At 30.5% G+C, this 57,671-nt stretch carries 54 protein-coding genes and 20 tRNA genes; 61 read left to right on the top strand and 13 right to left on the bottom strand.

All coding sequences use genetic code 11. The features are described from left to right. Positions 1 to 89 precede the first annotated feature (89 nt). The 4 genes from KPL38_RS00370 to KPL38_RS00355 are packed head-to-tail and all read right to left on the bottom strand — an operon-like array spanning position 90 to position 2,687. On the bottom strand, positions 90 to 593 hold the full coding sequence (locus tag KPL38_RS00370) for a hypothetical protein (protein WP_216285409.1): 504 nt from the start codon (positions 591 to 593) through the stop codon (positions 90 to 92). A 24-nt stretch (positions 594 to 617) separates the two neighbouring features. After that, complete coding sequence (locus tag KPL38_RS00365; protein ID WP_216285401.1) at positions 618 to 1,250, bottom strand: J domain-containing protein; 633 nt, start codon at positions 1,248 to 1,250, stop codon at positions 618 to 620. Then, entirely contained in the window at positions 1,234 to 2,139 is a 906-nt protein-coding gene (locus tag KPL38_RS00360; protein ID WP_216285399.1) for a DUF5685 family protein, read from the bottom strand. Before KPL38_RS00360 ends, KPL38_RS00365 begins: the two co-directional genes overlap by 17 nt. Further along, the gene (locus KPL38_RS00355) at positions 2,139 to 2,687 is read right to left on the bottom strand and encodes a class IV adenylate cyclase (protein ID WP_216285397.1); all 549 of its coding nucleotides are present in this window, start codon (positions 2,685 to 2,687) and stop codon (positions 2,139 to 2,141) included. The genes KPL38_RS00360 and KPL38_RS00355 overlap by 1 nt, the downstream gene beginning before the upstream one ends. Positions 2,688 to 3,073: 386 nt before the next feature. Here KPL38_RS00355 and KPL38_RS00350 point away from each other — a divergent pair, with 386 nt between their 5' ends. After that, the gene (locus KPL38_RS00350; protein WP_216285388.1) at positions 3,074 to 4,111 is read left to right on the top strand and encodes a nucleoid-associated protein; all 1,038 of its coding nucleotides are present in this window, start codon (positions 3,074 to 3,076) and stop codon (positions 4,109 to 4,111) included. A 290-nt stretch (positions 4,112 to 4,401) separates the two neighbouring features. Here the strand turns inward: KPL38_RS00350 and KPL38_RS00345 are convergent, their stop codons facing one another. The 3 genes from KPL38_RS00345 to KPL38_RS00335 all read right to left on the bottom strand — a co-directional run bounded on the left by KPL38_RS00345 (position 4,402) and on the right by KPL38_RS00335 (position 6,553). Next, complete coding sequence (locus KPL38_RS00345; RefSeq protein ID WP_216285670.1) at positions 4,402 to 5,349, bottom strand: ketose-bisphosphate aldolase; 948 nt, start codon at positions 5,347 to 5,349, stop codon at positions 4,402 to 4,404. 137 nt (positions 5,350 to 5,486) lie between these two features. Next, the gene (locus KPL38_RS00340; protein ID WP_216285386.1) at positions 5,487 to 5,867 is read right to left on the bottom strand and encodes a DUF4363 family protein; all 381 of its coding nucleotides are present in this window, start codon (positions 5,865 to 5,867) and stop codon (positions 5,487 to 5,489) included. Beyond that, the gene (locus KPL38_RS00335) at positions 5,864 to 6,553 is read right to left on the bottom strand and encodes a DUF421 domain-containing protein (protein WP_216285384.1); all 690 of its coding nucleotides are present in this window, start codon (positions 6,551 to 6,553) and stop codon (positions 5,864 to 5,866) included. Before KPL38_RS00335 ends, KPL38_RS00340 begins: the two co-directional genes overlap by 4 nt. 127 nt (positions 6,554 to 6,680) lie before the next feature. On the opposite strand from KPL38_RS00335, the gene KPL38_RS00330 reads away from it, so the two are divergent. The 4 genes from KPL38_RS00330 (at position 6,681) to KPL38_RS00315 (ending at position 10,429) form a co-directional block, all read left to right on the top strand. Further along, positions 6,681 to 8,339, top strand: coding sequence for a nucleoside kinase (locus KPL38_RS00330; protein ID WP_216285382.1), 1,659 nt, complete (start codon positions 6,681 to 6,683; stop codon positions 8,337 to 8,339). 48 nt (positions 8,340 to 8,387) lie between these two features. Continuing rightward, positions 8,388 to 9,065 carry an L-serine ammonia-lyase, iron-sulfur-dependent subunit beta gene (gene sdaAB / locus KPL38_RS00325; RefSeq protein ID WP_216285380.1) on the top strand — a complete coding sequence of 226 codons (678 nt, stop codon included), beginning with the start codon at positions 8,388 to 8,390 and terminating at the stop codon, positions 9,063 to 9,065. Between the two features lie 21 nt (positions 9,066 to 9,086). Next, entirely contained in the window at positions 9,087 to 9,977 is an 891-nt protein-coding gene (sdaAA, locus tag KPL38_RS00320) for an L-serine ammonia-lyase, iron-sulfur-dependent, subunit alpha (protein WP_216285378.1), read from the top strand. Positions 9,978 to 10,099: 122 nt separating this feature from the next. Next, a complete protein-coding gene (locus tag KPL38_RS00315; RefSeq protein WP_216285376.1) occupies positions 10,100 to 10,429 on the top strand; it encodes a hypothetical protein in 330 nt (109 codons plus the stop codon). A gap of 19 nt (positions 10,430 to 10,448) precedes the next feature. Here the strand turns inward: KPL38_RS00315 and pssA are convergent, their stop codons facing one another. Further along, positions 10,449 to 10,961, bottom strand: coding sequence for a CDP-diacylglycerol--serine O-phosphatidyltransferase (gene pssA, locus KPL38_RS00310; protein WP_216285374.1), 513 nt, complete (start codon positions 10,959 to 10,961; stop codon positions 10,449 to 10,451). A 246-nt stretch (positions 10,962 to 11,207) separates the two neighbouring features. Here pssA and KPL38_RS00305 point away from each other — a divergent pair, with 246 nt between their 5' ends. The 3 genes from KPL38_RS00305 (at position 11,208) to KPL38_RS00295 (ending at position 13,542) form a co-directional block, all read left to right on the top strand. Further along, positions 11,208 to 11,639: a CBS domain-containing protein gene (locus KPL38_RS00305; RefSeq protein ID WP_216285372.1), complete on the top strand. Its 432-nt coding sequence runs from the start codon at positions 11,208 to 11,210 to the stop codon at positions 11,637 to 11,639. Between the two features lie 302 nt (positions 11,640 to 11,941). Continuing rightward, positions 11,942 to 12,826 (top strand): YegS/Rv2252/BmrU family lipid kinase, encoded by an 885-nt coding sequence (locus KPL38_RS00300; protein WP_216285370.1) that lies wholly within the window; start codon positions 11,942 to 11,944, stop codon positions 12,824 to 12,826. A gap of 65 nt (positions 12,827 to 12,891) precedes the next feature. After that, the gene (locus KPL38_RS00295) at positions 12,892 to 13,542 is read left to right on the top strand and encodes a hypothetical protein (RefSeq protein WP_216285368.1); all 651 of its coding nucleotides are present in this window, start codon (positions 12,892 to 12,894) and stop codon (positions 13,540 to 13,542) included. A gap of 54 nt (positions 13,543 to 13,596) precedes the next feature. Here the strand turns inward: KPL38_RS00295 and KPL38_RS00290 are convergent, their stop codons facing one another. Continuing rightward, complete coding sequence (locus tag KPL38_RS00290; RefSeq protein ID WP_216285668.1) at positions 13,597 to 15,579, bottom strand: YgiQ family radical SAM protein; 1,983 nt, start codon at positions 15,577 to 15,579, stop codon at positions 13,597 to 13,599. 428 nt (positions 15,580 to 16,007) lie between these two features. Between KPL38_RS00290 and sleB the strand changes: the two genes are divergently transcribed. Further along, positions 16,008 to 16,679, top strand: coding sequence for a spore cortex-lytic enzyme (sleB, locus tag KPL38_RS00285; RefSeq protein WP_216285666.1), 672 nt, complete (start codon positions 16,008 to 16,010; stop codon positions 16,677 to 16,679). A gap of 124 nt (positions 16,680 to 16,803) precedes the next feature. Here sleB and KPL38_RS00280 read toward each other — a convergent pair whose 3' ends face one another. Beyond that, positions 16,804 to 17,844, bottom strand: coding sequence for a M42 family metallopeptidase (locus KPL38_RS00280; protein ID WP_216285366.1), 1,041 nt, complete (start codon positions 17,842 to 17,844; stop codon positions 16,804 to 16,806). 177 nt (positions 17,845 to 18,021) lie between these two features. Here KPL38_RS00280 and KPL38_RS00275 point away from each other — a divergent pair, with 177 nt between their 5' ends. The 17 genes from KPL38_RS00275 (at position 18,022) to ligA (ending at position 38,871) form a co-directional block, all read left to right on the top strand. Then, complete coding sequence (locus KPL38_RS00275) at positions 18,022 to 19,371, top strand: VanW family protein (RefSeq protein WP_216285364.1); 1,350 nt, start codon at positions 18,022 to 18,024, stop codon at positions 19,369 to 19,371. A 161-nt stretch (positions 19,372 to 19,532) separates the two neighbouring features. Next, positions 19,533 to 20,360 carry a Cof-type HAD-IIB family hydrolase gene (locus tag KPL38_RS00270; RefSeq protein ID WP_216285362.1) on the top strand — a complete coding sequence of 276 codons (828 nt, stop codon included), beginning with the start codon at positions 19,533 to 19,535 and terminating at the stop codon, positions 20,358 to 20,360. A gap of 90 nt (positions 20,361 to 20,450) precedes the next feature. Next, positions 20,451 to 22,007 carry a MutS-related protein gene (locus KPL38_RS00265; protein WP_216285358.1) on the top strand — a complete coding sequence of 519 codons (1,557 nt, stop codon included), beginning with the start codon at positions 20,451 to 20,453 and terminating at the stop codon, positions 22,005 to 22,007. Between the two features lie 12 nt (positions 22,008 to 22,019). Further along, positions 22,020 to 22,487 carry a tRNA (cytidine(34)-2'-O)-methyltransferase gene (locus tag KPL38_RS00260; RefSeq protein WP_216285356.1) on the top strand — a complete coding sequence of 156 codons (468 nt, stop codon included), beginning with the start codon at positions 22,020 to 22,022 and terminating at the stop codon, positions 22,485 to 22,487. A 103-nt stretch (positions 22,488 to 22,590) separates the two neighbouring features. Then, on the top strand, positions 22,591 to 23,517 hold the full coding sequence (gene trxB, locus KPL38_RS00255; protein WP_216285354.1) for a thioredoxin-disulfide reductase: 927 nt from the start codon (positions 22,591 to 22,593) through the stop codon (positions 23,515 to 23,517). Between the two features lie 119 nt (positions 23,518 to 23,636). Continuing rightward, positions 23,637 to 24,101, top strand: coding sequence for a glycine/sarcosine/betaine reductase complex selenoprotein A (gene grdA / locus KPL38_RS00250; RefSeq protein ID WP_216285352.1), 465 nt, complete (start codon positions 23,637 to 23,639; stop codon positions 24,099 to 24,101). Positions 24,102 to 24,221: 120 nt separating this feature from the next. Next, the gene (gene rpoN / locus KPL38_RS00245; RefSeq protein WP_216285664.1) at positions 24,222 to 25,592 is read left to right on the top strand and encodes an RNA polymerase factor sigma-54; all 1,371 of its coding nucleotides are present in this window, start codon (positions 24,222 to 24,224) and stop codon (positions 25,590 to 25,592) included. A gap of 147 nt (positions 25,593 to 25,739) precedes the next feature. Beyond that, positions 25,740 to 26,774: a sugar-binding transcriptional regulator gene (locus KPL38_RS00240; RefSeq protein ID WP_216285350.1), complete on the top strand. Its 1,035-nt coding sequence runs from the start codon at positions 25,740 to 25,742 to the stop codon at positions 26,772 to 26,774. A gap of 79 nt (positions 26,775 to 26,853) precedes the next feature. Continuing rightward, a complete protein-coding gene (gap, locus tag KPL38_RS00235; protein WP_216285343.1) occupies positions 26,854 to 27,861 on the top strand; it encodes a type I glyceraldehyde-3-phosphate dehydrogenase in 1,008 nt (335 codons plus the stop codon). A 237-nt stretch (positions 27,862 to 28,098) separates the two neighbouring features. Then, positions 28,099 to 29,295: a phosphoglycerate kinase gene (locus tag KPL38_RS00230; RefSeq protein WP_216285341.1), complete on the top strand. Its 1,197-nt coding sequence runs from the start codon at positions 28,099 to 28,101 to the stop codon at positions 29,293 to 29,295. A gap of 73 nt (positions 29,296 to 29,368) precedes the next feature. Beyond that, complete coding sequence (gene tpiA, locus KPL38_RS00225; protein WP_216285339.1) at positions 29,369 to 30,115, top strand: triose-phosphate isomerase; 747 nt, start codon at positions 29,369 to 29,371, stop codon at positions 30,113 to 30,115. Positions 30,116 to 30,275: 160 nt separating this feature from the next. After that, a complete protein-coding gene (gene gpmI, locus KPL38_RS00220) occupies positions 30,276 to 31,808 on the top strand; it encodes a 2,3-bisphosphoglycerate-independent phosphoglycerate mutase (protein ID WP_216285337.1) in 1,533 nt (510 codons plus the stop codon). 129 nt (positions 31,809 to 31,937) lie between these two features. Next, positions 31,938 to 33,233, top strand: coding sequence for a phosphopyruvate hydratase (eno, locus tag KPL38_RS00215; RefSeq protein ID WP_216285335.1), 1,296 nt, complete (start codon positions 31,938 to 31,940; stop codon positions 33,231 to 33,233). A 116-nt stretch (positions 33,234 to 33,349) separates the two neighbouring features. Next, positions 33,350 to 33,580 carry a preprotein translocase subunit SecG gene (secG, locus tag KPL38_RS00210; protein WP_216285333.1) on the top strand — a complete coding sequence of 77 codons (231 nt, stop codon included), beginning with the start codon at positions 33,350 to 33,352 and terminating at the stop codon, positions 33,578 to 33,580. Positions 33,581 to 33,725: 145 nt separating this feature from the next. Next, positions 33,726 to 34,028: a YerC/YecD family TrpR-related protein gene (locus KPL38_RS00205; RefSeq protein WP_216285331.1), complete on the top strand. Its 303-nt coding sequence runs from the start codon at positions 33,726 to 33,728 to the stop codon at positions 34,026 to 34,028. A gap of 250 nt (positions 34,029 to 34,278) precedes the next feature. Continuing rightward, entirely contained in the window at positions 34,279 to 36,540 is a 2,262-nt protein-coding gene (pcrA, locus tag KPL38_RS00200) for a DNA helicase PcrA (RefSeq protein ID WP_216285330.1), read from the top strand. A gap of 336 nt (positions 36,541 to 36,876) precedes the next feature. Further along, positions 36,877 to 38,871, top strand: a complete 1,995-nt coding sequence (gene ligA, locus KPL38_RS00195) for an NAD-dependent DNA ligase LigA (RefSeq protein ID WP_216285662.1) — start codon at positions 36,877 to 36,879, stop codon at positions 38,869 to 38,871. A gap of 84 nt (positions 38,872 to 38,955) precedes the next feature. Here the strand turns inward: ligA and KPL38_RS00190 are convergent, their stop codons facing one another. Next, positions 38,956 to 39,225, bottom strand: a complete 270-nt coding sequence (locus KPL38_RS00190) for a hypothetical protein (RefSeq protein ID WP_216285329.1) — start codon at positions 39,223 to 39,225, stop codon at positions 38,956 to 38,958. A gap of 232 nt (positions 39,226 to 39,457) precedes the next feature. Here KPL38_RS00190 and KPL38_RS00185 point away from each other — a divergent pair, with 232 nt between their 5' ends. Next, complete coding sequence (locus KPL38_RS00185; protein ID WP_216285328.1) at positions 39,458 to 41,056, top strand: peptide ABC transporter substrate-binding protein; 1,599 nt, start codon at positions 39,458 to 39,460, stop codon at positions 41,054 to 41,056. Positions 41,057 to 41,238: 182 nt separating this feature from the next. Here the strand turns inward: KPL38_RS00185 and KPL38_RS00180 are convergent, their stop codons facing one another. Further along, positions 41,239 to 42,624 carry a hypothetical protein gene (locus tag KPL38_RS00180; protein ID WP_246577739.1) on the bottom strand — a complete coding sequence of 462 codons (1,386 nt, stop codon included), beginning with the start codon at positions 42,622 to 42,624 and terminating at the stop codon, positions 41,239 to 41,241. Between the two features lie 203 nt (positions 42,625 to 42,827). Here KPL38_RS00180 and KPL38_RS00175 point away from each other — a divergent pair, with 203 nt between their 5' ends. The 31 genes from KPL38_RS00175 to pyrE all read left to right on the top strand — a co-directional run bounded on the left by KPL38_RS00175 (position 42,828) and on the right by pyrE (position 53,438). Further along, positions 42,828 to 43,088 (top strand): hypothetical protein, encoded by a 261-nt coding sequence (locus KPL38_RS00175; RefSeq protein ID WP_216285326.1) that lies wholly within the window; start codon positions 42,828 to 42,830, stop codon positions 43,086 to 43,088. 75 nt (positions 43,089 to 43,163) lie between these two features. After that, on the top strand, positions 43,164 to 43,760 hold the full coding sequence (locus KPL38_RS00170) for an XTP/dITP diphosphatase (RefSeq protein WP_216285325.1): 597 nt from the start codon (positions 43,164 to 43,166) through the stop codon (positions 43,758 to 43,760). Between the two features lie 66 nt (positions 43,761 to 43,826). Beyond that, positions 43,827 to 44,297: a metallophosphoesterase gene (locus tag KPL38_RS00165; RefSeq protein ID WP_216285323.1), complete on the top strand. Its 471-nt coding sequence runs from the start codon at positions 43,827 to 43,829 to the stop codon at positions 44,295 to 44,297. 146 nt (positions 44,298 to 44,443) lie between these two features. Then, a tRNA-Pro gene (locus tag KPL38_RS00160) sits at positions 44,444 to 44,519 on the top strand. Between the two features lie 13 nt (positions 44,520 to 44,532). Continuing rightward, positions 44,533 to 44,606: transfer RNA gene (locus KPL38_RS00155), tRNA-Gly, on the top strand. A gap of 35 nt (positions 44,607 to 44,641) precedes the next feature. Further along, positions 44,642 to 44,718 (top strand) — tRNA-Arg (locus KPL38_RS00150). 4 nt (positions 44,719 to 44,722) lie between these two features. Further along, a tRNA-His gene (locus KPL38_RS00145) sits at positions 44,723 to 44,798 on the top strand. 7 nt (positions 44,799 to 44,805) lie between these two features. After that, positions 44,806 to 44,880: transfer RNA gene (locus KPL38_RS00140), tRNA-Gln, on the top strand. Between the two features lie 4 nt (positions 44,881 to 44,884). Continuing rightward, positions 44,885 to 44,960, top strand: a tRNA-Lys gene (locus KPL38_RS00135). 15 nt (positions 44,961 to 44,975) lie between these two features. Continuing rightward, positions 44,976 to 45,060: transfer RNA gene (locus tag KPL38_RS00130), tRNA-Leu, on the top strand. 26 nt (positions 45,061 to 45,086) lie between these two features. Continuing rightward, positions 45,087 to 45,161 (top strand) — tRNA-Gly (locus tag KPL38_RS00125). Between the two features lie 7 nt (positions 45,162 to 45,168). Next, positions 45,169 to 45,245 (top strand) — tRNA-Arg (locus tag KPL38_RS00120). A gap of 5 nt (positions 45,246 to 45,250) precedes the next feature. Continuing rightward, a tRNA-Lys gene (locus KPL38_RS00115) sits at positions 45,251 to 45,326 on the top strand. Positions 45,327 to 45,339: 13 nt separating this feature from the next. Beyond that, positions 45,340 to 45,415, top strand: a tRNA-Pro gene (locus KPL38_RS00110). 13 nt (positions 45,416 to 45,428) lie between these two features. Then, positions 45,429 to 45,502: transfer RNA gene (locus KPL38_RS00105), tRNA-Gly, on the top strand. Positions 45,503 to 45,533: 31 nt separating this feature from the next. Further along, positions 45,534 to 45,610, top strand: a tRNA-Arg gene (locus KPL38_RS00100). Between the two features lie 4 nt (positions 45,611 to 45,614). Further along, positions 45,615 to 45,690 (top strand) — tRNA-His (locus tag KPL38_RS00095). 83 nt (positions 45,691 to 45,773) lie between these two features. Next, positions 45,774 to 45,849, top strand: a tRNA-His gene (locus KPL38_RS00090). An 85-nt stretch (positions 45,850 to 45,934) separates the two neighbouring features. Further along, a tRNA-Lys gene (locus KPL38_RS00085) sits at positions 45,935 to 46,010 on the top strand. Positions 46,011 to 46,025: 15 nt separating this feature from the next. Continuing rightward, positions 46,026 to 46,110: transfer RNA gene (locus KPL38_RS00080), tRNA-Leu, on the top strand. Between the two features lie 26 nt (positions 46,111 to 46,136). Further along, a tRNA-Gly gene (locus KPL38_RS00075) sits at positions 46,137 to 46,211 on the top strand. Positions 46,212 to 46,218: 7 nt separating this feature from the next. After that, positions 46,219 to 46,292, top strand: a tRNA-Gly gene (locus KPL38_RS00070). A 53-nt stretch (positions 46,293 to 46,345) separates the two neighbouring features. Beyond that, positions 46,346 to 46,422: transfer RNA gene (locus tag KPL38_RS00065), tRNA-Arg, on the top strand. Positions 46,423 to 46,701: 279 nt separating this feature from the next. Beyond that, complete coding sequence (locus KPL38_RS00060) at positions 46,702 to 47,181, top strand: hypothetical protein (RefSeq protein WP_216285322.1); 480 nt, start codon at positions 46,702 to 46,704, stop codon at positions 47,179 to 47,181. Positions 47,182 to 47,634: 453 nt separating this feature from the next. Then, a complete protein-coding gene (gene pyrB, locus KPL38_RS00055; protein ID WP_216285321.1) occupies positions 47,635 to 48,561 on the top strand; it encodes an aspartate carbamoyltransferase in 927 nt (308 codons plus the stop codon). Then, a complete protein-coding gene (locus KPL38_RS00050; RefSeq protein WP_216285320.1) occupies positions 48,561 to 48,995 on the top strand; it encodes an aspartate carbamoyltransferase regulatory subunit in 435 nt (144 codons plus the stop codon). Before pyrB ends, KPL38_RS00050 begins: the two co-directional genes overlap by 1 nt. A 61-nt stretch (positions 48,996 to 49,056) precedes the next feature. Further along, positions 49,057 to 50,274: a dihydroorotase gene (locus KPL38_RS00045; RefSeq protein ID WP_216285318.1), complete on the top strand. Its 1,218-nt coding sequence runs from the start codon at positions 49,057 to 49,059 to the stop codon at positions 50,272 to 50,274. 23 nt (positions 50,275 to 50,297) lie between these two features. Further along, positions 50,298 to 51,164 carry an orotidine-5'-phosphate decarboxylase gene (gene pyrF / locus KPL38_RS00040; RefSeq protein ID WP_216285310.1) on the top strand — a complete coding sequence of 289 codons (867 nt, stop codon included), beginning with the start codon at positions 50,298 to 50,300 and terminating at the stop codon, positions 51,162 to 51,164. Positions 51,165 to 51,209: 45 nt separating this feature from the next. After that, complete coding sequence (locus KPL38_RS00035; RefSeq protein ID WP_216285308.1) at positions 51,210 to 51,941, top strand: dihydroorotate dehydrogenase electron transfer subunit; 732 nt, start codon at positions 51,210 to 51,212, stop codon at positions 51,939 to 51,941. Next, positions 51,934 to 52,830, top strand: a complete 897-nt coding sequence (locus tag KPL38_RS00030; protein WP_216285306.1) for a dihydroorotate dehydrogenase — start codon at positions 51,934 to 51,936, stop codon at positions 52,828 to 52,830. Before KPL38_RS00035 ends, KPL38_RS00030 begins: the two co-directional genes overlap by 8 nt. 41 nt (positions 52,831 to 52,871) lie before the next feature. Further along, on the top strand, positions 52,872 to 53,438 hold the full coding sequence (gene pyrE / locus KPL38_RS00025; protein WP_216285304.1) for an orotate phosphoribosyltransferase: 567 nt from the start codon (positions 52,872 to 52,874) through the stop codon (positions 53,436 to 53,438). A gap of 298 nt (positions 53,439 to 53,736) precedes the next feature. Here pyrE and KPL38_RS00020 read toward each other — a convergent pair whose 3' ends face one another. Further along, positions 53,737 to 54,267 carry a CDP-alcohol phosphatidyltransferase family protein gene (locus KPL38_RS00020; RefSeq protein ID WP_216285302.1) on the bottom strand — a complete coding sequence of 177 codons (531 nt, stop codon included), beginning with the start codon at positions 54,265 to 54,267 and terminating at the stop codon, positions 53,737 to 53,739. Positions 54,268 to 54,661: 394 nt separating this feature from the next. Here KPL38_RS00020 and KPL38_RS00015 point away from each other — a divergent pair, with 394 nt between their 5' ends. From KPL38_RS00015 to KPL38_RS00005, 3 genes are read left to right on the top strand one after another with little or no spacing between them, the layout of a single operon-like run. Then, positions 54,662 to 55,753 (top strand): tyrosine-type recombinase/integrase, encoded by a 1,092-nt coding sequence (locus KPL38_RS00015; RefSeq protein WP_216285300.1) that lies wholly within the window; start codon positions 54,662 to 54,664, stop codon positions 55,751 to 55,753. After that, positions 55,743 to 57,179: a tyrosine-type recombinase/integrase gene (locus KPL38_RS00010; RefSeq protein ID WP_216285299.1), complete on the top strand. Its 1,437-nt coding sequence runs from the start codon at positions 55,743 to 55,745 to the stop codon at positions 57,177 to 57,179. The genes KPL38_RS00015 and KPL38_RS00010 overlap by 11 nt, the downstream gene beginning before the upstream one ends. A gap of 1 nt (position 57,180) precedes the next feature. After that, positions 57,181 to 57,555 (top strand): hypothetical protein, encoded by a 375-nt coding sequence (locus KPL38_RS00005; protein ID WP_216285298.1) that lies wholly within the window; start codon positions 57,181 to 57,183, stop codon positions 57,553 to 57,555. Positions 57,556 to 57,671: the final 116 nt, after the last annotated feature.

The raw sequence follows: 57,671 nt of genomic DNA, 5'->3' as shown, positions 1-57,671 counted from the left end.
ATTATAATTTAAATAAATTAATGTGTCAAGACTATGCACTTATCATATTAAATATTCAAAAACAAATATACAGTTTTATTTTTTTTATCTTATTTTAATTTTTTTAGAAGGCTTTTATTTGCATAGTTTATAAAGGATGTAAGTGCATAATCATATATTACAAATGCTATTTCTATAGCAAGTATTACCAAATATATGTTTACATTTATATTTGGAATTTTAAAAAACAATAATTTATATATTTCTAAAATTATTACTGATGTTATATTAAAATATAATAATTTTAATATTATTTCTAGTGGAACATTTCTTAATTTTTCTATAAAATATTTTACAAAACCATAAGAACCAAAAATCAATATATATAGAGCACTTATGATTTTTGAAGGTATAATAAAAAAGCTAAGTAAGGAAACAGCACTATATACTACAAGGGTATTCTTTATTCCAGTTATCATAATGGAAAGAGGAATAATGCAAGAAGCTATTCCTAATATAAATAATTTATTGGTTGGTAAAATGGAGGAAAGGTATAGCAATATTAAACTTAGTGCTGTGAATATACCACCCTTAGCAATACGGTTAGATCTCATCAAATCATCTCCTAATTAATGTTATTAGCAGCAAGAAATCATATCCCCACCAAAACATTCACAGATAGTATCTGCACACCACAAGTTGAGACACATATTACCCATATCGGAATTATTGCCACGCCTTCCATTATAATTATCTCTGTAATTTGAATTCCTATTATTTAGTTCATTAAAACTACGCCTATATTCCATATTACTTGGATCCTGAGTGCAGGCTGTGCTAATAAAATTATAAGCGCTATCATGCCAACCTTTTTTGAGATGGACCATACCCATTAAAAAATTCCACTCAGCAGTTTTTGTATTCATGGAGGTTAATTTTTGCTCAGCAGAGGGAACATTTCCACTATTTAAATCCATTCTTATAGATTGATATACATTGTTATTAGTATAGTCATTATTTGAAGATGAACCTGAATCACTTTGAGAATTATTATTGTATGATGAACCATTGTTATTAGATGAACCATGATTTTTCATAAGTGAATCATAAGCCTCATTTAGTTCTCGCATTTTAACTTCAGCTAAATCTTTTAATGGATTATCCTCAAATTGATCAGGGTGATATTTTTTTGCTAGCTCTCTATAGGCTTTTTTAATCTCATCTTTTGATGAATTTTCTTTTATACCAAGTACCTCATATGGGTTTGTCATCTTTATCTTCCACTCCTTTTAAATAATCGTTATTGTTGTTATTAAAAACTTTATCCATTTTTTCCATTAACCCGAGTTCTAGTATATTATATAATATATCTTTATTCTTGATTAAAGGTAAATTGTTTAAATATTTTAAACATAATGCAGCGCACGTAGTTAATAGATAATCAATTCTTGGTTTTATACATTTCGAAAAACTATTAAAATCCAAGTTATCTAGATTAAACAATGAATTTATAGCATTAAAAGAATTGCTTTTTATATCTTTTTCTAAATCATCATAAGCATCTATAATGTATATCCACTTACCTAAATTATATCCAAGCCAATATAAATTATCTTTAAAAGCAGCTTCTTTATAATAAAAGGATATTATATAACCAGTAAGGTCGGCAAAAACATCAGATAATTCATCTATACTCATAATATCGTTGCGTCCTTCTAGAGTATTTAGTAATAAAAGTTTTTCTTTTGTATAATCCATTATATCAGTATATGCATTTTTGGGATTTTTTAAATAGGTCTTCAAAAATATAGATAAAACTTTGCTCTTAATTGTTTTATTATCGTAAACATCATCCATTAATTTATAATAGGCTAAAGTAACATTACAAAAGGCTGCATAATCTATTGCATCATTATCATTAATTATAATCCTCTTTTTTGTTGGATGAATTAAACACCTGAATTTTCTAAAGCTATATTTATTTTCCGATAGTGAGTCTAGAAGTATTGCTAGAAAAGTCATATCATAATTTAATGTAAGTCTTGGAAAGTTACCATAATTCTTTTTAAGTGAGTTACATAGACCACAATAATAAGCTTTAAATATTTCATAGTCTTTTATTTTCATCTCCATTTTACATGGAGTTACATATCCAAACATTACAGCTCTTTCACTATTTTTTTTGAATTTAATATTTCATAAATAGTTTCAGATGTAGTATCCTCTAAGCTATATCCTAGCAAGGTCACCACTTCTATTATTTCAGCTTCATCGGCACTTTCAATTTCTATATAAGGGAATGGACAAAAATCTTTTTCATTTATATCTATTTCTATAAGAGTATTTTTATATCTATAACTCTCTCTATATTTTTTAATTGATTGAATTAGATTTAGTCCTAAGGATTCAAATATACCTTTAGCTGCGATTTCATCTTTAATTTCTGATTCATGTTCATCCATAATTTTATATTTATCTTGACTTATAAGTCTTTTGGTAGTGATATAATGTACTGTTGAATTTGTTAATTCGTCATGAATAGTACGTATTCTTGCATAACCTTTGTTGGTTAGTAGCCTTTTATCTGAGAAATCATAAATATTATTTATTTGGTTTTCCTGTTTTACTTTTTTTGCATTTATATTTGATAGTTTTCTGCGAATTTCTTTAACATCAATATCTATAATTCTAGTTTCTATTTCCTTCAAAATTAGCCTCCTTGTGATGCTATTAGGTAATTAATTGTAAGTTTCTATTTTATTCGTTAATTTTGATTATATCATAACTTAAAATAAAGTAACATTAATAATTGATTAAAATTATTAAATATACTATAGGTAAATAAGGAAAGCTTTTATTATTATATGAAATATTAAGAATAATAGCAGTATATAACTTTGTCATAATTATTAATACATAGTATAATAGTTAGGCACATTCAAATAAGTAGATTATGTATCTCGTCAGGCAATGACTACAATTCAACAGGGGTAATGCCCTGCAACTCTTTAGGAGATGATTGCAGGTATGCAGGAGATAAATCTATAGTAATATATTTTAATGTGCCTTAGATAATTATTAAGGTGGTGTTTTTTTGGAGTATATAAAAGAAGTTAATATAAATGAAGCAATTATTCATGTTCTAGATAATAATGCTGATGAGCCTATATTGAATGAATATGCATTAGAGTTAGATGAGGAAAAATATAATTTTTTACTTAAACATATACAGAAATGTTTAAAAGATGAGGAATTAAAATATGGCGTTTTTAATAAGGAAAGCAATGTAGTAAAAGATTTATCTCAAGAATACTTAAATGGCGAGAATAATTTACTAGTTGTATCTAAAGAGATAGCAAAACAGATGTTTTCATTAATGAGGTCTAAAGGAAGTATACCATCATGTGATTTGGTAATAGTATCTTTTACAACAGAGTTTGGACCAATACTTGGGATATTTAAAATGGATTATATTAAAAACTATGTTCATACTATTGAGTTTGTTGATAATAAATTAGGAATTGATATAATATCTCAGGTTACAGGGTTACCAGGTAGTTCACAAAGAATACAAAAGTGTGCTTTTATAAAACCAATTAGAGAAGAAAATAATTTTGATTTAATGGTTATAGATAAAAAGAGTAAGTCTAAAGATACTGAGGAAAATGCATCAGACTATTTTATTAATGACTTTTTAGGATGCAGTATTTTTGATAATGAAAGAGATGTTACTAAAAACTTTGTGAAGGCCGCTGAAAAATTTACACAAAAGGCATTTGCAGAAAATGCAGACAAAGCGGAAGTTGTTAGAAGTACTATAAAAAGAAAACTAAGAGAAGAAGACAATATTGATGTTAAAAAATTGTCTGAAGAGATTTTTCCAGAAAACAATGATAACAAGGAAAAATTTGTTGAGTTTATAGCAGAGCAAGGAATATCCGAAAATATTACTCTTGATAAAGAATGGATAGACAAAAAACTAAAAAGAGTAAGACTTAAAATTGATAAAGATATAGATTTATATGTTGACGAAGAAACTTATCATGATGATAGTCGTTTTGAAATACAAAGGAATGGTGACGGAACTATTAATATGGTAATTAAACATGTAAGTAATTATATAGAAAAGTAGATATTACGCGTATTGCAATACGACTAATGCATTCATTTCGCTAATAACTGCTAATTGTATTTTTAATTAATCTGCTAAAAAGCATAAACTCGCTACGCTCAAACATATGCTTTTCTTAACGCATCTTATTTAAAAATACAATAAGAAGTTCTAAAGCTCGCTTCAATGCATTATACGTAATATATACTTTTCTTGCGCATAAAATATTTCTTGGCTTCCTATATAATAAAACTAAAAGACCCACAGTATATTCTACTGTGGGTCTTTTAGTTTTAATTATTTTATCTAAATTATTTAGATGAGTTACTTGAACCTAAAACGTTAGTAATTTTACCTTCAACTAATTTAGTTATGTTGTTTCTTGCTTCTCCTAGATATTTTCTAGGATCTATTTCGCCAAGATTTTTTGTAAGTACTTTTCTTATTGAACCAGTCATTGCAAGTCTTAAATCAGTATCCATGTTTATTTTACAAACAGCCATAGAAGCAGCTTTTCTAAGCATTTCTAATGGAATTCCTTTTGCACCCTTCATTTCTCCACCAAATTCGTTAATCATAGTAACATATTCTTGATCTACAGCGGATGCTCCGTGAAGAACTATTGGAAAGTTATGAAATCCAGCAGCTTCTAATTTTTCTGTGATTAAAGCTAATCTTTCAAAATCAAGTTTAGGTTCACCTTTAAATTTGTATGCACCGTGACTTGTTCCAATAGCTACAGCTAATGAGTCAATACCAGTTCTTGTTACGTAATCTACTGCTTGATCTGGATTAGTATATGTTGCATCTTTTGCTGAAACATTAACAGCATCTTCAACACCAGCAAGTTTTCCAAGTTCAGCTTCAACAACGACACCTTTAGAATGAGCAAAATCAACTACATCTTTAGTTGTTCTTACATTTTCCTCATATTCAAAATGAGAACCATCATACATTACTGAAGTGAATCCAGCAGCTATTGCAACTTTAACTGTAGCCATATCAGGACCGTGATCTAAGTGAAGTGCAACTTCAAGACCTGTGTCTTCAACTGCTGCCTCTACCATTTTTCTTAGGTAAGTTGGTCTTGCATATTTCAAAGCTCCAGCTGATACTTGAAGTATAACGGCTGATTTATGAGTCGCACAAGCGTCAATAACTCCTTGAATTATCTCCATGTTATTGATGTTAAATGCACCAATTGCATATTTTCCTTCTATTGCATCTTTGAACATTTTAGTAGTAGTAACTAAAGCCATATTAATTCCACCTTTCAAATTTTTGTCGCAGGGACATATAAAGTCCCTGCGGGACATTTTGGATATACTATAATTATAAGCTATAAATAGACTATTTTCTACCCCTTTATCATAATTCATTCATATGATTGAAAAAATCAGAATATATTTCCTAGAGATACTCTTTCATGAGCCATTATATGACTTACTAGATGTTTTAAAACATGCACAGTTGCTAAACCTTCAGATCTATCTTTATTTTTTATATATTGAGTCAATTTTAAAATCTCTGTGTCTATATAATCTAAATCTTCATGATGAGTATATAAGGTTAAATATTTAGAAGTTTTGTTCCATTCGGATATGTAATTTAGTGATAAATTGTATGCAGATTGATAATTCCCTTTAATTATATAGTTTTCAAGAGTAGAATTCAAATTTTGCAAATGATTGCAACTGTGGGTTATATAATTTGAAGATAGAAATATCCCTATAATCATTACAATGAATAAGGAGAAGGCTATCATAACGTTTTTCATAGTGGTTTATCCTTCCCTTCCCTAAGTTGATAATAAAATTTTTTGTTAGAATCAAGCATTCCTATGAAAAGATCATTTGAATTGAAAATTTTATGCTGCTTTAAAACATTGTTTAGCCAAGTTTCATCTTTTTTTATAAGTTCCAAATTCTTATAATTTATGTTGCCATCCATAATTAAAGGTATTGGTAATGACTCTTGAGTTACATTTATATTTAAATCATCCTTAGTCGCTGCAGATATACCAGTTTTAGGCAATATTGATAGCTGACCACTTGTTTCTAAAATAGCATATTGAATATCCGATAAATTAAAGTACCCTTTTATTCTAAGCTCTTCCAATAAATCAGTTATGTTAAATCTTTGATACCTTAGTTCTTCAATATCAATTTTGCCATCTCTAATTAATATACTTGGATTTCCTGTTAATATTCTCCTAGCTTTTTCACTTTTAATTTCAATAAAGGATGTAGATACTTGGAGAAAGAGCAAGGTAATTATTGGTATAACCGCATGTATAATTGGTATTCTTATATCTTCCATAGGATAGGTTGCGAGATCAGAAATCATTAATGCAATTACAAGCTCGAAAGGTTCAAGCTGTCCTATTTGTTTTTTACCCATCATCCTCATAATAAATGTAACGGCAAAGTATAAGAAAAAAGTTCTGATTACTAAAATAAACATAATATCACCTCTTTACTATATAATGTATATGATTTGTTTAATTACAAAAATTATAAGGGGGACATGATACATTTTTTAAATCTTAACGTATAATAGTATTAATCACTAAAAATTAGGGGATGGTTTTATGAGTAGTTTCAACATAGTACTTAAGGATGGTAGAAAAATTTTAGTGGAAGAGGGAACTATGTTAAATGATATTACTAAAGAAAACAATTTATTAAATGATTTACCTGTAGTTTTAGGTAAACTAAATAATAAATTTTATGAACTAGGATCTACGATTACACAGAGTGGTGATTTTGAAACTATTGATATTACAACTAGAATAGGAATGATGACATATGTTAGAACTCTTCAATTTGTTTTAATAAAAGCAATCTCTGAATTGTTCCCTAAAGCTAAAATCTCTATTGAACATTCTTTAAGTAAAGGTCTGTTTGGAGAAATCCATAAAGCTGTTGCATTAGATATTGATGATATATATGATATAAAAAATAGAATGAGTGAAATAATAAAGGCTGATATTCCCATAAGAAGAATAGCATTTTCTAAAGCTAGGGCAGTAGAAATCTTTATGGGATATGATATGCAAGATAAGGTTAAACTATTAAAATATGTTAGTGCAAAGGAAATAAAACTTTATGAATTAGATGGTAGATATGACTATTTCTATGGTCCAATGGCTTATTCAACAGGAATATTAAAAACATTTGATTTAATATACTATGAGCCAGGATTTATATTAAGATATCCAACTAGTGACGCACCTGATAGACTCCCTAAATTTCATAAACAGGAGAAGTTAGCTAAAGTGTTTTATGAAGCTGCACAATGGGGTGAAATATTAGGGGTTGGAAGTGTTGGTGCATTAAATGATGAAGTAGCGAATGGCGATATTGTTGAATTAATTAGAGTTGCAGAGGCACTTCATGAAAAGAAAATTGCCTATATTGCGGATATGATTCATCAACATGAATATGTAAAATTAGTGCTTATTGCAGGGCCTTCTTCATCAGGAAAGACAACATTTTCAAGAAGACTTGGTATTCAATTAAGAGTAAATGGAATAATACCAATATATATTTCATTAGATGATTATTTCCTTAATAGGGAAATAACTCCAAGAGATGAACAGGGTGATTATGATTTTGAATCTATATATGCACTAGATTTAAAACTTTTTAACAAGGACTTAGAATTATTGCTTAAAGGTGAAGAGACTCAGATACCAAGTTTTAATTTTAAAACAGGAAAAAGGGAATGGCATGGGAATAAAATAAAAATTCCTGAAAATGGAGTCGTGATTGTAGAAGGAATACATGGATTAAATGAAACATTAACTTCTTCCATATCAAAGGAAAGTAAATTTAAAATATATATAAGTCCTTTAACGCAACTTAATTTAGATGATCATAACAGAATATCTACAACAGATGTAAGAATGACAAGAAGAATAGTTAGAGATTATCTTTCTAGAGGATATGATGTGGAGGATACATTGAAGATGTGGCCATCGATAAAACGTGGTGAGGAAAAAAACATTTTCGTATTTCAAGAGCAAGCGGATGTTATGTTTAATTCAAGTTCAGTTTATGAGCTTTGTGTACTTAAAAAGTTTGCATTAGTGGAGCTTAATAAAATTGGGGAAGAAAGTTCGGTTTATTTTCAAGCAAACAGATTAAGAAGTTTTCTCAACTTTTTTAAAGATGTAGATAAAGATTTAGTACCAGATAACTCAATAATAAGAGAATTTACTGGTGGAAGTTGTTTTTATAAATATTAATTAGTAAGTGAAAACAAGTAATTACAAGGAATAACAAAGGAGAAAATCATGAAAAACTATAGTGCGTTTGATATATTAGGCCCAATTATGATAGGACCATCGAGTTCTCATACGGCTGGTGCAGCAAGGCTTGGTAAAATTGCATCTATAATTGCAGGAAAAGGCATAACATCAGTAAAATTTATTTTGCATGGTTCTTTTGCTAAAACTTATAAAGGGCATGGAACTGATAGAGCATTGACCGCAGGAATATTAGGAATGGATCCTTGGGATGAGAGGCTTAAAGGTTCTATGACTATTGCCAAAGAGCAAGGACTCCATATAGAGTTTGCCTGCGACGATTTGGGTGATGTTCATCCTAATACAGTAAAGTTTATTATAACAAAGAAAAGTGGCAGGATAGTTGAAATTATTGGCTCATCTGTTGGAGGAGGCAATATTTTAATATTTGAAGTTGATGGACAGGCGGTTGAATTTACAGGTAAGTGTCCAACAATTATAATTAGTCATAAAGATATTCCAGGTATGATTTCAAAAGTAAGTACCATTTTATATAATGAAAATATTAACATAGCAGTAATGAAAGTATATAGGAATAGTAGAGGCCTTAAAGCTGCTATGCTGTTTGAAACTGATACCATAGTTCCAGGGGATGTTATTAGTAGAATTAAGTGTTTGGCAGATATATATAATATAAGAGAAATATCACCGATACCGCAGTCTTGATATAAATAGGAGGGAATAAAAGTGTTTGTAAACAAAGGAATAAACCTTATAAATATATGTAAGGTAAAAAACATGTCAATATGTGAATATACAATAATGTGTGAAGTAGAAGAAAGTGGTCTTTCACGATGTGAAATAGTTGAAAAGATGAGAAAAAATTTAAGTATAATGAAGGAATCTGCACAGTATGGACTAACACATGAAACAAAATCGATGAGCGGTTTAATTGGGGGGGATGCAATTAAACTAAGTAAATATGGGAAAACTGGAAATTCATTAACAGGTGAATTTATGATCAAGGCTATGGCAAGAGCTCTTTCTTGCTCAGAAGTAAATGCAACTATGGGTAAAATAGTTGCCGCGCCAACAGCTGGGTCTTGTGGAATAATTCCGGCAGTAATTATTACAGCTGGTGAAAAGTTAAATAAAACTGAAGATGAGCTAATAAACGCTTTGTTTACGGCTTCAGGTGTAGGAATTTTAATTGCTAAAAATGCTACTTTATCAGGAGCAGAAGGTGGATGCCAAGCTGAGTGTGGATCTGCCGCTGCAATGGGAGCTGCAGCTGTAGTTGAGATGATGGGTGGGACTCCTTCAATGGCACTAAATGCAGCGGCTATAGTTATAAAAAACATATTAGGATTAGTATGTGATCCAGTTGCGGGTTTAGTTGAGGTACCATGTGCTAAGCGTAATATTGCTGGAGCGGTAAGTGCTTTAACTACAGCAGATCTTACAATGAGTGGTGTTACAAGTAGAATTCCATTTGATGATACAGTGATTGCTATGTATAAGGTTGGAATGCAATTGCCTTGCGAATTACGAGAAACAGCTATGGGTGGACTTGCAACAACACCTACAGGTTTAAAAATGGCTGAAGACATTTTACTAAAACAAGGTATAAGTAAGTAAAGCACAGGAGTAATGAATTTATCTTTTACTAAGTATCAGTAATATTTTATTCTTTATTTATTTTATATGCCTTAGCATAATTTAATTTAGATAATAATATAATTAAACTAAAAGGTGATTATTTGGCACATAGAAGAGTAGTTGAGAACTATTATGATGATATAAATAATTTAGCAGATTTGTTAAACAAACTAGTTAGTTCTTATAGGCTATTAATAGGTGGGGCAAATGAATTAAATGGAATTGCACTATCTAAAAAAAGCGATGTTAAGGAAGCACTTAAAAGAGCTAATGGAGTTGGAGACATTATTGATCAAACAATAAAGGTGTTAGATGATGCTAGCTATGGGTATATGTCTTATTGCAAAATGAAAACTGAAATTATGAAAAGTAAGCTTCAAATAGAGTATATAGAATCAGAGATTGATGAAGAGTTAAGGTTAAAAGACTAAAAAGGTGTAAGGATGTTTCCTACACCTTTTTAATTTTTAATTTACTTATCATAAGGTAAGAAAGTATAAACATTATAGTAATAGTAAGAGGAAAATTATGATTCGAATTTAAAGTTACTAATGCGTATAATGCTAAGAGTATACCAGCTAAAGTAATAGGAAGGCCAGTATAGATATTATCAAATTTAGAATTATTGTACCTAGCTAATCTATAAGCTCCAGCTACAGGGAAAATTAAAAAACAAACATAACCTAAGTAGTTTAAAGATATGAAGTTATATAAATTAAATATAAGAAGAGATGGCGCAACACCAAAAGATACTAGATCTGCTAAGGAATCCAATTCTTTTCCTAAAGCGCTAGATACTTTTAGAAGACGTGCTACTTGACCATCATACCTATCCATGAGACCAGCTAATAATATAAAAATTGCGGATAACTTATAATCTGATTGAAATGTCATTAATAAGGATAATAAGCCAAAAATTAAATTTCCAAATGTAATAATATTTGGTACTGAAGATTTCTTCATTAAACATCACTCCTAAAATTGTAAAATTTCATATAAACACAAACATCATGATAACATATATTTATAAAAATTATCTTAATTATACATCATTTGGTAGCAATATTTAAGTACAAAACCATAAAACTTATTTTTGAAAAAAATGGGAAAAATAAATATAAAAAATATTAATATTAACCTTTATTTATGGATAAAATAATCATAAATAAAAATTTTATTTATTTATTTAACTATAAAGGAGGTTTTAAGATGAAAGTTAGCGAAATAATGACTAAAGATGTTATAAGTTTGTCAGTTGATGATAGTATCAAACATGCTGCAGAGCTTATGAAAGAGTACAACATAGGTTCAATTCCAGTAAATGCTGATGATAGAGGAATAGTTGGTATAATAACTGATAGAGATATAATACTAAGATGCGTTGCAGAAGATAAAGATATAAAGATTCAAAACGTAAGGAGCATTATGACAACTAACCCGGTAGTAGGGGATGAAAATATAAATGTTTGTGATGCAGCGAGGATTATGAGTGAGAGGCAAATAAGGAGATTACCAATAACCTCAAATAATCAGTTAGTAGGAATAGTCACACTTGGGGATTTAGCATTAGAACCAAACCTTCAGGATGAAGCTGAAAAAGCATTGAGTGAAATTTCAGAAACTTGCGCTCACAGTATTTAGAAGGTAGATTTAGTTAGTTTAACAACATTTTGGAAGCTTTAAGTCTGCCATCTTCTATAAGTGGTAGTTGTCTAGCCTAGGAAAATTACTTTGGTGGCAGCCTAAATTTGCTTCCAAAGTTGTTAATATTGCAGCTCCACAGGAGATGATTTAATAGAAAGTTAATGTTATAAAAGTTATTACTTGTTTTTGTTAACTTAAGTAGAAATCCACAAGAAAATACAATCTTGTGGATTTATTTTTAAAGATGTATACTATATAAATAAATCATCAAATTTAAGGGATAAATAGGAGAGAATGTAATGAAAAAGGTAAAATTTATATACAATCCATATTCTGGAGAAAGTACTATAGCATTAGATTTAGATAAAATTATAATGGTTCATCAAAAGTATGAGCATATAATAGTGCCATATAGAATATGCAATGAATATCCTATGTCAAATGCCTTCGCAGATATCAATGAAGGTTATACATATGTATTGATAGCAGGTGGAGACGGAACAATAGATAGTGTGGTAAATGAGATGAAAAAAAGAAATATTAATTTACCTATAGCAATTCTCCCAGCAGGTACTGCAAATGATTTTGCAAATTATATAGGCATGCCTCATGATGTATGCGATGCATGTAATCAAATACTTGAAAGTAATGTAAAAAAGATAGATATAGGAAAGATAAATGACAAGTATTTTATGAATGTAGCTAGTACAGGTTTATTTACAGATATATCGCAAAATATGGATATCAATTTAAAAAACACCATAGGAAAATTGGCATATTATGTTAAGGGAATTGAACAATTACCTAATTTTAGAAAATTAAAAATAAAAGTCACTTCAGAAGAAGTTTGTTTTGATGGAGATATGTATCTAATGTTAGTGTTTAATGGGCAAACCGCAGGAAGTTTAAAATTTGCATACAATGCTAAGGTAGACGATGGACTTTTAGATGTAATTATAATAAAGGCTGGTATTATGAAAAACATTTTAAATATTTTTATTAAAATGCTTAGAAATGAGCATTTAGAAAATGTTGAAGGAATTATTTATTTTAAGACTAAAAGATTAGAAGTGGAATGTTTTGAAGATATAGTTACAGACATAGATGGTGAAAGAGGACCAGATTTTCCATTAATTATAGAGTGTGAAAAAAATGGAATATCTATTTTAGGAACTAAAATATAGATAATTAGGCATATTTTCATATATAGATTAATAAATATTAACAGTAGTAATTTTAGGGAGAGTTTATGAATATATATTTTTTACTATTGTCAATAATGATTTTCCTATTGTATGAAGGTATAATTTCTAGTTTGATTTATGCACCTAAAAAAATAAAAATAATAATTACTATAGCTTTAATTTTAATGACGTTTAGATACATAGCTTTAATAATTCTTTTGATTGTAGTGAATCAAAATTATTTATATTTATTAAAACCTGCGGTGTATACAAATTTTTTATGTATACCTATATGTGGAATTCTTTCAGTTTTTATATTTGCAAGAAATGATAAAGTTAAGTTTAGAAAAATTGCAATTATGTGTTTTATGTTATGTATAGTTTACTTTATTGTAATATATAGGTCATTTGTAGATATTAGTATATCAAATATTTGTGGATATACTTTAATACTAAACTTAAAAGACTATTTTAATGTTATACTACTTGTGATTAATTCTATTTTTATAGTGAAAGGTATAGAATTGTCGAGTAAAACTTATTCTAATAAATTGGGAGCTATTTTAATAACAATATCTGCGAGTATTACATTAATATCAGTCCTTTTAACATTAATAAGCATAAATTCCGAATGGTTATTGCTTGGAGATATATCTTGGATAATAACTATAGATTATGGCTTATTAAAATTTAAAAGACTAAGTCATAAAAATTGAAAGTATTAAAAAAAGGTATGTAAAGCTATTTATAGCTTTACATACCTTTTAATTTTATACTTGTCGTTTATTAGGATTAAATTTATGCGAAGGTTTTGTTGTATTCTTATGTGATGGTTTTGTATCAGTTTTTAAAGCTGATTTCGTAGTTGTGCTTAAAGTACTTTTTGTATCAGTTATTGGGGCACTTTTCTTAGAATGTTTTCTTCTAGAAAATTTAGCATTAGTATGTGCCTTTGTAGGTCTTTGTGGTATTAATGAATCCTTATCAGAGCCAATTAAATCTTCCCTATGAGCTTCAATAAGAGCTTCTTTTACTAGTTTATAATTATCAGGATTTTTAAATTGAAGCAGAGCTCGTTGCATATTTTTTTCCTTTTGAGTATTTGGAACATAAACCTTTTTCTTAGTGTAAGGGTTAATTCCTGTATAATATATTGTTGTTGACAGACTACCAGGTGTTGGATAAAAGTCTTGAACTTGCTCTGGGGTATATCCCATTTTATTTATATATTCTGATAATTTAATAGATTCTATTAAGTCACTACCTGGGTGGCTGGACATAAAGTATGGAACCAAAAATTGTTTTTTATCTATTTTTTTATTGAATGCTACATATTTTTTTACAAAAGAATCGTAAACTTCTCTTTTTGGTTTACCCATTTGGTCTAGCACTTTGTCACTAATGTGTTCAGGTGCTACTTTTAATTGTCCACTAATATGATGTTCACACAATTCTTCAAAAAATGTAGTATCTTTGTCGTAGATTAAATAATCATATCTTATTCCAGAACGAATAAACACTTTTTTAATATTTGGAAGGGATCTAACCTTTCTTAATAGATCTAGATATTCACTGTGATCAATAATAAGATTTTTGCAAGGCAATGGAAACATGCATTGTTTGTCTTTACATACACCTACTTTTTCTTGGATTTTACAAGAGCGATGTCTAAAATTTGCAGTAGGGCCACCAATATCATGAATATATCCTTTGAAATTTTTTAAGGTAGTTAAAAGTTTTGCCTCATCTATGATAGATTTTTGGCTTCTATTTTGTATAACTCTACCTTGATGAAAGGTTAAAGCACAAAAAGAACAACTACCGAAACAACCTCTATGACTTGTTATAGAAAATTCAACTTCTTTTATTGCAGGAATACCACCTTTTGCTTCATACATAGGATGATAAGTTCTAGTGTATGGTAGATCGTAAGTTATATCCATCTCAGCTTGCGTTAAAGAAAATTGAGGAGAGTTTTGGATTACATACCTATCGTTATGTTTTTGTACTACTATTTTGCCTCGTATATCATCTTGTTCTTGAGCTTGTAATTTATAGCTTTCTGCATAAGCATTTTTATCTGTAGAAACAGCTTCAAAGGAAGGTACCTCTATGAAATCTTTAAGATCATCAATTTCTTTTGCAGCATATACAGTTCCTCTAATAGAAGTCATTTTGTCTACGGTCATACCGTATTTAAAAAGATTAGCAATTTCAACTATAGTTTTTTCGCCCATGCCATACATCAGCAGGTCGGCTTTAGCATCTATTAGTAGGCTTCTCCTTACTTTATTATCCCAATAATCATAATGTGCAAATCTGCGTAGACTTGCTTCTATACCACCAATTAAAATTGGAACGTTTTTAAAAGCTTGTCTTGCACGACTACAGTATACAATTACTGCTCTATCTGGTCTATGACCTGATTCTCCACCTGGCGAATAAAGATCAGTGTGTCTTCTTTTTTTTGCGGCAGTATAGTGATTTACCATAGAATCTATATTGCCGGAGTTTATTATAAATGCAAATTTAGGTTTTCCAAGTTTTCTAAAATCATCTACGTTTTCCCAATCAGGCTGTGCTATAATTCCTACGTTAAAGCCTTCTCGTTCTAAGGTTCGTCCTATTATAGCTGTACCAAAGGATGGATGATCTATATATGCATCCCCTGTAATTATTATAAAATCTAATTGAGATATGTTTCTTTCTTTTAAATCATTCATGCTAACAGGTAAAAATTGTTTGTTTACTATCATATAATCCTCCTAAGAGATTAGTCGAACTTTGGTCTATGAATCTGGGTTTATGAACTTTGATTCATAGACTATAGTTTGTTTGCGTGTATTAATTCTATTTAATAATATTAACATATCTATTGAATAATATGAACTACAAAAGTGTGATAATAAAATTTAAATTAAAGATAAGATAAATATATTTTATTAATAATGAAAAATAAACTGATATAAATATTTATACTTAATTATATTGCCTTTTAGTTAGAAAAGTAAAATCATATAAAAATACACGATGATACTAACTTAGATTATAGTAGCAAAGTGTATTTTTTTTGGAATTTAACACAAACTAATATTATTATAAAAAAAGGCATTCTTTTATTTAAGGAGGGATAAGTTTGAAACAAAAAAAACATTTACTCAAAAGATGCGGCGCTGTAGTTATGATAATTTTGATTGCGTATTTTACAAGTGAAGTTTATTTTAATATTTCTAATAAACAAGCTTTAGCACAGGTTTATAAATATGGATCACGTGGTGAACAGGTTAGACAAATTCAAAGTAAATTAAAAAGATGGGGATACTATAAGAATAATGTTGATGGAATATATGGATATAATACTTATCTTTCTGTTAAGTCTTTTCAAAGGAAAAATGGAATAAAAGTCGATGGACTGTCCGGGAATAACACACTTGTGGCACTTGGAATTATGACTAGTAAATCAACTCCTACTGCAGCACCGTCCAGCAAAAACGTAACTAATAGTAATGATGTTGCTTTAGTCGCTAGATTAATAAATGGAGAGGCTAGAGGTGAACCTTATGAAGGTCAAGTTGCTGTTGGAGCAACGATTTTAAATAGAACAAGAGATGCAAGATTTCCCTCTACTATAGCGGGAGTGATTTATCAACCAGGCGCATTTACAGCAATTGTAGATGGACAAATAAATGCAAAAATTGAAGCAAATTCTACGAGGGCTGCAAGAGATGCATTAAATGGATGGGATCCATCTGGAGGGGCTGTATTCTATTTTAATCCGGCTACTAGTACTAATAAGTGGATATGGTCACGGATATTAATAAAAGTAATTGGTAAACATAGATTTTGTAGGTAATTAAACACATCTTTATTCAAGGTTAATGTAAAAGGCTAATTGGCGTTTTCTATTAGAAATAGAAAATTAAAATTAGCCTTTTTTTAGAAAATTATAGGATCATTACTAATGATTTATATAAACATTATTCGCTTATACAGTATTTAATTGTTAAATCAAGAGTACATAATATAGAATCCATATGAGTCCTTTCATATCCATGTGAAGCAAATATTCCTGCACCAATTAAAGCTGTTTTTATGTCCCAACCAGCTTTTAAAGCAGCGGATGCATCAGATCCATAATGTGGGTATACGTCTATTTTATAATCTATTTTTTCTTCTTTACATATTTGTGTTAGTTTTTTTCTTAGGTCTAAATCATAAGGGCCTGATGAGTCTTTAGCGCAGATACAAACACTATATTCAGATGAATTCTGATCAAGGCCTGGGCAACCCATATCTACAGATATAAATTCTTTAGTTTTTTCAGGTATTGACGCGCAGGCTCCATGTCCAACTTCTTCATAATTGCTAATAAATATGTTTATCGTATAAGGCAACTCAATTTTGTTATCTACTATGTATTTAATAGCATAAAGTAAAATTGCAACTGATGCCTTATCATCTAGATGTCTTGACTTTACAAAGCCTTTTTCAGTAAATATTGTTCTCGCACAAAAGCAAATAAAATCGCCAACACTTATTCCTAATTCTTCTACTTCTTTTTTTGAAGAGATTTTTTCGTCGATGATTACTTCCATATTTTCTGAGGTTCTTTTAAGTTCTCGTGCATCATTACCACTAATATGTACTGAAGGTTTTGTTGTTTGCACAGTTCCTGTGAAGGTTTTACCATCAATAGTTTCTATAGTTACATTTTCACCTTCTATTGAATTCATCATAAAGCCACCTATTGGATCTATTGATAAAGAACCACTAGAATTAATTTTTTTTACCATTGCCCCGAGGGTATCGACATGAGCTGAAAGTGTTCTCTGGTAATTATTATTTTTGCCTTTTAGGGTAGCTATAACGGCACCTTTATTAGTAACGAGATGTGGCACACCTAGAATATTAAGTTCATCTTTTATGTAATCCATGATTTTTTTGGTATAACCAGAGGGACTTGATATTGAAAGAATGTTCATTAAGTAGTATTTAAGTTTATCATCATTATAATTCATAATATCGCTCCTTTAGAAATATATTAATACAAGTATAATTTTACCATAAAAGAGGCTGAATTAAAACCGCAAGGTTTATTATAAAAATCTAATAATAAGTGAGACTTAGGGAGCGTGAAGGGTATAGGGTTATTGGTTTAGGTAGAATAATACTCATGAGTAAAAAGGAGTTTGTATATGAGAAATAAAGCAACCATAATATTAGGAGCTTTAGTTTTGCTGAGTATAATTATATTTAGCAGCTACTCTTATATTAAAGTAAAACAATGGGATTCTTTGATTTTACCTTCTGTAAAAATAGAAAATGAAGATTTAACAGGTAAAACTAAAGAAGAGGCCAAGATAATAATGAATAAGAAATATTCGAGTGAAATAATCAAGAAAAAAATGACCATAGTAACTGATGATAAAAAATATACTTTAGATTACGCAAATTTAGATGCAAAATACAATATAAATGAAGCCATAGATCAGGCAATTAACTATGGACAAAATATGAATATATTTCAAAAATATATAGCTATCATAAATCCTGATAACAAACAAATAAAGTTAACATTTAAATATAATGGTAAAATAGTTGATGAAACATTAGCACGTATAACTAAAGATACAAATAAAGAGCCTGTTAATGCGGCAATAACAATGCGAGGAAGTGGTAATTTCACTGTGTCTAGTGAAATTTCTGGAAAGCAATTAGAAATAGTTAAAATTAAAAAAGAAATTAAGAGTAAAATGAATGGTATTCTCCTAGCAGCTAATATAAATATCAATGCTCCGGTAAAGGAACTAAAACCTAAAATTACAGCAATTGTCTTAAAAACAATAAACACAAAAATATCAAGTTATAATACAAGCTTTGAAAGTTCAAAAGAAGGCAGAGCAACAAATATAAATTTGTCTACTAAAAGTATAAATGGCACACTAATTATGCCAGGAGATATTTTTAGTTTTAACGGTGTTGTAGGGCAAAGGACGGCAGCAAGGGGATATCAAACTGCAGGAATAATTGTAGGAGAAAAATTTGAACAAGGATTAGGTGGGGGAATATGTCAGGTATCGTCTACTTTGTATAATGCGATGCTTTCAACTTCAATTATATCTTTAGAAAGAATTCATCATACTATATCTTCGGGTTATATCCCGAAAGGACAAGATGCAACTGTTGATTATGGAAATCTTGACTATAAATTCAAAAACACCTTTAAATATCCAATATATATCGAAGGGACCATATTAAATAAAAATATATATTTTAATATATATTCTAATGCTACATTAACTAAAAGAACTTATGAAATTGTGAATGAAATATTGGAAGTCACAGAGCCAAAAACGGAAATAGTACAAGACCCTGCTAAATATGAAGGTGAAACAGAAATTACAAAAACCGGTCATGCAGGATTTAAGGTTAGAGTATCTAGAAAAACTTATGAAAATGGTAAACTTGTTAATACTGAAATTATAAATAAGGACACATTCCGTGTTATTAATGGTATTATAAAGGTCGGTATTAAGAAAACATAACGTTTTTATTAACGGTATGTTTTCTTTTATGAAGAGATAATATATTATATCAAAATGAATTTACAGTTAATGGGCATATAAAGAAAATTATTATGCTATAAAAATACTATAATGCTATAGTATTAATGTTTTAACGATTAGGAACTAATGAGGAGGAAAAAATGGATTATAAATTAATGTGTATAGATATGGATGGTACATTGTTAAATGATAAAAAAACTATCAGTGAGAGTAATCTTAGAGCTATAAAATCAGCTAATGAAAAGGGTGTGAAAATTGCAATATGTACATCTAAAATTTTTACATTCGCGGAGTATTTGTCAGAATTGTTGGGGGTTAAGTCACCGGTTATTGCGTCTAATGGAGCTTACATTATGGAGAAGGATAGAAATGAAGTGGTGTATAATGCAACTATAGGTGTGGAAAAATGCAAAAAACTCTTAGCTGTGTTTAGGCAGTATGATATATGTCCACATTTTTATACCAAGGATATAGTTTTTACTGAGGATATAATACTTTCTACGCGTTTTTTTAAGGAAGCTAATGAAAAGTTATCAGATGACAAACAGGTTAAGGTAAAATTTGTGAAAGACTGGGATACGGTATTTAGAAAATATGAAAGTAAAATTTTTAAAGCAATAGCAGTAGATAAGGATATTGAAAAAATAAAAAAAGCAAAAATAGCATTAAAAGAAACAAATGAATTTGAAGTTGTAAGTTCTAAAATTGATAATTTTGAAGTAACAAATAAGGGAGTATCAAAAGGGAATGCAGTTAAAATTTTAGGAGATTATTATGGGATAGAAAGTGAGCAGGTTATTTGTATAGGCGATAGTGAAAATGATTTATCTATGATTGAATTCGCAGGACTCGGTATTGCTATGGGAAATGCTTACGAGTCAGTGAAAGAAATTGCACAGTATGTAACTGATACAAATAACTGTGATGGGGTAGCTAAGGCTATTGAAAAATTTGTGCTAGAAGTGTAAAATGTTTTTAATTTATGTATATTAAAATGAGATCTATATCAACCTAATTAAAGAGAAAAATGTTTAAATAAACTAAAGGAGTATTTTACTATGAGCAATAGATTTTTATATTCTATAAGAAGTGATTATAATAAAGATGTTGATAAAAAGAGAGATTTTAAGAAAATTAGAAAGTTTTTCGAAATACATAAGAAGGATGAATACACCTTAGATAATCAAACATGGGATGATTTAAATATGAATGAGGTATACGAGAAATTGGATAGAACTTATAGTAGCCCTGGAGAGTCAGCCTTATACACAATGCTTAGAAATCCTTTAATGGAAGAAGATAAGTTAAAAGTAAGAGGAAAATTAATTCAGACATTCAAAGATGATAATAAATTAAGAGAGAGTCTTCAATGCATTTTTTTTGAATTAAATAGCGATTTAAAAAATAGTTTTTTAGATATGATTGAAAATAATCTTGTTATAAACAGAGCTAAATATTATATTTATACTTTGCTAGGAAAGGTTTTTCCATTAATAGCAATTTTGCTTGCAATCTTTGTGAATATAAAATTTATGTTATTAATGTTTGCTTTTAGCTCTATAAATATGCTTATAAATTCTACTGAAGTAAAGGCAATTAAGTCAAATGGAATATTTTATTTACAAAAGAATATAAAGGCAGCCAAAAAAATTGTAAACATAAATAGCAAAGAGATAATTTATTATAGAGACAAGATAAACACAATACTTAAATCTGTAAAGGACATAGATAGAAGCACAAGGCAAATAGGATTTATAAATATGTGGGGCGGAGTATTTGAATTTGTTTCCGTAATTTTTCTTCTTGAAGAAAGTGCTTATTATTCCATATCTAATAGAATAAAAGAAGAAAAAGACATTTTAATGGATCTTTACCGTACTGTTGGAGAAATAGAGGCATTAATTTCTATTGCAGGTTATAAGCATAATTTAGCTGATAAGTATGTAACACCTAGGTTTATAAAAAACGTTAGATTAAATATTAAGGAAGGAATACATCCTCTTATAGAAAATGCTGTTTCCAATTCAATTGACATAGGTAATGGAGGTATTGTGCTTACTGGTACGAATATGGCGGGTAAGTCAACTTTTTTAAGAATGCTAGGGGTAAATATTATTCTGGCTCAATGTTTTAATTTTGTTTTGGCTAAAAGTTATGAGGCTCCTTTTTTTAACATAGTTACATCAATTAGTCCTAATGATGATTTGACAAAGGGAAAAAGTTTCTATATGGCAGAGGCAGAATCAATTCTTCGAATAATTAAGGCTCTAGAAAAGGAGGCACCTGTATTTTGTCCGATAGACGAAATATTTAGAGGTACAAATCCAATAGAAAGAGTTGCAATGTCTGCAGAAATATTAACGTATATAAACAATGGAAAATCTATTTCAATTGTAGCGACGCATGATAGAGAATTGGTAAAAATTTTAAAAGTAAATTATGAATTCTACTATTTTAGTGAAAAAGTTGATACTAAAAAAGGTTTGAGTTTTGATTATAAGATAAAAAAAGGAGTTTCTCAAACAAGAAATGCCATAAAACTTTTAGAGTACATGGGTTATCCAAAGAAAATAGTAAACAAAGCGTTCATTAGAGCTGAGAACCTAGATAAATAAGGAGGAATAATAATGCATTTAAATATAGTTTTATTTGAACCAGAGATACCACAAAATACTGGTAATATAGGAAGAACGTGTGTGCTTACTGATTGCAAGCTTCATCTTATAAAACCTTTAGGATTTAGTTTAGAAGAGAAGCAACTAAAAAGGGCGGGTCTAGATTATTGGCCTTATCTTGATTTAGAGGTTCACGAATCATATGAGGCATTTAGAGAAAAATATGAAGGTTCAACTTTCTATTTTTCTACAACAAAGGGGTCGAAATTTTATACGAAAGCTAAGTTTAAAGAAGGAGATTTTATAATATTTGGACGAGAGTCATGTGGACTTCCTGATAGCGTTCGAGAAAGTGATCCTGATAGATGCATAAGAGTACCAATGATAAGTAGTACAACTAGGTCGCTAAATCTATCTAATACTGTGGCAATTGTGGCGTATGAGGCTCTTAGGCAAATAGGATTTACTGATATGAAATAAATAGTTAAAGCCAAAAAATATTAAGTCCCTTTATATGTTTATAATGTATATTATATAAAACAAATTAATATATACTAAAATGAAAGGTGAGGAGGCCCAAGTTATGGAGCATATTTACGATACTATAATTATCGGTGGAGGTCCTGCAGGATTATCTGCGGGTTTATATGCATCAAGATCAAGATTGGATACTTTAATTATTGAAAGAGCAGCATACGGTGGACAGGTTGAGACAACTGATGAATTAGATAATTATCCAGGTTCAATTGAAAATTCTACAGGAACATCATTAAGCAAAAGAATGAAGGATCAAGCGGAAGAATTTGGAACAAAATTTGTTAGTGAAGAAGTTTCGACTGTTGAACTTGATGGCGATATCAAATCAATTAAATGCATGAAAAAAAATTATAAAGCAAAAACAATTATAATAGCCACGGGAGCATATCCAAGACTTGGTGGTTTTAAAAATGAAACAGAGTTAAGAGGTAAGGGAGTTTCTTATTGCGCAACTTGTGATGCTGACTTTTTTGCTGATCTTGATATTGTTGTGCTTGGAGGTGGAGATTCAGCTATATCAGAAGCTATTTATTTAACTAAGTTTGGAAAGAGTGTTACTGTAATACACAGAAGAGATGAGCTTCGTGCTGCTAAATCACTTCAAGAAAAAGCTTTTAGTAATCCAAAGATTAAGTTTATTTGGGATACGGTAGTTGAGGAAGCTAAAGGCATAGAAATATTAGAAAGCTTAGTGATTAAGAATATTAAGACTGGAATAGTCAGTGAGCTAAAAGCAGATGGATGTTTTGTATTTGTAGGATATCTTCCTATATCTGAATTATTTAAAGGAAAGATTACTATGGATGAGCGAGGAGATATTATTACTGATGAAGAAATGAGAACTAATATACCCGGAGTATATGCAGCAGGAGATATAAGAGTAAAATTATTAAGACAAGTTATTACAGCAGCTGCGGATGGAGCAATTGCGGCAACTCATGCTGAACATTATATTGAAAGTAAATTGAGATAGGCTAACATCGAAAGTAAGGAACATCTTAAATTGATGTTCCTTAGCTAATATACAAAAGATAAAATGGAGGTTACACGTGATACTAGAGTTAAATAAAGACAACTTTGACGAAGATGTAAATGCTTAAGGGGAAAAAAGTTATTGTTATAGGTGACAAAGATGGTATACCAGGTGCATCAATTGAGGCTTGTGTAAAATCTGCCAAGGCAGAAGTAGTTTTTTCAATAACAAAATGTTTTGCTTGTAGTGTTGTAGGGGCAATGGATATAGAACTTCAACAAAAGGTAAAAGATATTGCACTAGAGTATGGTGCACAAAATTTAGTAGTTGTTATTGGAGGATCTGAAGCCGAAACATCAGGACTTTGCGCAGAAACAATGGCTAATGGAGACCCAACATTTGTTGGACCATTGTCTGGAATTGCGTTAGGTCTGACCGTATACCATGTAGTTGAACCTGAGATTAAAGATGAATGTAGTGAAACAGTTTATGAGAAGCAATGCGCAGTTATGGAAATGGTTTTAGAAATAGATGAAATAATTCTTGAGGTAAAATCAGTTAGAGATAAATATTCTATATATTAAACTAAAAAAAAATCTTGGCATCTGCTGAGATTTTTTTTAGTTTAAGCTTAATGCATAATCTATCTGTGCTATGTTATAATATTATTATATGATTTATATGAGGTGATGGATAAAATGAACATTAATTTTGGGCTAAACTTGGTTCAAGAACAAAAATTAATAATGACACAAGAAATGCAAATGTCTGTTAAACTTCTTCAAATGTCAGCATACGAGTTAGGTCAGTTTGTGAATAAAGAGATGCAAGAAAATCCAGTGCTTGAGGAAAAAGATATACAAAATAACAAGAGCAATACTAACGATACTAATGACTATAAAGAATTTATTAAATACCTTGATAAAGATGATTATAAAGTAAAGAATTATGGTGCAAAAAATGATAATGAAGAAGTTTCACCATTTTATTATATTGCAGAGGAGAAATCGCTTAAAGATTATCTTAAGGAGCAAATAGGTGAACTTACAGAGTCAAGTGAAATTATAAATATATGTAGGTATATGGCAGAAAATTTAGATGCTAAAGGTTATTTATCTGCGGATTTATCTGATATATGTAAGGAACTTAAAATATCAAGTGAAAAAGCTGAAACTGCACTTGAGATTTTTCAATCTTTGGATCCAGAAGGTATAGGGGCTAGAAATTTAAGAGAATGTCTTAAGATTCAACTATACAATCAAGGTATAGATGATGATAATATTTATAAAATAATTGATGAATATTTAGAGCAACTTGCAGAAAATAAATATAATGATATAGCGAAAGAACTAAAAATTAAAGTTTCTGATGCCCAACAATATGGAGATATTATAAAAAAATTAGAGCCTAAACCATCAAGAGGATTTTATACTGGTGAGACAGTTAAGTATATTGTGCCTGATGCATATATTAATAGAATTAACGGGGAATATTTTATTTCTATGAATGAAGACGTACTTCCAAAATTAAATATAAATAGTTTGTATAAAGATATTATTAAAAATGAAAAAGATGAAGAAGCTGTGGAATATGTAAAAGATAAGCTCAACAGTGCAATGTTTCTAATTAAAAGTATTGAACAAAGAAAGAATACTGTTTATAGAGTACTAGAAGATATATTGTTGGTTCAAAAGGAGTATTTTGACATTGGAGAAGAACATTTAAAACCAATGACACTAAAAAAAATTGCTAATGATTTAGAAATGCATGAATCTACAATAAGCCGTGCAATTAGAGAAAAATATGTTAGTATAAATAATGGAAAAGTAATTAAAATAAAAAATTTTTTCACCAACGGAATAACGTCAGTAGCGGGTGGAGAGGATATATCTACTACTAATATTAAAAAGATGATAAGGGAAATGATTGATAAAGAAGATCAAAAAAAACCTCTGTCCGATCAAATAATTTGTAACCGATTAAATGTTGAAGGAATGAATATTTCAAGAAGAACTGTGGCAAAATACAGAGAAGAACTTGAAATTAAAAGTTCTAGTAAACGTAAAAGATTTTAAATGATTTTAGGTGCTTATTTATTGTGTTTACAAATTGTTAACAAATATTTTGCAAATACTAATTTAAAAAAGTTAGTATTTCATCTATAATGTATGTGGGAACAAAAAATATATGCCGGGACTTAAGTAGTCCAGAAAGGTGTTTAAGTGGAGAAAATATTAAAATTAGAACAGAAAATAGTACCTGAACTTATAGACCTTCTTGGAAAACGGTATGATATATTAACGACAATATGTTATAATCAACCTATAGGACGAAGAATTTTAGCAAATCACATGTGTATAAGCGAAAGAATAGTGAGAAATGAAATAAACTTTTTAAAATCTCAAAATTTGATCGAAGTTAATGCCTTGGGTATGTTTATAACAAGTGATGGTGAAATAATTATAAACCAGCTAAAAGGATTCATTCATGAAATAAAGGGGCTTTCGAAATTAGAAAAATACATTGAAAAACATTTAAAGCTTCAACAAGTTATAGTTGTTCCCGGAGATGTAGAAATTGACAAAAGTGTCCTTAAAGAACTTGGGAAGGCAGCTTCCAATTATGCAATACATATAATTAAAGAAGATACTACAATTGCTTTAACAGGTGGATCGACAGTTAAAAATGTTGTAGACAGTTTCCCTAGAATTAAGAAGTTTAACAATATTTCAATTTTACCAGCAAGAGGTGGCTTGGCAAGAAATGTAGAAATACAAGCCAATACATTGGTTGCAAGACTTGCAGATAAAATTGGCGGTAATTATGAATTACTACATGTACCTGATAATTTGAGCAATGAAGCACTCACAACTATTTTGAATGAAAAAAATATAAAATGTATAATTGATAAAATTCAAAATGCAGAAATCCTTATTTATGGAATTGGTATAGCGGGTGATATGGCTATGAAAAGAGGATTACCTAAAGAAGAAATAAAAGAACTTGAAGAGTTAGGTGCAGTAGGAGAAGCTTTTGGTCAATATTATAATGAGGTTGGGGAAATAATTCATTATACGCCTACTATTGTGGTAAATGATGAAGATGTTAAAAAAAATACAATACTTATTGCAGTAGCGGCTGGAAAAAATAAAGCTAGAGCTATTATAGCCACTGAAATCAATCGTTCAAGTACTGTACTCGTAATTGATCAAGCGGCTGCAACAGAAATTATTGATATTTTAAAGAAAAGAGAGTAAACTATATAATGATTTTATTAAGAGAAAATTATATATTTACATATAATTATTTTAGAAAAATCTAGGAGGTTTTATCAATATGGTAAAAGTAGGTATTAATGGATTCGGACGAATAGGAAGAAACGTATTTAAGGCACTAGTTGCAAATTATTCTACAGAATTAGAAGTAGTAGGAATCAATGATTTAACAGATGCTGCTACATTAGGACATCTTTTAAAATATGATTCACTTTATGGTAAATTTAACGGTACTGTAGAAGTTAAAGAAAATGCTATAGTAGTAAACGGAAAAGAAATTAAAATATTTGCTGAAAGAGAACCAAAAAACATCGATTGGAGTTCACTTGGAGTAGAAATCGTACTTGAATCAACTGGATTCTTTACAGATGCTACTAAAGCTAACGCTCATTTAGGAGTTAGTGTTAAAAAAGTTCTTATATCTGCACCAGCAAAAAATGAAGATATAACAATAGTTATGGGAGTTAACGAAGAAAAATATGATTCTTCAAAACATAACATAATATCAAATGCATCATGTACAACTAATTGTTTAGCACCATTTGCTAAAGTATTAGACAAAGAATTTACAATAGTCAAAGGTTTAATGACTACAGTTCATTCATATACTGGAGATCAAAGATTATTAGATGCTCCTCATAAAGATATGAGACGTGCAAGAGCTGCTACACTTTCAATGATTCCAACTACAACAGGAGCTGCTAAAGCAGTTGCATTAGTTTTACCACAATTAAAAGGTAAATTAAACGGATTCTCATTAAGAGTTCCAACTCCAACAGTTTCATGCGTAGATTTAGTATGTGAACTTGGAAGAGATGTTACTGCAGAAGAAGTAAATGCATCATTTAAGAAAGCTTCTGAAAATGAAATGAAGGGTATTCTTGGATACAGCGAAGAACCATTAGTTTCTATAGATTACAGAGGAGACGAAAGATCTTCTATCATTGATGCAATGTCAACAATGACTATTGAAGGAAACATGGTTAAAGTAGTTTCATGGTACGATAATGAAGTAGGTTATTCAAACAGATTAGCTGATTTAACTAAATTTGTTGCAGATAAACTATAAAATTTAAGTCTACTATAAAACTGTAGAAAATAGTAAACATGCAGTGAATATATTATAGGCTTACTGAAACAATATAAAAAGGTCTGGTTTTATAGTGAGTCTATGGAACTAGACCTTTTTATATGTTATTTTAAAAGCATGGTGAATAAATGCAAGTTTTACGTTAAAAATATATTATTTTAATTATTATAGGATATAATAATTTTAGGTTATAAAAGTTATGAGAGGAGATTGAGTATGGAATTTAATAAAAAAACAGTAGAAGATATCGAGGTTAAAGGTAAAAAGGTTTTAGTAAGATGTGATTTTAATGTACCATTAAAAGATGGAGTAATTACAGATGTAAATAGATTAGTAGGTGCAATGCCAACTATAAATTATTTAGTAAAAAATGGCGCAAAAGTTATATTATGTTCTCATCTTGGAAAACCAAAAGGTGAGGCAATACCTGAGCTTTCTTTAGCACCAGTTGCTAAAAAATTAAGTGAAATGCTAAATAAAAAGGTAACTTTTGCAGCAGATCCAAATGTAGTTAGTGATAGTGTAAAATCAGTCGTTTCAAAAATGAAAGACGGAGATGTTATACTACTTGAAAATACAAGATATAGAAAAGAAGAAACTAAAAATGAAGAAAACTTTTCTAAAGAATTAGCATCTCTTGCAGATATATTTGTAAATGATGCCTTTGGAACAGCTCATAGAGCTCATTGTTCTACTGTTGGTGTAACTAAGTTTGTTAAAACATCAGTATGTGGTTATTTAATACAAAAAGAAATAAAATTTTTAGGCAATGCAGTTGAAAATCCTGTTAGACCATTTGTAGCAATTTTAGGTGGAGCTAAGGTATCTGACAAAATAGCTGTTATTAATAATTTACTTGAAAAAGTTGATACATTAATAATTGGTGGTGGAATGGCTTATACATTCTTAAAAGCTGGCGGTTATTCTGTAGGAAGTTCTTTAGTTGAAGAAGATAAGGTAACATATGCTAAAGATATGATGCAAAAAGCTGAGGCTAAAGGAATCAAATTTTTACTTCCACTAGACCACGTAATTGCAGACAAATTTTCAGCAGATGCAGAGCCAGTAGTTACAAAAGATCAAAATATTAAAGATGGCTACATGGGACTTGATATTGGACCTAAGACTTGTGAAATTTATAAAGGTGCTATAAGCATGGCAAAGACTATTGTTTGGAATGGTCCAATGGGCGTATTCGAATTTAAAAACTTTGCAAATGGTACAATAGCTGTAGCTGAAGCTATGTCAAAAGTTGACGGAACTACTATAATAGGTGGCGGAGATAGTGCAGCAGCTGTTAACCAATTAGGATTTGGAGATAAAATGACTCACATATCTACAGGTGGTGGAGCATCTCTTGAATTTTTAGAGGGCAAGTTGTTACCAGGAATTGAAGCACTTACAGATAAATAGTTAAGAAATTTTGATACTTCGAATTATAAAATATATTATTATTTACAATAAAAAATAGTAGGGGGTTTTTAGAATGAGAAAAGGTATTATTGCTGGAAATTGGAAGATGAATAAAACTGTAGCTGAAGCTACAACTTTAATAGAGGGAATTAAACCACTAGTTAAAGATGCAAAATGTGATGTCGTAGTTTGTCCAACATTTTTATGCTTAGATGCAGTTATAAAAGCAGTTAAGGGAACAAACATAAAAGTAGGAGCTCAAAACATGCATTATGAAGAAAGTGGTGCTTTTACAGGTGAGGTTTCACCAGGAATGTTAAAGGAAATTGGTGTTGACTATGTAATAATTGGTCATAGCGAAAGAAGACAATATTTCAATGAGACTGATGAAACTGTAAACAAAAAACTTAAAGCTGCTTATAGCCATAGCATTAGTCCTATACTTTGTGTAGGAGAAACTTTAAGCGATCGTGAAGGCAATGTTACAGAAAAAGTGTTAGCTAATCAAATTAAATTAGATTTAGCAGGACTTATAAAACAACAAGTAGAAACATTAGTTATAGCTTATGAACCAATATGGGCTATAGGTACTGGTAAAACTGCAACTGCTGATCAAGCTAATGAAACAATTGGATTTATAAGATCAACTGTTGGAGCTATGTTTGGTAAAGACGTAGCAGACAAAGTTAGAATTCAATATGGTGGTTCTGTTAAACCAGCAACTATAAAAGAACAAATGGGTAAATCAGATATTGATGGTGGATTAATTGGTGGAGCTAGTCTTAAGGCAGAAGATTTCGCAGGAATAGTAAACTATTAAGAAACTTAAGTAGATAAAGATACTTAAGTATACATTAGTACACTTAAGTAAATGCAACTATTAGTGGAAGAATCCACATTGGTTGGATAATATAACTATAAATAAGCAATACATATTATATGTATTGCTTATTATAAATTATTAGTAGGGGGAACAAAAAATGTCAAAAAAACCAGTAATGTTAATGATTTTAGATGGATTTGGATTATCCAGTAACGTCGAAGGAAATGCAGTAGCTGCTGCAAATAAGCCAAACTACGAAAGACTTAAAAGCGAATATCCGCATACAAAACTAATTGCAAGTGGTCTTGAGGTAGGATTACCAAAAGGACAAATGGGAAACTCAGAAGTTGGCCATTTAAACATAGGTGCTGGTAGAATTATATATCAAGCACTTACAAAAATAACAAAGGAAATTAAAGAAGGAAGCTTTTTTAAAAATCCTGCGTTTAATAAAGCTATAGATGAAGCTATTAAGGCAAATTCATCTATACATCTTTTAGGATTATTGTCTGATGGAGGAGTTCACGCTCATATTGATCATCTAAAAGCTCTTTTAAAACTTGCTAAAGATAAAGGTGCCAAAAAAGTTTATGTTCATGCTTTTTTAGATGGTAGAGATGTACAACCCGGCTCAGCACTAAAATACATAGCAGAAATTGAAGAATACATGAAAGAAATAGGACTTGGAAAAATTGCTACAGTAAGTGGTAGATATTATGCTATGGATAGAGATAAGAGATGGGAAAGGGTTCAACTTGCATATAATGCTATGGTTTTATCTAAGGGTGAGGAAAGTACTTCAGCTATAGATGCAGTTAAAAAAGCTATGAATGACAATAAAACAGATGAATTTGTTCTTCCAACTGCTATAATGGAGAATAACAAACCTGTTGCATCTATAAATAACAACGATAGTGTAATATGTTTTAACTTTAGACCTGACAGAGCTCGAGAAATTACTAGAGCAATAAATGATAAAAAATTTGATGGATTTGATCGTGAATCTTTAAATTTAAATTATGTATGTACTACGCAATATGATTCATCTATGGAAAATGTAGATGTAGCATATGCACCAGAAAGTTATGCAAATACACTTGGAGAATATGTTAGTAAGATGGGTAAGAATCAGCTCCGAATAGCTGAAACTGAAAAATATGCTCATATTACATTTTTCTTTAACGGTGGAGTGGAAGCTCCAAATCCAAATGAAGATAGGGCATTAATTCCATCACCCAAAGTTGCAACATATGATATGCAACCAGAGATGAGTGCACCTGAGGTTACAAAAGAGTTACTTAAGAGACTTGCAACTGATAAATACGATATGATTATACTCAATTATGCTAACCCAGATATGGTAGGTCATACAGGCGTTTTTGAAGCTGCTAAAAAAGCTATAGAAACAGTTGATGAATGTCTAGGGAAAGTTGTTAAATGCGTTTTGGAGAAAGATGGAACTGTATTTATTACTGCAGATCATGGAAACTCTGAACAAATGATTGATTTTTCATCTGGAAAGCCAATGACTGCACATACTACAAACTTAGTGCCATTCACATATGTATCTAATCATAGTAAAGAACTACGCGATGGCGGAATACTTGCAGACATAGCACCAACAATGCTTCAAGTTATGGGCCTCGATGTGCCAAGTGAAATGACAGGAAAGTCTTTAATAAAACTTTAATTTAGTATAAATTTAAAGTAAATTATTAAATTATCTAAAATTAATTTTATTTTTTTTGATTTATAGGGTTATCTTAATTTAATTTAGGAAATGATAATAATTAGAGAAAAATTTTGGAGGTAAGATAATATGAAAAACTTTATTGAAATAATTGATGTTTATGCAAGACAAATTTTGGATTCAAGAGCATTTCCAACTGTTGAGGTAGAAGTAACACTCGAAGATGGAACAATAGCAAGAGCATCAGTACCATCAGGCGCATCTACAGGCATATTTGAAGCTGTAGAACTAAGAGATGGAGATAAAGATGTATATAATGGTAAGGGAGTTTTAAAGGCTGTTGATAATGTAAATAATTTAATAGCAGAAGAGATTGTTGGAATGAATGTCTATGATCAAGTAGCAATTGATAAAGCCATGATAACTCTTGATGGAACACCTAATAAAGCAAAACTTGGAGCTAATGCAATCCTTGGAGTATCACTTGCATGTGCAAGAGCTGCTGCTGAGTCATTAGGACTTGGATTATATCAATATATTGGTGGAGTGAATGCTAAAGTGTTACCAGTTCCAATGATGAACATTTTAAATGGTGGAAGCCACGCTGATAATAATGTAGATTTGCAAGAATTTATGGTTATGCCAGTTGGAGCTACTTCATTTAAAGAGGCTTTAAGAATGAGTGCAGAAGTTTATCATGCATTAAAAACATTGTTAAAAAATAAGGGATTATCTACTGGTGTTGGCGATGAAGGTGGATTTGCTCCAGACTTATCATCAAATGAAGAAGCTATAAAAATAATAGTAGAAGCTATAGAAAATGCTGGATATGTTCCAGGAAAAGATATCTATATAGCTCTTGATCCAGCAGCTTCTGAATTCTTTGAAGATGGTAAATATAATTTAGCATCTGAGGGAAGAATACTAACTCCAGAGCAAATGGCTGACTATTATGTAGAATTAGTTAACAAATATCCAATTATATCTATTGAAGATGGAATGGCTGAAGAAGATTGGGATGGCTGGAAATACTTAACTGATAAAATTGGAGATAGAATTCAATTAGTTGGTGACGATTTATTTGTAACTAATACAGATAGACTTAAAACTGGTATAGAGAAGAAAGTTGCAAACTCAATTCTCATAAAATTGAATCAAATAGGAACATTAACTGAAACATTAAATGCTATCGAAATGGCAGAGAGAGCAGGATATACTGCTGTAGTTTCTCATAGATCAGGAGAAACTGAAGATACAACAATTGCAGATCTTGTTGTAGCTGTGAATGCAGGACAAATTAAAACTGGTGCTCCAGCTAGAAGTGAAAGAGTTTCTAAATATAATCAGCTTCTAAGAATAGAAGAAGAATTAGAAGATGTGGCTGAATATAGAGGCTTAAAAGCATTTTATAACATAAAAAGGTAATTAGCTTTATATGTGAGCATAGTCTATATAGGCTATGCTCTTATTTTTGTATTCTATTGTAAATTGTCATGGAGTATGATACGATAACCATGTATTTGATGAACGGGGGTGTACACATGCATAGTTTTTTGGTGGTTTTACAGGTTATAACTTCAATTATTATACTTGTCTCAGTTATGATGCAACCTAGTAAGACGGACGGATTGAGTGGTCTTATAGGAGGAACTTCTGAAACTTTTTTTGCTAAAAATAAAACAAAAACTGCAGAAGCAATGTTGGCACGAGTTACAGCGATTTCAGCAATTTGTTTTGCAATAATAACGCTACTGTTAAACACAGTTAAATAATATATTTAGCCATGTTATAATATTAAGAGCATTCAAATAAATATTTTAAGTTTCACAGCAGTTTATTTAGTACAAATTGATAAACTGCATTTTTCTATATATTTTTTAATTTTAAATAGTATATGATTATTAGAGGTGAAAAGGAATGAGCGAGTACAGTTCTAAATTAAAAAGCAAGGATATGGATTTTCTATTCGAGGGTGTTTTAAGTTTAAAAACAAAGGAAGAGTGTTATAGATTTTTTGAGGACATATCTACTATAAATGAAATTAAGGCATTTGAGCAAAGACTTCAAGTAGCAAAAATGTTATCAGATAAAAGAACATATTTGGATATATCAGGCACAACAGGGGCAAGTACCGCGACTATAAGTAGAATAAACAGAGCATTAAATTATGGTAGTGATGGATATAAACTTATATTAGATCGTTTGAAATTAAAGAAATAAGTCTGCATGCTTGATGTGTGTTATAGATGTACATATAGAGGACGGTTAATTTATATTTACTCAATTAAACTAATGATAAAAGAGTGAATATATATTAACCGTCTATATTTTTAAAATCAATTAAGTTTTTGTGTTGTGTGATATAATTAAAGGTATGCTTATGCCTTAAAGATAAATAGTAATAATGATATATGCATCTAACGTAATACTAGAGAATTTAGTATTAATATAATATATAAGGAGTGGTTTCATGGATTTAGAAAATTTGCTAAACAAAGAGCAGTGCGAGGCTGCGATAACAGTTGATGGGCCTTTATTAATACTCGCTGGCGCAGGTTCTGGAAAGACTAGGGTATTAACTTATAGAATTGCACATATGATAGAAGATTTATCTATATATCCATCTCAAATTTTAGCTATAACTTTTACTAATAAAGCAGCTGGCGAAATGAAGGACAGAGTGCGTGCGCTTGTAGGAAAAGTAGCTGATAATATGTGGATTTCTACCTTTCATTCAAGTTGTGTTAGAATCTTAAGAAGGGAGATAGACAAGCTAGGATATAATAAAAATTTTACTATATATGATAGCTATGATCAAAAAAGTTTGATTAAGCAATGCATGAAACAACTTGATATAAATGATAAAGATTTGACGGATTCAGAAATCTTAAATAAAATATCTAATGCTAAAAATGAACTTATTTCTCCTGATAAATACAAGAAAGAGAATGAAAGCGATTATAGAATGAATAAAATTGCTGATGTATATCTTCTTTATCAAAAAAAACTTAAGGGGAATAATGCATTAGATTTTGATGATCTGATTTTTAAAGCTGTTGATTTGCTTAAAAATAATAAAGATATTTTGGAATTTTATCATTCAAAATTCAAATATATTATGGTAGATGAGTATCAAGATACAAATAAAGCACAGTATGAGCTCATAAAGCTTTTGGTAGACGAGAGGAAAAATATATGTGTAGTTGGGGACGATGACCAATGTATTTATGCTTGGAGAGGTGCAGATGTTACAAATATTTTAGATTTTGAAAAAGACTATCCAAAAGCAAAGGTTGTAAAACTTGAGCAAAACTATAGGTCTAAAGGAAATATACTTATGGCAGCAAATGAAGTCATAAAAAATAATTCCCAAAGAAAAGATAAACATCTAAGGACTGAAAAAGATTTTGGAGAAAAAATAGACTTGTATAGAGCATTTACAGATAGAGATGAGGCAAATTTTGTATCAAACCAAATTAAAACATTAATGGCGGCTGATAAAGGCTACAAATATAAAGACTTTGCAATTTTATATAGGATGAATTCTCAATCACGTATTTTTGAGGAAAGTTTTAGAAAACATTTAATCCCATATAGGATAGTTGGAGGATTAAAATTTTATGATAGAAAAGAAATAAAGGATATAATGGCTTACTTAAAGCTTATTAATAATCCACTTGATGATATAGCTTTAAAAAGAATTATAAATGTACCTAAAAGAAATATAGGCGATGCTACTATTCAAAAAATTCAAGAATTTGCGAATGGAATAGACCAATGTTTATATAGTGCCACTTTGGATGTGGAATTTATACCTACATTGACTACTAGAAATAAGTCATCTATAAGCAAGTTTGTAAGTCTTATGAATAATTTTATGGCTAAAAATGAAGAGGTTTCTGTGTCCGCTTTAATTAAGACTATAATAGAGGATACAGGATATTTAAAACAATTAGAAAATTCTAAGGAACCAGAGGATGAGAGCAGGGTTGAAAACATAAAAGAATTAGTATCAGATGCTGTAGAATTCGAAAGAACTTCTGAAGATAAATCACTTTTAACATTTTTAGAAGGAGTAAGTTTAGGATCGAGTACAGATAATCCTGATGAGGATGTAGATACTGTAGGCATGATGACGGTACATAGTGCGAAAGGGTTAGAATTCCCAGTAGTATTTATGGTTGGAATGGAGAATGGTATATTCCCAGGTATGTCATCATTAAACAATCCTACTGAAATGGAAGAATCAAGGAGACTATGTTATGTTGCTATAACTAGAGCGGAAGAAAAACTTTATATAACATCTGCAGAAAGCAGAATGGTGTTTGGAAGAAATGTTGGATACCAACCATCTGATTTTATCAGCGAAATTTCTCCGGATTTAAAAGAAATTATTGGAGGCGGTAAAAATAGGACTGTTCAGGTATTAAAGAGAAAAAATGGTAAGCGACCACCAAAATATAATTCTCATGGTCTTCTAAGTAAAACTGCACCACAAGATTATGTATCAGCTACTTCACAAGGAAGTAATTCACCTGGTCAGAATGCAAATATTGATGTTGCTATGCATAAACAAGCTACAGTAGGTAGAAAAGTTAGGCACAGCAAATTTGGGGTAGGTACCATAGTATCAACTTCAGATTCTGGCGGTGACACTATGGTTTCGATAGCATTCGATAACATGGGAATAAAAAAACTGATATTAGATAAAGCACCACTAGAAATATTATAAATTATATTAAAATATGACTAGTCATGATTACTTGTTATTTATATGTATGACAATTGTGACTTGTGCTTAGTGAAAGCTACTTGAGCATACTGAATGCTGCTTAGCATCATGAATGTTATTAAGGCATATTGGATAAAATAATTAGTGAAAGTGCTAGTCGTTTTATTTAAAATGCCTTAAGTTGCGTATTGACTTAATGGAAAAGTATGTAGGAATTAGTAAAGCTTCTTTAATATGTATGCGATTGGGTATCATGTGTTAGATAGTCCAGTAGTATCTGATAAGGGGTGTTTTTAAGTAAAGAAACATCTTAAGGGATAGGAGAATAAGGATATGATGAATGTAGAAGATAGAATTAATAGATGCAGAGATCTAATTAAGTATCATAGTGATAGATATTACAATCAAGATGATCCAGAAATATCTGATTATGAATATGACCAATTAATGCTTACTCTTAAAAAAATGGAAAAAGAACATCCAGAACTTGTTACTTTAGATTCACCAACTATAGTAGTAGGTGGAAGTGCTAAAAGAAAAGCAGGGGTATTGGTAAAACATAATGTGCCAATGCTCAGTTTGCAAGATGTATTTACAAAAGAAGACATCTATTCTTATGTAAATAGAATGATTGAAGAACTAGATGATCCAACATTTGTAGTTGAACATAAAATTGATGGCTTGTCAATGGGACTGCGTTATGTAGATGGCAAATTAACTGTAGCTGTAACTAGAGGTGACGGTATTATTCAAGGGGAGGATGTTACTGAAAATGCTAAAGTAATTAAGGATGTTATAAAGCAACTAAAAGATCCAATCCCTTATATTGAAATCCGTGGTGAAGTATACATGGCAACTGCTGCGTTTGACAAGGTTAATCAGCAACAAGAGATATTAGAGAAAAAGATATTTGCCAATCCTAGAAACTGTGCTGCAGGAACACTCAGACAATTAGATAGTAAAATAACAAAGGAAAGAGAATTATCTCTATTTATTTTTAATGTTCAAGATACCAAAGGAATTGAATTTAAAACACATACACAAAGTTATGAATGGTTAAAAAAACAAGGTGTAAAAGTTATTGAGAATTATGTAAAATGCAAAACGGCTGATGAAGTGTGGAATACTATCATAGCTATCGGGGAGCAAAGAGGAAACTTAGCATACGATATTGATGGAGTTGTTATTAAAATTGATAATTTGGAAGATAGAAAAAAGCTTGGAAATACTTCAAAAGTTCCCAAATGGGCGATAGCTTATAAATTTCCTCCAGAAGAAAAAGAAACAAAATTAATCGATATTGAAGTATCAGTGGGAAGAACAGGACGAATTACTCCTACAGCAATATTTGAGCCGATTCGTTTATGCGGAACATCTGTATCCAGAGCAATTCTTCACAACCAAGATTTTATCGATGATTTAGATATAAGGATTGGAGACATAATTGTTGTTTACAAGTCAGGAGAGATTATACCAAAAATTAAGTCTGTAGTGAAAGAAAAACGTATTGAGGGATTAAAGGAATTTAAAATCCCTGAAATATGCCCAGTTTGTGGAACACCTACAGTTCGCGTAAAAGATACTGCTGACATCAAATGTGTAAACCCTAATTGTTTGGCCCAATTAGAAAGACGTATCATTAATTTTGTTGGTAGGACGGCTATGGACATAAAAGGTTTTGGCAGCACATATGTTAAGGAACTTATTCGTTTAAAATACATCAAAGATATTGCGGATATATATTCCTTGTCTAATTACCGGAGCGAACTTATTGAGCAAGGTGTAATTGGAAAAGGAAGAAACACAGATAAGTTATTAGAAGCTATAGAAAAGTCAAAGGGTAATGAAGCACATCTGCTACTTACAGGACTTGGAATTCCGAATATTGGAAAGGTAGCAGCGAAAAGTATAATGAAACACTATAGATCTATTGAAGACTTACAAAATACGTCTTTAGAAGAGCTACAAGATGTTTCTGACATAGGTGAAATAAGTGGCTTATGTATATTGAAATTTTTTGAAGATGATAAAAATAAAGAAGTAATAAGAAGACTTAAAGATTATGGAGTTAATATGGCTGTAGAGGAAGTCAGTAAGGGCGATGATAAGTTCGATGGACTAACATTCGTTGTAACTGGAACATTAGCTACAATAGGCAGAAGTGAGGCCACAGAAATGATAGAAAGCCATGGTGGAAAGGTATCAGGCTCTGTTTCTAAAAAAACAAATTACGTTTTAGCGGGAGAGAATGCTGGAAGTAAGCTTATAAAAGCGGAGGAGCTAGGAATTACAGTTATATCTGAAGAAGAATTAGTAAATATGTTAAAATAAATAATAAACTTTAGCATACAACTTGTTTTTGCGTAAGCAACATTTTGCATTAGAGCATTCATTATATTGGAAAAGAAAAAGACGTCAAATGGCGTCTTTTTTTATGTTAAGATCCAATATTTCTTTCTCAGTGAATTTAGAAACATTTTGAATTCCTTGATTATTTTCTGAGGATTCATTATTTTCATGTATTGAAGATAAATTTGATGTATTTTGTATAAGTTGTTCCATTAAATAATTTTTGTATCTTAATTGATTGAATATTTTTATTAATAAAATAAAACCCCATATCCCAATAAACATAAAAACAAACATTGAGAGGATAGCAATTATTTGAACAGTTGTAGTTAACATGGACAATGCCTCCGATACTTTCTATACATATAAATTTTGTAAATATATAATTACATTATAACATAATAAAATTGTAAAAGTTAAGACATATTGTAAGTGAAAAACTTCTTAATATATTATTTTATATTTGATTATTTCGTTTGTTAAAAGTTAATACTCCTAATATGGAAGAATAAAATAAATTAGGATACTTACTCCTACTTATTTTTTTGTACCTAAGATGGAGGTAAATATGAAAAAGTTATTATGTATAACATTAATTTTTATTATGATGCTCGGTAACGGGTGTATTCAAAAAAAAGTAACGTCACCAACATCTAGAAAATATTTAGTGTATAATGTAGGAAAATTACCATCAGATTTACTGATGTTAGATAACAATGATGTTCGTGAAAAAGATCTATTATTAGCTCTCTTTGAAGGATTAGTAAGAGAAAATAAAGAAGGAAAAATTGTGCCGGCTATGGCTGAAAAATATTCGATTTCAAAAGACAAAATAGAATACACTTTTAAATTAAGAAAAAATCTACATTACAGTGATGGTACAGATATAAAAGCTACAGATTTTGTAAGACTTTTTCATGATATCTTATTGGAAAAGAAAAACGTTTTTGTAGATCAATTATATTGTATATTTGGTGCTAATGATTTTAGTTTAGGAAAAGTAGGGTTCGACAAAGTTGGAATTGTGGCAAAGGATGATTTAACATTGAAAATAAGACTAAATAGTCCAAATGATTACTTTATAAAAACTCTTAGCAACCCAATTTTTACCTTAAGAGAAAACAATATGGATATGAAAAACTGGAAAGATAGTTTCAATGAAATCAAGTATAGTGGCCCTTTTACTATAAAAGACATAAATAAAAAAGGGGAAATAACACTTGTAAAAAATCAAAAGTATTGGGGTGTTAGTAATATTGTTAGTAATGAAATGATATTTACATCCATTGATGATGAAGAGAAAGCTTTAGCGAATTTTGAAACAGCGGGGGAAAATGATACTTCAAAAATTGATGTATTAGTAAGTCCTCCAGTAAGTGAAGTAAGTTCACTTAGCAAGGAAAAGGAAACCGAAATTAAACCAACACAAAGTATGTATTATCTGAATTTTAATATTAAAAATAAACAATCAATAGATGTAAGTTTTAGAAATGCAATTGCTTCAATAATAGATCGGGATTTAATTATCGAAACTGTATCAGAAGATATGGCGGTACCAACAATGAATTATACACCATTTACTAGTTCTAATGATGATAATGGTAAGCTGATATTTAATGCATACAAAAATAAAATTAAGGGTTTAGAATATTTGAAAAAAAGTAATTATGTAAAAGATCAAAGTTTAAATATGGTATATGAGAATGAAAATTTTGATACTAAGATAAGCAATGAAATAGCTAAAAGTATTAAAGAATATTTAGGCGTAAATGTAGTTTGCACTGGATATACAGAAGATGAGTTTAATAAAATAATTTCAAAAGGAAATTATGACGTAGCATTTCAAAAAAATGATGAAGAATACGGAGATAATTATAAATTTTTTTCGAAATGGACAACAAATTCAAAAGATAATCTTTATGGGTATAAGAGTGAAAATTATGATAAAATTATAGCTAAAGCATTGAAGGAGAGTAATAATAAAAATAAAATAACAATATATAATCAGGCGCAGAAAATACTTGCAGAGGATTTGCCATGTATTCCTGTGTACATTGCTAATACAGTCATTTGTAAAAAACAAAATGTAAAAGATATATACACTACTAAAAGTGGAAACCTAATTTTTAATTATGCTTATAAAGATAATAATATGGTTGTAAAATAAAAATTTCTCTTAAACTATGATATAACAAAAGAATATATTTTTAGAAATACTTTCACTTTGCTTAGAAATTTTAACATCTATTTTATAAACAGATGCTAGAACCATCTGGTGAGGTGAAAATATTTTGAGTATTATATACTTTTAGTTATAGCATAACAAAAGAGAAAAATTCAAATCATGTATTATTTTTGATTGCGAAAGAATGTAGCTATGAAAAATATAAACATGTTTTTGCTACTATCAAAAGATGATTTACTTTGCTTAAAGCTTTCTTTTCGTTTATTGTATACTACACTTTTAATAAATACAGAAGCTAACTCATTGTTATCAGGGGTTGGTACTTCTGGCATTCTAAAATCATTGTCTTGTAATAAATCTTCTGTTTTTAGTGAGAAATCTCTATAATGTTCTGTGTCATCGAGTGATGGAGAATCAGGCCAACTTAAGATTATTCCGGAGTCTAAAATTTGATTTTTAAAAATATCTTGTAACATTGGTGAATTATCTTCCAAATTATTGAAATCGGAATATAACATTAGGCCATACATATATAGTATGAGTTCATCAGAAGTATAATTTATTTCCTTTTCGGAACTTTCTTTTACTAAGACACCTTTTTCACTATCATATAATTTTAAAAGCTTTTCATGTAAATCGTCGCTAGTATCTTTAAATTTAAGCATGGAACTATTATTATACATAAGCATGCAATTTATAAAAAGAATACAGCAATGGTCTAATTTAGCATTAATAATTAAAGTTGGTTTAGTATTATATTGTTCGACAAGCAAATCTAAAAAATCTAACAATAAGGTTTCGCATTTTTCAAGGCCTGAGTATTTATAAAAAATATTTAGAGCTAAGCATATCTTGTTAAGTTCTTCAAAAGAAACATTGTAAATTTCTTCTTTATATTGAGTAAACATGTTTAAAATATCTAGTGAAAATTTTTCGTATTCATGTTCATTTTTGCCTGTATCATAAGAAGAATATTTAAAGTAAGCAGCCATCATAAAAGCTTGATCAGAAAATTTGAATTTATTGTTCTTATTTTCAAAAGTAAATTCTTTTTGCATAGGGTCAGTTAAATCTTTTTTGTCTACAAATAACCCATCTTTATTACGAAAATATGAAGCATAGAACTCTAATTGTTCTTTGCATAAATTAAGATAAAGAGAGCTTAGAGCATATTTATTATCATCAATATTTTTAAAGCTACTATAATAATCTACTAATTCTAATAATGATAAAGTCATAAATGCATTGCCGTTAATAGTAATTTCTTTTTTTAACTTGCTTTCATTCCAACTTAATGCGCCTTCTTTCAACTTTAATTTTGCATCTGCTTTTTTGTAAATACACAAAAGTGGAGAATTTAATTTAATTGTGTTAATATCAATCTTAGAAAGACTTTTAGATTTTAAATCATGTGCAGGAATATATACTCCACACTTGGACTCAAAAACTATATTCCTTAATGATTCTTTTGATAAGTAGAAAAATTGATTTTTTATGTTATTTTTGTTTAATGTATTGATCCTTAAAAAAGGTCCTAAAAAATTCAACATATCACCACCATATATTAGTCCTTATATAGATAATATGATTAGATTCAATAAAATGTGCTTGTTTTGTGAAAATAGGAATGAAGAATTTAAATAAAAATTGAAAAACTAAGTTGGAATGACTTAAAACAAATAATTCAGGTGCAAAACTTTGCGGTGATATTATTGGCATTAAATTATTATGTATAAAAGAAACTATGATTGTCATGAGCAATCATTTATATAGGGTAGAAGAGGTTCTAATTCAAGAAGAGATGCAGAGGGCTAAAGACTATGCAAATAGCATTAATGTTGTTAAGAAAGAACATAGAGCAGAAGAACTTGTAACAAATTCTATGTATGGAATAATTAAAGGTGTACGAACTATTATAATAGGCAAGATAACGGAGGCTAAGGAGATATTAGCAGTAAATAAAATTGAAAAAGATGTTTTACCACCTACTAGAGATGAATTATTTAGTATATAATACTAGTTAAATTAACAGAAATGAAGTAACAATAATTAATTATTATTTACTAAAACAGATGTGAGGAGGATAATTATGAAAAAAATAATAATTGCTAGCAATAATGAACATAAGATTATAGAAATAAAGGAAATTCTATCACAATTTCCTTTTGAAGTAGTATCATTAAAGGACGCGAATATTAATATTGATGTAGAAGAAACAGGAAGTACATTCATGGATAATGCATACCTAAAAGCTAATGAAATTTATAAAATAGCTGACGGAAACATGGTACTTGCCGATGATTCAGGTTTATCAGTGGAATCGCTAAATGGAGCACCAGGTGTTTTCTCAGCTAGGTTTGCGGGTGTTCATGGGGATACTAAAGCAAATAATGAAAAATTGTTGTATCTTCTAGGTGGTGCAAAAGATGAACAAAGGAAAGCTAAATTTGTTTGCGCTATGGTTCTTATAGTTGATGAGGATAATGTAATAAAGGTTCAAGGTGAAGTTTGTGGGACAATTACATCAGAATTTAGAGGTGATGAAGGATTTGGGTATGATCCTTTGTTTTTCATTAAAGAATATAATAAAACCTTTGCACAAATGAGCAAGCAAGAAAAAAATGCTATAAGCCATAGAGGAAGAGCATTAAATAAATTAAAAGATGAACTTAAAAAATTAATGTAGAATATATTATTAGGCATCTAAGAAAAATGATGCCTTGCATTTTATTAATGAAGAGGGTGATTTATTATGCGTATAGGTGTAATAAGCGATACACATAGGATTGTAAGTAGCATAAAAAGGTTAGAGAATGAAGTGAGTGGAGTAGATGTGTTAATTCACTTAGGCGATAATGTAGATGACATATTAATAATACAAAAGTTTTACAAGGGGAAAATAATTAATGTAAAAGGTAATTGTGATTTTTCTACAATAGTGCCTAATGATAGGGTAGAAGAAGTTAGTGGAAAAAGGATTTTTGTAACTCATGGACATAGATATGGCGTAAAAGAAAATTTGACTAAATTACGATACAAGGCTTTAGAAACAGGTGCTGACATAGTTTTATATGGGCATACACATATTGCAAAAATAGATTTTTTAGAGGGTATATGGTATATAAATCCAGGCAGTGCATCGCTTCCAAGAGATGGGGCTCGGAGCTATGCTATTATAAGCATAGAGAAAGAGAGCATAGAACCAAATATAATAAGGTTTTAGCAAAGTTTAAAAAAAGTATTGACGTATTAATGTATATGGTGTAAAATAATCCATGTTGTCAGAAAATAATCATTGAATTTGAATATTTATGAGGACAAAGTTGATTTAGGGCATTAAATGTATTTTTGTGGGCATTTAATGAATATCGGGGTGTAGCGCAGCTGGGAGCGCGCGTGGTTTGGGACCATGAGGTCGCAGGTTCAATCCCTGTCACCCCGACCACTTAAATTAATATGCGGGTATAACTCAGTGGTAGAGTGTTAGCCTTCCAAGCTAATTATGAGGGTTCGATTCCCTCTACCCGCTCCAAATATATTAATGCTTAATAAATCATTAATATTTATGCGTCTTTAGCTCAGTTGGATAGAGCAACGCCCTTCTAAGGCGTGGGCCGGGGGTTCGAATCCCTTAAGACGCACCATACGGTGGACGTAGTTCAGTTGGTAGAGCGCCAGTTTGTGGTACTGGTTGTCGTGGGTTCGAGCCCCATCGTCCACCCCATTTACATTGGGATATCGCCAAGCGGTAAGGCACCACACTTTGACTGTGGCATTCGTAGGTTCAAATCCTGCTATCCCAGCCATTATGGTTTACTAGCTCAGTTGGTAGAGCACATGACTTTTAATCATGGTGTCCGGAGTTCGATTCTCCGGTAAGCCACCAAAATAGTAATAATATGCAGGTGTGGCGGAATTGGCAGACGCACAAGACTTAGGATCTTGCGCCTTCGGGTGTATGGGTTCAACTCCCTTCACCTGCACCAATTACTATTTATAATAATTAACATATGCGGAAGTAGCTCAGCGGTAGAGTGCCACCTTGCCAAGGTGGACGTCGCGAGTTCGAATCTCGTCTTCCGCTCCAGAAACTTGCGTCTTTAGCTCAGTTGGATAGAGCAACGCCCTTCTAAGGCGTGGGCCGGGGGTTCGAATCCCTTAAGACGCACCAAATATGCGTCATTAGCTCAGTTGGTAGAGCACCTGACTCTTAATCAGGGTGTCCGGGGTTCAAGACCCCGATGTCGCACCATTTTAATATATGCCGGGGTGTAGCGCAGCTGGGAGCGCGCGTGGTTTGGGACCATGAGGTCGCAGGTTCAATCCCTGTCACCCCGACCATTTAAATTGATATGCGGGTATAACTCAGTGGTAGAGTGTTAGCCTTCCAAGCTAATTATGAGGGTTCGATTCCCTCTACCCGCTCCAAACATTTTAATAGATATATTAAATCATTTATGCGTCTTTAGCTCAGTTGGATAGAGCAACGCCCTTCTAAGGCGTGGGCCGGGGGTTCGAATCCCTTAAGACGCACCATATGGTGGACGTAGTTCAGTTGGTAGAGCGCCAGTTTGTGGTACTGGTTGTCGTGGGTTCGAGCCCCATCGTCCACCCCATTATAAGTTTGAATTTAGATAAAAAAGGTAATAAATTAGAATCTGAACTTTATATATTTTGATAATTTAAAATTTTTCATATGGTGGACGTAGTTCAGTTGGTAGAGCGCCAGTTTGTGGTACTGGTTGTCGTGGGTTCGAGCCCCATCGTCCACCCCATTAAAGAATTTGATGTTATAAAAGTAAGGCATTGGACTCTTTAATTATTTAATCTTATATTTGACTTATAATGTTACAATAATATGGTTTACTAGCTCAGTTGGTAGAGCACATGACTTTTAATCATGGTGTCCGGAGTTCGATTCTCCGGTAAGCCACCAAAATAGTAATAATATGCAGGTGTGGCGGAATTGGCAGACGCACAAGACTTAGGATCTTGCGCCTTCGGGTGTATGGGTTCAACTCCCTTCACCTGCACCAATTACTATTTGTAACAATTAGCATATGCGGAAGTAGCTCAGCGGTAGAGTGCCACCTTGCCAAGGTGGACGTCGCGAGTTCGAATCTCGTCTTCCGCTCCAGAAATTTGCGGGTATAACTCAATGGTAGAGTGTTAGCCTTCCAAGCTAATTACGAGGGTTCGATTCCCTCTACCCGCTCCAATAAAAAGTCTTTAGTATTTATACTAAAGACTTTTTAAAAATTGTTTTAATATGCGCCCATAGCTCAGATGGATAGAGTTGCAGACTTCGAATCTGAAGGTCGTGGGTTCGACTCCCTCTGGGCGCACCATAAACAAAAATATAGCAAGCTTTACAGAAATGTAAAACTTGCTATATTTTTGTTATATCGCACTTTTCTAATGTTAGAAAAAAATAAAATATTGATGCAAAAGCCATAAAGTTCACATAATTATTTGATTATATTTCTATAATTGCCTGTTATTATAAATATATAGGAAGTTAAAACATTTATAAGTATAAAAATTAACATCCTATCGATTTTAAATGACTATTAGCATATTTTTAATAAACAATTTATAAAAAATAAAAACTAATAGGTGGTGTCAAAATGAAAAAGACTAAAAAAATTACATCAATATTAATGGCTGCTACTATTACTATGGGGATGCTTGTTGGATGTGGTTCAAAAACAACTGCTGCGTCTACAACAACATCGACTACTACGCCAAAAGCAAGTACTAATAAAGGCGATTCAACTGCGATGAAAACAACCTACACAAATGTTCTTAAAGCATTAGTTGTTGCTAAAACTATAACACAAGTTCAATCTGATAAAGTGCTAGCAGTGCTTGTAAAAGCTACACCACCAGGTGGCGGATCACAAGCGGATGGTAAAAAACCAAGTGGAACGCCTCCAACGGATAATCAAAAACCAAGTGGCTCAGTTCCAACAGGCAAATCAGATTCTAAAAATGCCAAATTAAGTGTTTTAGTTACTAGTAAAGTAATTACTAAAGCTCAAGCTACTACAATAAATAAAAATCTTCAGGCAGCTATGAAGAGTTCACAGAGTACTAAAACAAATTAAAAGTTGAAAACATAATTTTAAAAGTATTAAGGCGGCAATAATATAAAATTTATTGTTGCCTTAATACTTTTGTAAAACATTTATACTAAGATATAAATAATTTGAATGATTTGGAGGAATGCTCACTAGTTTGTAGAATATAGAAGATATATTGGGTTACATAAGGCTTACATAATGAATATGGCTTACATAATGAATAAAGCAAGTTTTTAATATCAATTACAATTGTGTTGACATGAATTAAAATATATAGTAATATAATAAAAGAATAAATAAAAAATCACCTTTAATTTGGCCCGAGAGACTGAGAAGGAAGTAGATGTTTAAAGTGTTATTGCTACGCCTTCTCGTAATAGAGATGGCGTTTTTTGTGTATAAAATAAATTTAATATTAAAAGTACTGTAGTACCTTTAAATTTAGTCCGGAGAGGCTGAGAAGGAGAGGATATAATAATGTTAAAAGGAAGAAATTTGGTTGACCCAATGGATTTATCATTACAAGAACTTGAGGAAATTTTTAATTATGCAGATGAGATAATTAAGGAACCTAAAAAATTTTCCCATATATGTGATGGATTAATTTTAGCAACATTATTTTATGAACCAAGTACACGAACAAGATTAAGTTTTGAAGCAGCAATGTTAAGACTTGGAGGTCAGGTATTAGGATTTTCTGAGGCGGCATCTAGTTCGGCTTCAAAGGGAGAAAGTATAGCTGATACTATAAGAACAGTAGAATGTTATGCAGATATTGCAGCAATTAGGCATCCAAAAGAGGGAGCAGCTAAGGTTGCCGCTATGAACTCTAAAATGCCAGTAATAAATGCAGGCGATGGTGGTCATCAACATCCAACTCAAACTCTTACTGATCTTTTGACTATAAGAAATATTAAAGGAACATTGTCAAACTTAACTATAGGGTTTTGTGGCGATTTAAAGTTTGGTAGAACAGTGCATTCATTAATTAAAGCCATGTCAAGATATGAAAATATAAAGTTTGTACTTATTGCACCAAACGAATTAAAAATTCCTAAATATATTAAAGAAGAAGTGCTTGAGAAAAATAATATAGAGTTTTGTGAAGTCCAAAAATTAGAAGAGGTTATTGGAGAACTTGATATTTTGTATATGACTAGAGTTCAAAAAGAAAGATTTTTTAATGAGGAAGATTATATAAGACTTAAAGATATTTATATATTAAACAAAGAAAAAATGTTAAAAGCTAAGAAAGACATGATAATTCTTCACCCACTACCTAGAGTTAATGAAATAGCTGTAGAATTAGATACTGATCCAAGGGCGTGTTATTTTAGACAAGCAAAATTTGGAATGTATGCAAGAATGGCACTTATTGCTAAACTTTTGGGGGTAGATAAATAATGGTAAGCATAAATAGTATAAAAAAAGGAATAGTAATAGATCATATCAAAGCAGGTGTAGGGCTTAAAATATTCAATTATTTAGGACTTGATAATGCGGACTTTACAGTGGCACTTATTATGAATGCACCTAGTGGTAAACTTGGACATAAAGATATAATTAAGATAGAAAATGAAATAAATATAGATTTTACAGTTTTAGGTTTTATAGATCCTAACATAACAATAGATATAATAACTGGAGAAAAAATTATAAGTAAAATTAAATTGAAATTGCCAGAAAAGATTGAGAATGTTATAAAATGCGTAAATCCAAGATGTATTACATCTACAGAACAAGAGATTAAACATAGTTTTTATTTGTCTAATAGAGAAAAGGGCGAATATAGATGTATGTACTGTGATGAGATTAATAACCCAAATAATATATCATAATAAATCCCATAACTAAATTATAGTAGTAGATATTAATTGAGTGTGAAAGGATGGTAAATTAATGGAATTATTAATAAAAAATGCTAGAGTAATTGATTCATCCCAGGATTTTATTGGTGATGTTTATATAAAAAAAGGTATAATATATGAAATAGGAAAAAATTTAAAAAAAGACTGTGAGGTAATAGACGGAGAGGGGTATGTTTTAGCACCTTCTTTTGTAGATCTTCACAGTCATTTTAGAGAACCGGGATATACATATAAGGAAGACTTGTTATCAGGGAGCAGGGCAGCAGTTCGTGGTGGCTATACTGCAGTAAATCTAATGGCAAATACAAAACCAGTATGCAGTTCAATGATCATAATAGATAAGGTACTTAAAAAATGTGAGGAAATTGGATTAGTAGACGTTCATCAATGTGCATCTATTACTCAGGATCTTCTAGGAATGTCTATTGAGCATTTATGGCAACTAACCACTGCAGTAAGATTTATATCAGATGATGGTAAGGGTGTTTCTGATAGCCGTATAATGTTAAAAGCTATGGTTGCAGCCAAAGAGAAGAATTTAACAATTATATCTCATGCTGAAAATGAAGAATTAGTAGAGATTGATACAAGACTTGCTGAGAATATGATGACATGGAGAGATGTAACCCTTTCGAAATTTACAGGTTGCAGACTTCACTTAGCTCATGTTAGTACAAAAGAGGCAATGGATTATGTTATAAAGGGAAAACAGCAGGGGGGGCTTGTAACATGCGAAGTTACTCCTCATCATTTAGCATTAACAGAGGAAACAAAGTATAGAGTTAATCCACCTTTAAGAAAAGTTGGGGATGTAAATTTTTTAATAAAAGCCATAAAAGATGGTTTTGTGGATGTTATAGCTACTGACCACGCACCACATAGTGTTCAAGACAAAATAAATGGGTCTCCGGGAATATCGGGCCTAGAAACCTCATTTCCTGTATGTTACACTAAACTTATAGGAGAAGGGCATATTACTATAAACAAACTTTCTGAATTAATGTCAAAAAACCCAGCTAAAATAATGAAACTTAACAAGGGTGAAATTAAGATAGGTTTTGATGGAGATTTTGTATTATTAGATATTAAATCTAAGTATAAAATTGATGCATCTAAGTTTTTATCTAAAGGGGTTAATTCTCCATTTGATGGAAAGACTGTACAAGGTAAAGTAATATGCACCATCAAGGCTGGAAAAGTAATTTATAAAGCTAAAGATGGAACAAGCGAAGAGTGGATATGCAAATAAAACAAAAAAAGGTGTGATGATGATTGATTATAGATAGATTGTTTAAAAGTGTAGAAAAAAATGGTCACGTATGCGTAGGACTTGATACAGATTTGGGTTATTTACCTGTTGAATTTAGAAATAAATTTATGCATGATGAACATGCTTTACTTAGATTTAATCAAATGATTATTGATGCTACATATGATGTTTCAGCTTGTTATAAAGTTCAGATTGCATATTATGAAGCTCTTGGACTAAAAGGTTTAAAAGTATATAAAGATACTCTAAATTATATAAAAAATAAAGGATGTTTAGCAATAGCAGATATTAAAAGAGGGGACATTGCAAAAACTGCACAAATGTACGCTAAAGCTCATTTTGAAGGAGATTTTGAAAGTGATTTTATAACTGTCAATCCATATATGGGGATGGATAGTATAGAGCCATATCTTCCTTATATAAAAAACAATGAAAAAGGATTATTTTCACTTGTAAGAACTTCTAACAAAGGTGCAGAGGATATAGAGTATATAGAAAGCAAAGAAAACAAGAGGGTATATGATGTTGTTGGCGAGAAGTTATTAAAAATTGGTGAAGAATTTATTGGAGAATGTGGATATAGCTCCGTAGGTGGTGTTGTCGGTTGTACTCACATAGATGATGGAATAAAGATGAGAAAAGATCTTGAAAATATGTTTTTCTTGATACCAGGTTATGGGGCGCAAGGTGGAGCTGCGAAAGATGTAGCTATATATTTGAAAAATGGAAATGGTGGAGTGGTAAATGCTTCTAGAAGTATTCTACTTGCATATAAAAAGGTAGAGAATGGTGGAGCTCACTTTGATCAATTAGCTAGGAAAGAGACAATAAAAATGAGAGATGCAATAAGAAAAGCTACTATTGAATAATCTATAATCTATAATCTATAATAAAATATTGGAGGTGATTATTTTATGTTCTCAGTCGTGAATACATATGAAAATGTTTTGATAAGTGAAGGTGTGTATAAGCTTTCTATTAAGGGTAAATTTAACGTAAAGCCAGGTCAATTTTATATGTTAAAGGGTGGGGAAATGGAGCCACTATTACCAAGACCTATAAGTGTATATGATGTGGATGATGAGAAAATAAGCTTTTTATATCAGATAGTAGGTCAAGGCACAAAACATTTAAGTAAACTTTGCAAAAATGATAAGCTTCAGATAATGGGACCTTTAGGAAATGGATTTGATATAGAAAAAATTAAAGGCAAAATTGCTGTTGTATCTGGCGGAATCGGTATAGCACCACTTGTTTATTTGATTAAAAAGCTTACGAGTTGTGAAATAGATTTATATGCAGGTTTCAAAGCTGTGGATTATTCTGTGGATTCTGTGGAAAAATATGTAAATAAAATCAACTTATCCACAGAAAGTGGTAAAATTGGTCACAAAGGATACATAACTGATATAATAAATCCACAAAAATATGAAACTGTCATTTGTTGCGGACCAGAAATTATGATGAAAAAGGTTATTAGTATGTGCAATGATGCAAAAACACCAGTGTATGTTTCCATGGAAAGTCATATGGCATGCGGAATAGGAGCCTGTCTTGTATGTACTTGTAAAACAAAGGGTGGAAACAAGAGAACTTGCAAGGATGGCCCAGTGTTTAATGGAGAGGATTTGATATTTAATGACTAAAGTAGACTTATGTGGCGTAGCTTTAAAAAACCCTGTAATAGCTGCATCTGGAACATTCGGATTTGGTGAGGAATATAAAGAGTATTTTGATGTAGGAAGACTTGGAGGAATATCAGGTAAGGGACTTACTATAAATGAAAAACAAGGCAATGATGGAATAAGAGTGTATGAATCTCGTGGCGGGATGATTAACAGCGTAGGCCTTCAAAATCCAGGTATTGAAAAATTTATAAGTAAAGAACTTCCGATGATGCTTAAGTATAATACAGCTATTATTGCAAATGTTGGGGGTAGCACTGTCGATGAATATATGGCTGCAATAGAAAGGTTAAACAATGAGGATATAGATATACTTGAATTAAATATTTCTTGCCCTAATGTATTATGTGGAGGCATGGCATTTGGAATTAAATCTAAAGTAGCATATGATGTGGTACGTCAGGTTAAAAGCATTTGCAAGAAACCTCTTATGGTTAAGTTATCACCTAATGCGGAGGATATAGTTGACATGGCAAACAAATGTTGCGAAGCTGGAGCAGATGCATTATCTTTAGTAAACACATTTAAAGGAATGGCAGTAGATATACATAAACGTAAACCAATATTTAATAATATATATGCAGGGGTATCAGGACCAGCTATAAAACCTATGGCACTGAGAATGGTTCATGAAGTATGCAAGAACGTAAATATTCCAGTTGTAGGTATGGGTGGAATATCTTCTTTTGAGGATGCTATAGAATTTATAATGGTTGGAGCACAAGCGGTTGGAGTTGGAACTGCAAATTTTATAAAACCGGATGTTTGCATTGATATAATAGAGGGAATTGAAAATTATATGATTAAAGAAGGTATTAAAGATTTAAGTGAAATTAGAGGAATTATATAAGAAAACTTATGAGCCATGTACTTAAAATAGGAGGAGATTATATGAATATAAATGTTTTAGATATATTAAAAGAATCAGGAGCACTACTCGAGGGACATTTTCTATTATCCTCAGGAAGACACAGTAATAGATATTGCCAATGTGCAAAATTGCTTCAGTATCCGGATAAGGCTGCCAAGGTTCTTAGCATAGTAGCTGATAAAATTCATGACATAGATTTTGATCTTGTAGTAGGACCTGCTATGGGTGGAATAATAGTTGCTTATGAAGTTGGTAGACAAACAGGAAAACCTGCTATATTTACTGAAAGAGTAAACGGCACCTTCGAACTTAGGCGTGGATTTGAAATTAAAAAGGGACAAAAAGTTTTAATTACAGAGGATGTTGTTACTACTGGTAAATCTTCTTTAGAAACAATAGAAGTTTTAAAAAAACTTGGTGCCGAAGTTGTTGGTATATGTTGCATTGTTGATAGAGGAAGTAGTAGTCTAGATTACCCTATATACAGTGCTATAAAACTTGATATCGAAAGCTTTGATCCAACAAATTGCCCATTATGCAAAGAGGGAACACCTTACATAAAACCTGGAAGCAGAAATATAAAATAAGGTATCCCTTTTCTTCGCGAAGGCTATAACTAAAAGTATATATTGCTTAAATGCGCTCACGTTACCGTGTAATTCTAAAATTTGTTCGAACGCATTTTGCGTAATATATACTTTTGTTAGCATTCGAGAAGAAAAAAGTGATTAGTTCACTGAGAGAGTGGGAGTATCTTTCGAAAAATATGTGTGAAGGTAAGCTCCAAATGGAGGCTTACAATATTATAAATTAAAATTTATAAAATGGAGATACAAAAACATTTTGTATTTTTAGTATAGTAATTACCACATCTAATAATTGTACTCATTTTCTAAATATACTTTGTTTATTTAAGTTAAGTTGACTTGAGGTCAACTGAATAATCAAATCCTCGATTGCTGACACGCTTGCTATAGCACAAAGCATATACATCAATACATTTGTACGGACATAGGGGAGCATTAGTGGAAATATGAATAAAACTATGCCAGTGATTTTGTTTGCGTAAGTGTGAAGACTTGCAAATGTTCTGTATTTTTCCATGGCTGTAGCCATAGATGCAAATCTAACAATAGCTATTGAAATAACCCAGATTATGATTTTAGGTGAAGGATTTATTATGGGATAAAGTATAAATAATAATACACCTATCATTATCATGTCAGCTATGGAATCGAGCTTTGCACCAAGTGTGCTTGTTGTTAGTGTCTTTGTTGCGATAAATCCATCCAGAATATCACTGAGTCCACAAACAATATATATTACATAAAAGGTTAGGCATAATGGCTTAACCAAAATCAAAACTAGAGAAAAAAATATTCTACTAAACGATATATAATTTGGTATTGATTTCATATCATCACCTTTATTATAATTATACCATGCTTTAATTAAATTAGGTGTAAGGGAGATTTACAGTTTGGTAGAAATTATAGTTTTGTTAAATAATGCAGTTCTTATGATATAATTAATAAGCAAAATTTATTAAAGTTTTACAAATATGAGGTGAATTAATATGTTATCTTTAGTGATTATAGTATAGTTAGTAAATATTAATATAACTATAATCATTGGTAGTGATATAGACGTATTAGAGAGAATATTTAGTTGACAGATAAGGTGGTAAGTACCACCCCTATAATGCAATATTAATAAGCTATATATTACCATTGTATAAGTTATGCTATGTTGATAATATGTAACTATAGCTTGTTGGTCATATAAATAGTGTATAGGAGGTACTTATGAGATGGAATTAAGCATTTTTCAGAACAAAGGGAAAGACATGGTTATTTTATTAGATAATAAAATGAGAATAGTTAAACCTGTATATAATTACTTGAAATACAAAAGATTAAAAGATATGGCATTAAATACATTAAAGGCAAATGGAACAGATTTGAAGATATACTGGAATTTCTTGAATAAGAAAGGATATGAGTATAGCGAGATAACCCCTAATAATATAGGTGAATTTATAGAGTATCTTAGAGAGCCTAATGGCACAGATGATATAGTTAGTATTTATACTGAAAGTCAAAGAACAGCAAAAACTATAAATAGAATATTAAGTACAATATATAACTTCTATAAGTATTGTGGAATGATAAATGAAATTGATAATCCTATTATAATGGATGATATTAATAGACCGTTTAATATGTTCAAGAATCTTTTACATCATGCAAGAAGTGATAATAAGACTAAGCAATCAATATTTAAGGTTAAGGAAAGCAAAGAAACTTTTTACCTTGTCCAAGATGATGAAGCAGAGGCATTTTTAAATGCTCTTCCAACTCGGAGGGATAAATTAATATTTAAAATAATGTACTTTACAGGAGCAAGAGTTGGTGAAGTTTTAGACCTTCAAATTCAAGATATACCTTATCCAGATATGTCTAAAGAACTTGAAATATTAGAAAATATTAAATCAAAGGGGAAAAGAAGAAATTTATATATTCAAACGGCTTTGGTTCAAGAAATAGATACTTTCATAATGGAGGAAAGAAATAATATCGATACTGAGCATAGCTATATATTCGTAGCTCAACAAAAGCAAAATTTAGGGAAGCCATTAACTTATAGAGGAATCTACGAAGTGTTTAATACTGTAAAAAGAAAAACAAAAATATACTTTAATTTCCATGATTTAAGACATACATTTATAACTCATTTAGTTGAGAATGGTATAGATATAAGTGTTGTTATGATAATTGCAGGGCATGAGCATGTAACCACTACCCAAAAATATACTCATATATCTAAAAAATATCTTGAAGATAGTTTAGGTAGTTATTGGAAAAAGAGTGCTATGTTTAGAGGTGGAGCAAATGGCAATTAATATACCTAAAGGTGATGTATGGCAATTAATAGATAATGATAATAATTCACAACACTATAGAAGGAAGTTTAAGTTTGATTTTTCTTATATAGAAAGTGAAAGTATTAAGAATGTTTTTAAAGCCTATATTTGGAGAAATTACAGAGAAGTAAATAAAACATTGTATAGTCTTTATAACTATAATACTACTTTTAAAACATTTAACGTTTTTGCAATTATAAATAATATAAGTTATTTAAAGGATTTGGATAATAATCATATAGATATGTTTATATCTTATCTAAAAACTACTATTTCAAATAAGACCAATAAGCCTTTAGGATATGGGACTCAAAAAAAACATTTAGATATTTTAAAATCTATTATTTATTGGGGACAATTGTATATGCCCAATGAAGTTCCTAAAAAAGAAATTTTTACAGGTAATGAATATGTCGGAATAAATAGTAAACTTAAAATAGATTTTATTCCTGATGAAGTATTAAGTAAGATAAATATAGCGTTAAAAAATGAGAAAAATCCTTATATTAAATATGGAATAATCATTCTCGAATCAACAGGAATGAGAATTGGAGATATGCTTAAATTAACTACTGAGTGCGTGAAGCCACATTTAATTAGTGGTTATACATTAACTTGGTACGACCATAAAAGTAGAAAAGAAAGACAGCCAATGCCAATAACTAATGAATGTGCTATCGCAGTTCAAAAGTTAACTGAGTATTCTAAGAAATTAAGAGAACAGGGTGATGATAATATTAAAGATTATTTGTTTATAGCCAAAATAAAAAGTGCTAATACTATATCAAATAAAATTGGAGAAATTAATATAATCGCGCTTCAAACCTTTAAATGGTGGTTTCAAGGTTTCATTAAAAATAATGATATTAGAGATACCAACGGCGAATTATATAACCTTACATCCCACCAGTTCAGAAGAACACTTGCTACTGATATGTTATCTAAAGGAACTGATATAACGGTTATAAGAGATGTATTAGGACACTCATCATCTAACACAACAAAGCAAAGTTATGCTGATGTCAAGGATAAAGAAAGAGCCGAAGTTTTCAAAACTATAGGTATTATCGGTAATATCAACAAAGTTGACGAAACAGTTATAACTGATAATCAAGAACTTAAATGGTTTAATGAAAACAAAGATAATAAAGCGAGAATGGAAGACGGCTATTGTACTAAGCCTTGTTCTGATGGAAAAATTTGCAATAGGTTATTAAAAAGACAAAAATGTTATACCTGTGGCAGATATGTAACTACTCCAGAATATTTACAGGCTCATAAAAGCCATTTAGAAGAGTTAGAAAAACAATTAGAAGATAATATATATGGCGACCATTATGCAGAACATTTCATACCTACTATTGAAATTCTAAAAGAGATTATAGTAAGATTGGAGGAGTTATAAGATGGTAATGGAGAAGTTGCAACTACAAGTAATAACTAATGAAACTGATTATAGCAAGATAACCATTGGAAATTCTAAATTTACTGATGATATCTGGGATTTGTCACCTTTTATAAAGGCTAAAACAACTGTAGATAGTAAAAAGAAAATAAACTTTAATTATATAGAAAATGAAGATATTAAATTTACTGTTAAACTTTATACTTATCATAAATTAGGTCAGATTAAACCACAATCAGCGAGGGATAAAATCCAATCACATTTACCTACATTTGTTAAGTATTGCAATTTGAATAATATAATGATTAAGCCACAAAAAGCTATATTTTCTCCGGTAGGAGTTAAGCTATTTCAAATTTTAGGCTATGCCTCTTGAAAATATTGTAAATTAATATGAAAATTTCAATAAAAAACTCAACTAAGGCGGTAGCCGTGTTTTTAAGAAAGCTAATTAGTAACTTTTTAAAGTTATATGCTGCAACTTTGAATCCA

The sequence above is a fragment of the Clostridium psychrophilum genome (genome assembly GCF_018861705.1).
In the GTDB taxonomy this organism is placed as follows: Bacteria; Bacillota; Clostridia; order Clostridiales; family Clostridiaceae; genus Clostridium_AD; species Clostridium_AD psychrophilum.
This window is presented reverse-complemented; position numbering and strand designations above follow the sequence as displayed.

Coding starts and splice junctions, on each gene's coding strand:
- KPL38_RS00370 (WP_216285409.1), bottom strand. CDS start 593: ATGAGATCTAACCGTATTGCTAAGGGTGGTATATTCACAGCACTAAGT.
- KPL38_RS00365 (WP_216285401.1), bottom strand. CDS start 1,250: ATGACAAACCCATATGAGGTACTTGGTATAAAAGAAAATTCATCAAAA.
- KPL38_RS00360 (WP_216285399.1), bottom strand. CDS start 2,139: ATGTTTGGATATGTAACTCCATGTAAAATGGAGATGAAAATAAAAGAC.
- KPL38_RS00345 (WP_216285670.1), bottom strand. CDS start 5,349: ATGGCTTTAGTTACTACTACTAAAATGTTCAAAGATGCAATAGAAGGA.
- KPL38_RS00340 (WP_216285386.1), bottom strand. CDS start 5,867: ATGAAAAACGTTATGATAGCCTTCTCCTTATTCATTGTAATGATTATA.
- KPL38_RS00335 (WP_216285384.1), bottom strand. CDS start 6,553: ATGTTTATTTTAGTAATCAGAACTTTTTTCTTATACTTTGCCGTTACA.
- KPL38_RS00330 (WP_216285382.1), top strand. CDS start 6,681: ATGAGTAGTTTCAACATAGTACTTAAGGATGGTAGAAAAATTTTAGTG.
- sdaAB (WP_216285380.1), top strand. CDS start 8,388: ATGAAAAACTATAGTGCGTTTGATATATTAGGCCCAATTATGATAGGA.
- pssA (WP_216285374.1), bottom strand. CDS start 10,961: ATGAAGAAATCTTCAGTACCAAATATTATTACATTTGGAAATTTAATT.
- KPL38_RS00305 (WP_216285372.1), top strand. CDS start 11,208: ATGAAAGTTAGCGAAATAATGACTAAAGATGTTATAAGTTTGTCAGTT.
- KPL38_RS00300 (WP_216285370.1), top strand. CDS start 11,942: ATGAAAAAGGTAAAATTTATATACAATCCATATTCTGGAGAAAGTACT.
- KPL38_RS00295 (WP_216285368.1), top strand. CDS start 12,892: ATGAATATATATTTTTTACTATTGTCAATAATGATTTTCCTATTGTAT.
- sleB (WP_216285666.1), top strand. CDS start 16,008: ATGATAATTTTGATTGCGTATTTTACAAGTGAAGTTTATTTTAATATT.
- KPL38_RS00280 (WP_216285366.1), bottom strand. CDS start 17,844: ATGAATTATAATGATGATAAACTTAAATACTACTTAATGAACATTCTT.
- KPL38_RS00275 (WP_216285364.1), top strand. CDS start 18,022: ATGAGAAATAAAGCAACCATAATATTAGGAGCTTTAGTTTTGCTGAGT.
- KPL38_RS00270 (WP_216285362.1), top strand. CDS start 19,533: ATGGATTATAAATTAATGTGTATAGATATGGATGGTACATTGTTAAAT.
- KPL38_RS00265 (WP_216285358.1), top strand. CDS start 20,451: ATGAGCAATAGATTTTTATATTCTATAAGAAGTGATTATAATAAAGAT.
- KPL38_RS00260 (WP_216285356.1), top strand. CDS start 22,020: ATGCATTTAAATATAGTTTTATTTGAACCAGAGATACCACAAAATACT.
- trxB (WP_216285354.1), top strand. CDS start 22,591: ATGGAGCATATTTACGATACTATAATTATCGGTGGAGGTCCTGCAGGA.
- grdA (WP_216285352.1), top strand. CDS start 23,637: ATGCTTAAGGGGAAAAAAGTTATTGTTATAGGTGACAAAGATGGTATA.
- gap (WP_216285343.1), top strand. CDS start 26,854: ATGGTAAAAGTAGGTATTAATGGATTCGGACGAATAGGAAGAAACGTA.
- KPL38_RS00230 (WP_216285341.1), top strand. CDS start 28,099: ATGGAATTTAATAAAAAAACAGTAGAAGATATCGAGGTTAAAGGTAAA.
- tpiA (WP_216285339.1), top strand. CDS start 29,369: ATGAGAAAAGGTATTATTGCTGGAAATTGGAAGATGAATAAAACTGTA.
- gpmI (WP_216285337.1), top strand. CDS start 30,276: ATGTCAAAAAAACCAGTAATGTTAATGATTTTAGATGGATTTGGATTA.
- eno (WP_216285335.1), top strand. CDS start 31,938: ATGAAAAACTTTATTGAAATAATTGATGTTTATGCAAGACAAATTTTG.
- secG (WP_216285333.1), top strand. CDS start 33,350: ATGCATAGTTTTTTGGTGGTTTTACAGGTTATAACTTCAATTATTATA.
- KPL38_RS00205 (WP_216285331.1), top strand. CDS start 33,726: ATGAGCGAGTACAGTTCTAAATTAAAAAGCAAGGATATGGATTTTCTA.
- pcrA (WP_216285330.1), top strand. CDS start 34,279: ATGGATTTAGAAAATTTGCTAAACAAAGAGCAGTGCGAGGCTGCGATA.
- ligA (WP_216285662.1), top strand. CDS start 36,877: ATGAATGTAGAAGATAGAATTAATAGATGCAGAGATCTAATTAAGTAT.
- KPL38_RS00190 (WP_216285329.1), bottom strand. CDS start 39,225: ATGTTAACTACAACTGTTCAAATAATTGCTATCCTCTCAATGTTTGTT.
- KPL38_RS00185 (WP_216285328.1), top strand. CDS start 39,458: ATGAAAAAGTTATTATGTATAACATTAATTTTTATTATGATGCTCGGT.
- KPL38_RS00180 (WP_246577739.1), bottom strand. CDS start 42,624: ATGTTGAATTTTTTAGGACCTTTTTTAAGGATCAATACATTAAACAAA.
- KPL38_RS00175 (WP_216285326.1), top strand. CDS start 42,828: ATGAGCAATCATTTATATAGGGTAGAAGAGGTTCTAATTCAAGAAGAG.
- KPL38_RS00170 (WP_216285325.1), top strand. CDS start 43,164: ATGAAAAAAATAATAATTGCTAGCAATAATGAACATAAGATTATAGAA.
- KPL38_RS00165 (WP_216285323.1), top strand. CDS start 43,827: ATGCGTATAGGTGTAATAAGCGATACACATAGGATTGTAAGTAGCATA.
- KPL38_RS00060 (WP_216285322.1), top strand. CDS start 46,702: ATGAAAAAGACTAAAAAAATTACATCAATATTAATGGCTGCTACTATT.
- pyrB (WP_216285321.1), top strand. CDS start 47,635: ATGTTAAAAGGAAGAAATTTGGTTGACCCAATGGATTTATCATTACAA.
- KPL38_RS00050 (WP_216285320.1), top strand. CDS start 48,561: ATGGTAAGCATAAATAGTATAAAAAAAGGAATAGTAATAGATCATATC.
- KPL38_RS00045 (WP_216285318.1), top strand. CDS start 49,057: ATGGAATTATTAATAAAAAATGCTAGAGTAATTGATTCATCCCAGGAT.
- KPL38_RS00035 (WP_216285308.1), top strand. CDS start 51,210: ATGTTCTCAGTCGTGAATACATATGAAAATGTTTTGATAAGTGAAGGT.
- KPL38_RS00030 (WP_216285306.1), top strand. CDS start 51,934: ATGACTAAAGTAGACTTATGTGGCGTAGCTTTAAAAAACCCTGTAATA.
- pyrE (WP_216285304.1), top strand. CDS start 52,872: ATGAATATAAATGTTTTAGATATATTAAAAGAATCAGGAGCACTACTC.
- KPL38_RS00020 (WP_216285302.1), bottom strand. CDS start 54,267: ATGAAATCAATACCAAATTATATATCGTTTAGTAGAATATTTTTTTCT.
- KPL38_RS00015 (WP_216285300.1), top strand. CDS start 54,662: ATGGAATTAAGCATTTTTCAGAACAAAGGGAAAGACATGGTTATTTTA.
- KPL38_RS00010 (WP_216285299.1), top strand. CDS start 55,743: ATGGCAATTAATATACCTAAAGGTGATGTATGGCAATTAATAGATAAT.
- KPL38_RS00005 (WP_216285298.1), top strand. CDS start 57,181: ATGGTAATGGAGAAGTTGCAACTACAAGTAATAACTAATGAAACTGAT.